Origin of the sequence: Erwinia sp. MYb375 (assembly GCF_037479175.1) — a bacterium.
In the GTDB taxonomy this organism is placed as follows: Bacteria; Pseudomonadota; Gammaproteobacteria; order Enterobacterales; family Enterobacteriaceae; genus Erwinia; species Erwinia rhapontici.
In genome coordinates, this window is sequence record NZ_JBBGZS010000019.1 from 53013 (window position 1) to 110683 (window position 57671).

The 57671-nt window shown below is 55.5% G+C and carries 49 protein-coding genes and 1 pseudogene (1 of these 50 only partly in view); 10 read left to right on the forward strand and 40 right to left on the reverse strand.

Features of this window, described 5'->3' with window-relative positions:
* Positions 1–192: 192 nt before the first annotated feature.
* From narI to WH279_RS11060, 5 genes and pseudogenes are all read right to left on the reverse strand, one after another.
* A complete protein-coding gene (gene narI / locus WH279_RS11040) occupies positions 193–870 on the reverse strand; it encodes a respiratory nitrate reductase subunit gamma (RefSeq protein WP_200643230.1) in 678 nt (225 codons plus the stop codon).
* A 3-nt stretch (positions 871–873) separates the two neighbouring features.
* Positions 874–1599: a nitrate reductase molybdenum cofactor assembly chaperone gene (narJ, locus tag WH279_RS11045; protein ID WP_339456561.1), complete on the reverse strand. Its 726-nt coding sequence runs from the start codon at positions 1597–1599 to the stop codon at positions 874–876.
* On the reverse strand, positions 1596–3143 hold the full coding sequence (narH, locus tag WH279_RS11050; RefSeq protein WP_339456563.1) for a nitrate reductase subunit beta: 1548 nt from the start codon (positions 3141–3143) through the stop codon (positions 1596–1598). The genes narJ and narH overlap by 4 nt, the downstream gene beginning before the upstream one ends.
* A pseudogene (locus WH279_RS11055) lies at positions 3140–6901 on the reverse strand (nitrate reductase subunit alpha). Before WH279_RS11055 ends, narH begins: the two are co-directional and overlap by 4 nt.
* 36 nt (positions 6902–6937) lie before the next feature.
* Positions 6938–8326 carry a NarK family nitrate/nitrite MFS transporter gene (locus WH279_RS11060; RefSeq protein ID WP_339456565.1) on the reverse strand — a complete coding sequence of 463 codons (1389 nt, stop codon included), beginning with the start codon at positions 8324–8326 and terminating at the stop codon, positions 6938–6940.
* A 328-nt stretch (positions 8327–8654) separates the two neighbouring features.
* Between WH279_RS11060 and narL the strand changes: the two genes are divergently transcribed.
* Positions 8655–9326: a two-component system response regulator NarL gene (gene narL / locus WH279_RS11065; protein ID WP_339456567.1), complete on the forward strand. Its 672-nt coding sequence runs from the start codon at positions 8655–8657 to the stop codon at positions 9324–9326.
* Positions 9327–9418: 92 nt separating this feature from the next.
* Here the strand turns inward: narL and rpoS are convergent, their stop codons facing one another.
* The 21 genes from rpoS to cysG all read right to left on the reverse strand — a co-directional run bounded on the left by rpoS (position 9419) and on the right by cysG (position 29040).
* Complete coding sequence (gene rpoS, locus WH279_RS11070) at positions 9419–10411, reverse strand: RNA polymerase sigma factor RpoS (RefSeq protein ID WP_133846013.1); 993 nt, start codon at positions 10409–10411, stop codon at positions 9419–9421.
* 50 nt (positions 10412–10461) lie between these two features.
* Positions 10462–11583 (reverse strand): murein hydrolase activator NlpD, encoded by a 1122-nt coding sequence (gene nlpD / locus WH279_RS11075; RefSeq protein WP_339456570.1) that lies wholly within the window; start codon positions 11581–11583, stop codon positions 10462–10464.
* Positions 11584–11750: 167 nt separating this feature from the next.
* Positions 11751–12377, reverse strand: a complete 627-nt coding sequence (locus WH279_RS11080) for a protein-L-isoaspartate(D-aspartate) O-methyltransferase (RefSeq protein WP_200643223.1) — start codon at positions 12375–12377, stop codon at positions 11751–11753.
* Positions 12371–13132, reverse strand: a complete 762-nt coding sequence (surE, locus tag WH279_RS11085; RefSeq protein ID WP_200643222.1) for a 5'/3'-nucleotidase SurE — start codon at positions 13130–13132, stop codon at positions 12371–12373. Before surE ends, WH279_RS11080 begins: the two co-directional genes overlap by 7 nt.
* 168 nt (positions 13133–13300) lie before the next feature.
* Positions 13301–14389, reverse strand: coding sequence for a fatty acid desaturase family protein (locus WH279_RS11090; RefSeq protein WP_339456575.1), 1089 nt, complete (start codon positions 14387–14389; stop codon positions 13301–13303).
* A complete protein-coding gene (locus WH279_RS11095; protein ID WP_339456577.1) occupies positions 14386–15486 on the reverse strand; it encodes an acyl-CoA desaturase in 1101 nt (366 codons plus the stop codon). Before WH279_RS11095 ends, WH279_RS11090 begins: the two co-directional genes overlap by 4 nt.
* Positions 15479–16600 (reverse strand): sterol desaturase family protein, encoded by a 1122-nt coding sequence (locus WH279_RS11100; protein ID WP_339456579.1) that lies wholly within the window; start codon positions 16598–16600, stop codon positions 15479–15481. Before WH279_RS11100 ends, WH279_RS11095 begins: the two co-directional genes overlap by 8 nt.
* Positions 16597–17208, reverse strand: coding sequence for a phosphatase PAP2 family protein (locus WH279_RS11105; protein ID WP_339456581.1), 612 nt, complete (start codon positions 17206–17208; stop codon positions 16597–16599). The genes WH279_RS11100 and WH279_RS11105 overlap by 4 nt, the downstream gene beginning before the upstream one ends.
* Positions 17205–18494: a F390 synthetase-related protein gene (locus WH279_RS11110; RefSeq protein ID WP_339456582.1), complete on the reverse strand. Its 1290-nt coding sequence runs from the start codon at positions 18492–18494 to the stop codon at positions 17205–17207. Before WH279_RS11110 ends, WH279_RS11105 begins: the two co-directional genes overlap by 4 nt.
* On the reverse strand, positions 18491–19297 hold the full coding sequence (locus tag WH279_RS11115; RefSeq protein ID WP_339456584.1) for an MBL fold metallo-hydrolase: 807 nt from the start codon (positions 19295–19297) through the stop codon (positions 18491–18493). The genes WH279_RS11110 and WH279_RS11115 overlap by 4 nt, the downstream gene beginning before the upstream one ends.
* Positions 19290–20306, reverse strand: a complete 1017-nt coding sequence (locus tag WH279_RS11120; protein ID WP_339456586.1) for an NAD-dependent epimerase/dehydratase family protein — start codon at positions 20304–20306, stop codon at positions 19290–19292. The genes WH279_RS11115 and WH279_RS11120 overlap by 8 nt, the downstream gene beginning before the upstream one ends.
* Positions 20303–21322 carry a 3-oxoacyl-[acyl-carrier-protein] synthase III C-terminal domain-containing protein gene (locus WH279_RS11125; protein ID WP_339456588.1) on the reverse strand — a complete coding sequence of 340 codons (1020 nt, stop codon included), beginning with the start codon at positions 21320–21322 and terminating at the stop codon, positions 20303–20305. Before WH279_RS11125 ends, WH279_RS11120 begins: the two co-directional genes overlap by 4 nt.
* 175 nt (positions 21323–21497) lie before the next feature.
* A complete protein-coding gene (truD, locus tag WH279_RS11130) occupies positions 21498–22547 on the reverse strand; it encodes a tRNA pseudouridine(13) synthase TruD (RefSeq protein ID WP_339456590.1) in 1050 nt (349 codons plus the stop codon).
* 3 nt (positions 22548–22550) lie between these two features.
* Positions 22551–23024 carry a 2-C-methyl-D-erythritol 2,4-cyclodiphosphate synthase gene (ispF, locus tag WH279_RS11135; RefSeq protein ID WP_133846025.1) on the reverse strand — a complete coding sequence of 158 codons (474 nt, stop codon included), beginning with the start codon at positions 23022–23024 and terminating at the stop codon, positions 22551–22553.
* Between the two features lie 11 nt (positions 23025–23035).
* Positions 23036–23740: a 2-C-methyl-D-erythritol 4-phosphate cytidylyltransferase gene (ispD, locus tag WH279_RS11140; protein WP_339456714.1), complete on the reverse strand. Its 705-nt coding sequence runs from the start codon at positions 23738–23740 to the stop codon at positions 23036–23038.
* Between the two features lie 17 nt (positions 23741–23757).
* Positions 23758–24069, reverse strand: coding sequence for a cell division protein FtsB (gene ftsB, locus WH279_RS11145; protein ID WP_133846027.1), 312 nt, complete (start codon positions 24067–24069; stop codon positions 23758–23760).
* A 190-nt stretch (positions 24070–24259) separates the two neighbouring features.
* Entirely contained in the window at positions 24260–24580 is a 321-nt protein-coding gene (locus WH279_RS11150; protein WP_133846028.1) for a DUF3561 family protein, read from the reverse strand.
* Positions 24581–24662: 82 nt separating this feature from the next.
* Complete coding sequence (cysC, locus tag WH279_RS11155) at positions 24663–25268, reverse strand: adenylyl-sulfate kinase (RefSeq protein ID WP_200643212.1); 606 nt, start codon at positions 25266–25268, stop codon at positions 24663–24665.
* Position 25269: 1 nt separating this feature from the next.
* Complete coding sequence (cysN, locus tag WH279_RS11160) at positions 25270–26697, reverse strand: sulfate adenylyltransferase subunit CysN (protein ID WP_339456593.1); 1428 nt, start codon at positions 26695–26697, stop codon at positions 25270–25272.
* Positions 26698–26706: 9 nt separating this feature from the next.
* The gene (gene cysD / locus WH279_RS11165; protein WP_154753619.1) at positions 26707–27615 is read right to left on the reverse strand and encodes a sulfate adenylyltransferase subunit CysD; all 909 of its coding nucleotides are present in this window, start codon (positions 27613–27615) and stop codon (positions 26707–26709) included.
* Between the two features lie 9 nt (positions 27616–27624).
* Positions 27625–29040 (reverse strand): siroheme synthase CysG, encoded by a 1416-nt coding sequence (cysG, locus tag WH279_RS11170; RefSeq protein WP_339456597.1) that lies wholly within the window; start codon positions 29038–29040, stop codon positions 27625–27627.
* 400 nt (positions 29041–29440) lie between these two features.
* Here cysG and WH279_RS11175 point away from each other — a divergent pair, with 400 nt between their 5' ends.
* Positions 29441–30424 carry an aminopeptidase gene (locus WH279_RS11175; RefSeq protein WP_339456599.1) on the forward strand — a complete coding sequence of 328 codons (984 nt, stop codon included), beginning with the start codon at positions 29441–29443 and terminating at the stop codon, positions 30422–30424.
* Between the two features lie 16 nt (positions 30425–30440).
* Positions 30441–30725 (forward strand): YciI family protein, encoded by a 285-nt coding sequence (locus WH279_RS11180; RefSeq protein ID WP_159337947.1) that lies wholly within the window; start codon positions 30441–30443, stop codon positions 30723–30725.
* A 256-nt stretch (positions 30726–30981) separates the two neighbouring features.
* On the opposite strand, the gene WH279_RS11185 is transcribed toward WH279_RS11180, so the two are convergent.
* The 3 genes from WH279_RS11185 to cysJ are packed head-to-tail and all read right to left on the reverse strand — an operon-like array spanning position 30982 to position 35243.
* Positions 30982–31713 (reverse strand): phosphoadenylyl-sulfate reductase, encoded by a 732-nt coding sequence (locus tag WH279_RS11185; RefSeq protein ID WP_339456601.1) that lies wholly within the window; start codon positions 31711–31713, stop codon positions 30982–30984.
* Positions 31714–31725: 12 nt separating this feature from the next.
* Positions 31726–33441 (reverse strand): assimilatory sulfite reductase (NADPH) hemoprotein subunit, encoded by a 1716-nt coding sequence (gene cysI / locus WH279_RS11190; RefSeq protein ID WP_339456603.1) that lies wholly within the window; start codon positions 33439–33441, stop codon positions 31726–31728.
* A complete protein-coding gene (gene cysJ, locus WH279_RS11195) occupies positions 33441–35243 on the reverse strand; it encodes an NADPH-dependent assimilatory sulfite reductase flavoprotein subunit (RefSeq protein WP_339456605.1) in 1803 nt (600 codons plus the stop codon). The genes cysI and cysJ overlap by 1 nt, the downstream gene beginning before the upstream one ends.
* 287 nt (positions 35244–35530) lie before the next feature.
* Between cysJ and queD the strand changes: the two genes are divergently transcribed.
* The 5 genes from queD (at position 35531) to WH279_RS11220 (ending at position 39839) form a co-directional block, all read left to right on the forward strand.
* Positions 35531–35890 (forward strand): 6-carboxytetrahydropterin synthase QueD, encoded by a 360-nt coding sequence (queD, locus tag WH279_RS11200; RefSeq protein ID WP_133846039.1) that lies wholly within the window; start codon positions 35531–35533, stop codon positions 35888–35890.
* A 199-nt stretch (positions 35891–36089) separates the two neighbouring features.
* The gene (locus tag WH279_RS11205; RefSeq protein ID WP_133846040.1) at positions 36090–36788 is read left to right on the forward strand and encodes an amino acid ABC transporter permease; all 699 of its coding nucleotides are present in this window, start codon (positions 36090–36092) and stop codon (positions 36786–36788) included.
* Positions 36766–37533, forward strand: coding sequence for an amino acid ABC transporter ATP-binding protein (locus WH279_RS11210; protein WP_339456610.1), 768 nt, complete (start codon positions 36766–36768; stop codon positions 37531–37533). The genes WH279_RS11205 and WH279_RS11210 overlap by 23 nt, the downstream gene beginning before the upstream one ends.
* A gap of 38 nt (positions 37534–37571) precedes the next feature.
* Positions 37572–38345: an amino acid ABC transporter substrate-binding protein gene (locus WH279_RS11215; protein WP_171149564.1), complete on the forward strand. Its 774-nt coding sequence runs from the start codon at positions 37572–37574 to the stop codon at positions 38343–38345.
* Between the two features lie 72 nt (positions 38346–38417).
* Positions 38418–39839 (forward strand): ABC transporter substrate-binding protein, encoded by a 1422-nt coding sequence (locus tag WH279_RS11220; RefSeq protein WP_339456614.1) that lies wholly within the window; start codon positions 38418–38420, stop codon positions 39837–39839.
* Positions 39840–39892: 53 nt separating this feature from the next.
* On the opposite strand, the gene WH279_RS11225 is transcribed toward WH279_RS11220, so the two are convergent.
* Entirely contained in the window at positions 39893–40807 is a 915-nt protein-coding gene (locus WH279_RS11225; protein ID WP_200643202.1) for a LysR family transcriptional regulator, read from the reverse strand.
* 102 nt (positions 40808–40909) lie between these two features.
* Here WH279_RS11225 and WH279_RS11230 point away from each other — a divergent pair, with 102 nt between their 5' ends.
* Positions 40910–41782 (forward strand): MBL fold metallo-hydrolase, encoded by an 873-nt coding sequence (locus WH279_RS11230; RefSeq protein WP_200643201.1) that lies wholly within the window; start codon positions 40910–40912, stop codon positions 41780–41782.
* 66 nt (positions 41783–41848) lie between these two features.
* Here WH279_RS11230 and queE read toward each other — a convergent pair whose 3' ends face one another.
* From queE to relA, 7 genes are all read right to left on the reverse strand, one after another.
* A complete protein-coding gene (gene queE / locus WH279_RS11235) occupies positions 41849–42520 on the reverse strand; it encodes a 7-carboxy-7-deazaguanine synthase QueE (protein ID WP_133846046.1) in 672 nt (223 codons plus the stop codon).
* Between the two features lie 138 nt (positions 42521–42658).
* A complete protein-coding gene (locus WH279_RS11240) occupies positions 42659–44326 on the reverse strand; it encodes a methyl-accepting chemotaxis protein (protein ID WP_339456618.1) in 1668 nt (555 codons plus the stop codon).
* Positions 44327–44447: 121 nt separating this feature from the next.
* A complete protein-coding gene (locus WH279_RS11245) occupies positions 44448–46334 on the reverse strand; it encodes an acyltransferase family protein (RefSeq protein WP_339456620.1) in 1887 nt (628 codons plus the stop codon).
* 209 nt (positions 46335–46543) lie between these two features.
* A complete protein-coding gene (gene eno, locus WH279_RS11250) occupies positions 46544–47839 on the reverse strand; it encodes a phosphopyruvate hydratase (RefSeq protein WP_133846049.1) in 1296 nt (431 codons plus the stop codon).
* Between the two features lie 80 nt (positions 47840–47919).
* Positions 47920–49557: a glutamine hydrolyzing CTP synthase gene (gene pyrG, locus WH279_RS11255; protein WP_133846050.1), complete on the reverse strand. Its 1638-nt coding sequence runs from the start codon at positions 49555–49557 to the stop codon at positions 47920–47922.
* 199 nt (positions 49558–49756) lie between these two features.
* Positions 49757–50539 (reverse strand): nucleoside triphosphate pyrophosphohydrolase, encoded by a 783-nt coding sequence (gene mazG / locus WH279_RS11260; protein WP_339456622.1) that lies wholly within the window; start codon positions 50537–50539, stop codon positions 49757–49759.
* 87 nt (positions 50540–50626) lie between these two features.
* Positions 50627–52861 (reverse strand): GTP diphosphokinase, encoded by a 2235-nt coding sequence (gene relA / locus WH279_RS11265; protein ID WP_339456624.1) that lies wholly within the window; start codon positions 52859–52861, stop codon positions 50627–50629.
* Between the two features lie 589 nt (positions 52862–53450).
* Here relA and barA point away from each other — a divergent pair.
* Complete coding sequence (gene barA, locus WH279_RS11270) at positions 53451–56177, forward strand: two-component sensor histidine kinase BarA (RefSeq protein ID WP_339456626.1); 2727 nt, start codon at positions 53451–53453, stop codon at positions 56175–56177.
* 49 nt (positions 56178–56226) lie between these two features.
* Here the strand turns inward: barA and WH279_RS11275 are convergent, their stop codons facing one another.
* The 3 genes in view from WH279_RS11275 to WH279_RS11285 are tightly spaced (at most 22 nt apart) and all read right to left on the reverse strand, a layout consistent with a single transcriptional unit that may run on beyond the window.
* Positions 56227–56676, reverse strand: coding sequence for a flavodoxin (locus tag WH279_RS11275; protein ID WP_133846054.1), 450 nt, complete (start codon positions 56674–56676; stop codon positions 56227–56229).
* Positions 56677–56698: 22 nt separating this feature from the next.
* Positions 56699–57478 carry a tRNA pseudouridine(65) synthase TruC gene (gene truC / locus WH279_RS11280; RefSeq protein WP_339456628.1) on the reverse strand — a complete coding sequence of 260 codons (780 nt, stop codon included), beginning with the start codon at positions 57476–57478 and terminating at the stop codon, positions 56699–56701.
* Positions 57478–57671, reverse strand: the 3' portion of a protein-coding gene (locus tag WH279_RS11285; protein ID WP_200643193.1) for a YqcC family protein. Its footprint extends 133 nt past the window's final position; only the last 194 of its 327 coding nucleotides appear in the window; its start codon lies beyond the right edge, outside the window; it ends in the stop codon at positions 57478–57480. The genes truC and WH279_RS11285 overlap by 1 nt, the downstream gene beginning before the upstream one ends.

A 57671-nucleotide genomic window follows, 5' to 3' on the forward strand; every position in this document is an offset into this window, starting at 1 on the left:
CGGGGGCGGGTCATGCCCCGCCCCTACGCTAATATCAAAGGTATATCGTAGGAGCGGACATGGCCCGCCCCTACGCCAATATCAAAGGTATATCGTTGTAGCGGGTCATGGCCCGCCCCTACGCCAATATCAAAGGTATATCGTAGGGGCCAGGCATGCCTGGCCCTCGGATGGTGAATTGCACTGAGATCATCAGCGGCGGTTACGCACCAGTTGGTAGCGGCGCGTAAGGTATTCAACTGGCGCACTCCAGATATGCACCAGACGGCAGAACGGGAACAGTAAGAACAGCGTCATTCCCAGTACCATATGCAGACGGAAGATCACCGCCACACCATCAAGATGATGTGATGCCCCGCCCTGGAACGTCACAATACTCTGCGCCCAGCTTGTCAGCTTCAGCATCTCGCTGCCATCCATGTGCTGAGCCGAGAAGTGAATGGTGGTCAGCCCCAGCAACGCCTGCAGCACCAGCAGCGTCATGATCAGAATATCAGCAGCACTACTGGTGGCACGGACCCGCGCATCGGTCAGACGGCGTTTAAGCAACAATCCACCACCAATCAGCGTCATCGCACCAAAAATCCCGCCCGCGATCATCGCCAGCAACTGTTTTTCCGCCGCTGAAAGAAAAGGCTCGTAGACCCAGTGTGGGGTCAGCAGGCCCACGAAATGCCCCAGCAGGATCCCGATAATCCCCACGTGAAACAGGTTCGATGCCAGCCTCATTCCTTTCTTACTTAACATCTGACTGGAGCCTGCGCGCCAGCTGTATTGCCCGTAGTCGTAACGCAGCCAGCTGCCTACCAGGAATACGGTCCCGGCGAGATAAGGATAAATATCAAAGAAGAACTGATTTAAAAACGCCATGATTTACTCTCCTCTCGCCGCCTGGCTTGATGCTGAAATATCGAGATACTGTGGCATCACTGCCGCAGAAGAACGCGGTTGCTGCGCAGGTTCGCAGCCACTACCGCCCGGATTCATCTGAGCGATAAACGCCACCTGCTCCTCTTCCCATACGGCATCCAGCGCCGCGGGCGTATCATCGCGTGCTTCCTGAGCCACCTGCTCTTGCAATAATGCAGGGTTCGCACTGCTGCCAGAAAGCGCCAGCAGTAGCGAAAACAGCGGCGCAAAATCACTCTGTCGCTCGTCCAGTCTTGCCGCCAGCAGCGCCAGAATCGGCGCGACATCCTGAAGGCCTCGCCGGATGCGATCCCGATCTCCTTGCGCCAGATATTCCAGGTACAGCGGTAAAAAGTCCGGTAACTCTTTCGCATTCAGCTCCAGTCCATCAGCACGGTATTGCGCCAACAGATCCACCATTGCCTGGCCGCGATCGCGCGATTCGCCGTGCACATGTTCAAACAGCAGCAGCGATGTCGCCCGGCCACGATCAAACAGCTCGCAGTACTCTGCCTGCCTGTCCAGCAGGGGCCGGGAGGCTGATTTCTGGATCAGACTGACCAACAACGTCTGCTGCTCAGCATCCAGTTCTTCCGCCTGTGCCAGGGCGGCAAGCACCTCATCCTGATGGTCGACAAAGTCCTGCTGCGGATAATCAAGCAAACGGGCAATAATACGCAGAGCAATCATGAGTTGTTCTCCGCGTCATAAGGGGTTTTCTTCGATACATCGATCGCATCAATACGGCGGCTGTTAAACAGGTTAAATTTAACGTCACTGCCGTGGCAGCCATCACCAAAACTAAAACCGCATCCTTTGCTTTCCGGGAACGCATCACGCGCCATTTCGCGATGACTGCTCGGGATAACAAAGCGGTCTTCGTAGTTAGCAATCGCCAGATAACGATACATTTCCTGCGCCTGCGCTTCCGTCAGCCCCACCTGTTCCAGCGCACGGACATCATGAACGCCGTCAACGGTTTCTGCGCGCTTGTAGTGACGCATCGCCATCAGGCGATTGAGTGCCTGCAGTACCGGTGCAGTGTCTCCGGCCGTCAGCAGATTAGCCAGGTACTGCACCGGAATACGCAGGCTTTCCACGTCCGGCAGCACACCGCTGTGCGCCAGCATTCCGGCATCCGATACCGACTGAATCGGTGACAGCGGCGGGACGTACCATACCATCGGCAGGGTGCGATATTCCGGATGCAGCGGCAGTGCCAGCTTCCAGTCCATCGCCATTTTGTACACCGGAGACTGTTGCGCCGCATCGATCACGCTCTGCGGCACACCGTCTTTTAGCGCCTGGGCAATCACGGCCGGATCGTGGGGATCGAGGAACACATCCAGCTGACTTTGGTAGAGATCTTTTTCGTTCTCTACCGCAGCAGCCTGCTCAATACGGTCAGCGTCATACAGCAGCACACCAAGATAGCGAATACGGCCTACGCAGGTTTCCGAGCACACGGTCGGCTGGCCGGATTCGATACGCGGATAGCAGAAAATGCATTTTTCCGACTTGCCACTTTTCCAGTTGAAGTAGATCTTTTTGTAAGGGCAGCCGGTAATGCACATGCGCCAGCCGCGACACTTATCCTGGTCGATCAGCACGATGCCATCTTCCTCACGCTTATAGATCGCCCCGCTCGGACAAGTTGCCACACAGGCTGGATTCAGACAGTGTTCACACAACCGTGGCAGATACATCATGAAGGTGTTTTCGAACTGTCCATACATCTCTTTCTGCATGTTGTCGAAGTTTTTATCCTGTGAGCGTTTTGAAAATTCGCCGCCGAGGATCTCCTCCCAGTTCGGGCCATTTTCGATCTTCTTCATGCGTTTGCCGGTGATCAGCGATCGCGGGCGGGCAATCGGCTGATGTTTCCCGGCAGGGGCGTTGTGCAGATGCTGATAATCAAAGTCGAACGGCTCGTAATAATCATCCAGCCCGGGGAGGTCGGGGTTGGCAAAGATTTTCGAAAGCACGCCCACACGATTTCCCATACGTGGCACCAGCCTGCCATTGATCTTACGGATCCACCCCCCCTTCCATTTTTCCTGATCTTCCCAGGCATGAGGGAAGCCCACACCCGGTTTGCTTTCAACGTTATTGAACCAGGCATATTCCATACCTTCACGGCTGGTCCAGACGTTTTTACAGGTCACCGAACAGGTGTGACAGCCGATACATTTGTCGAGATTGAGCACCATCCCGACCTGAGAACGAATTTTCATTGGCCTGCCTCCTGCTGACTACCCTGGCAATCATCGTTGCCTTCACCATCTAACCAGTTAATCTGATTCATTTTTCTCACGATCACGAACTCGTCCCGGTTGGAACCGACGGTGCCGTAATAGTTAAAGCTGTAAGCCAGTTGCGCATAGCCGCCAATCATATGAGTCGGTTTAGGGCACACGCGCGTGACGGAATTATGGATACCACCGCGCTGGCTGGTGATCTCCGACCCGGGAATATTCACGATGCGTTCCTGAGCGTGATACATCATGGTCATGCCCGCCGGGACGCGCTGGCTGACAACCGCACGGGCGGTCAGTGCACCGTTGGCGTTAAACGCCTCGATCCAGTCGTTATCGACGATCCCCAGCGCCTGCGCATCCTCCTCACTCATCCAGACAATCGGTCCGCCGCGAGAAAGCGTGAGCATCAACAGGTTGTCGCTGTACGTGGAGTGAATGCCCCATTTCTGGTGCGGCGTCAGGAAGTTAAGCGCTCTTTCCGGGTTACCGTTCGGCTTTTTGTTCAGCAGCGGCTGCACCGTGCGGGTATCAATCGGCGGACGATAGACCAGCAGGCTTTCACCGAAGTCACGCATCCACTGATGATCCTGATACAGCTGCTGGCGGCCACTTAGGGTACGCCACGGGATCAGTTCATGGACGTTGGTATAGCCTGCGTTATAAGAGACGTGTTCATCTTCCAGGCCTGACCAGGTTGGGCTGGAGATAACTTTGCGCGGCTGCGCCTGAATATCGCGGAAGCGGATCTTTTAATCTTCTTTATTCAGCGCCAGATGGGTGTGATCGCGTCCGGTAAACTCGCCCAGTGCCTGCCAGGCTTTTACCGCGACCTGACCATTGGTTTCCGGTGCCAGCGACAGGATGACCTCGGCAGCATCAATCGCGCTGTTGATGTTCGGACGGCCGGCTGCCGGGCCTTCTGCCTTGACGTAGTTGAGTTTTTTCAGGAAATCGACTTCCGTCTGGGTATTCCAGCTGATGCCTTTACCGCCATTGCCCAGCGTATCCAGCAGTGGGCCCAGCGAGGTAAAGCGTTCCCAGGTCGCCGGATAGTCACGCTCGACGGTGACAATATGAGGTGCGGTTTTCCCAGGGATCAGATCGCACTCGCCCCGGTGCCAGTCCTGTACCTCCAACGGTTGCGCCAGTTCCGCAGCCGAGTCATGCTGAATCGGTTGGAGTACCACATCGGTTTCTTTACCCAGATGACCGATGCAAAGTTCAGAGAATGTTTTGGCGATGCCTTTGTAGATCTCCCAGTCACTGCGGGATTCCCAGGCCGGATCGACCGCCGCCGACAGGGGATGAATAAACGGATGCATATCCGAGGTATTCATATCGTCTTTTTCATACCAGGTGGCGGTTGGCAGAACGATATCGGAATAGAGGCAGGTGCTGGACATACGGAAATCGAGGGTCACGACCAGATCGAGTTTCCCTGTGCCCGGATTATCCTGCCACTCAACTTCCTGCGGTTTGACACCGCCCTGCGCGCCCAGGTCGCTCCCCTGAATCCCATTTTCCGTCCCCAGCAGATATTTCAGCAGATACTCATGCCCCTTACCCGATGACCCCAGCAGGTTGGATCGCCAGACAAACAGGTTACGCGGGAAGTTCTGCTCATTATCCGGCTGTTCAGCGGCAAAACGCAGGCTACCCTCTTTCAAACCGTCGACGGTGAAATCCAGCGGTGTTTTACCTGCGGCCTGTGCCTGCGCAGCAAGGCGCAGCGGATTGGTATTTAATTGCGGGGCGGAAGGCAGCCAGCCCATGCGTTCGGAACGCACATTAAAGTCAATCAGGCTGCCGCCGTAGCGCGATTTATCCGCCAGCGGTGACAGCAGCTCATCAGTGCGCAATGTTTCATAGCGCCACTGGCTGGAGTGGTTGTAGAAAAATGAGGTGCTGTTCATCTGGCGCGGCGGACGCTGCCAGTCAAGGCCGAAGGCCAGCGGCAACCAGCCCGTTTGTGGACGGAGCTTCTCCTGACCAACATAGTGCGCCCAACCGCCGCCGCTCTGCCCCACGCAGCCACAGAACACCAGCATATTGATCAAACCCCGGTAGTTCATGTCCATGTGATACCAGTGGTTCAGGCCGGCACCGACGATAATCATCGAACGTCCACGGGTTTTTTCTGCGGTTTCTGCAAATTCACGCGCTATACGCACAATATTCTGGCGGGATACGCCAGTGATCTGTTCTGCCCAGGCCGGGGAATATGCTTTCACTTCGTCATAGCTGGCGGCACAGTTAGCATCATCCAGCCCGCGATCTACGCCGTAGTTTGCCAGCGTCAGATCATACACGCTGGTGACAAGGGCACTCGATCCATCGGCCAGTTGCAGCCGTTTTACCGGCAGCCTGTGCAGCAGAATTTCATCCAACTGCACGCGGTTGAAATTCGGGTTATCTATTGCACCAAAGTAAGGGAAACCAACATCGACCAGCTCGTCATACTGGCCCAGCAGGCTGAGTTGCAGCTCGACTTCCTCCTGATTTCTACCTTCGCGCTGCTCAAGGTTCCATTTGCCTTTCTCGCCCCAGCGATAACCAATTGACCCCTGCGGGGCCACCAGCTCACCGTTTTTCTGGTTAATGGCAATGGTTTTCCACTGCGGGTTATTCTCCTGCCCCAACCCGTCCACCAGATCGCTGGCACGCAGCATACGTCCGGCTGCGTAATAGCCGCCTTCGCGCTGCTCCAGCAGCACCAGCATCGGCATATCGCTGTACTGGCGCACATAGTTGCGGAAATACTCCACCTCGCGCTGATGGTGGAATTCGGTCAGGATCACATGGCCAAATGCCAGCGCCAGCGCGCTGTCAGTCCCCTGCTTCGGGCTCAACCAGTGATCGCACAGCTTGGCAATTTCAGCGTAGTCCGGGGTGATCGCAACGGTTTTGGTGCCTTTATAGCGGACTTCGGTAAAGAAGTGTGCATCCGGGGTTCGCGTCTGCGGCACGTTACTGCCCCAGGCAAGAATATACGCGGAGTTGTACCAGTCTGCCGACTCGGGAACATCGGTCTGCTCACCCCACGTCATGGGTGATGCGGGTGGCAGGTCGCAGTACCAGTCATAAAAGCTCAGACAGATGCCGCCAATCAGTGAGAGATAGCGTGAACCGGCCGCATAGGACACCATCGACATCGCCGGAATAGGCGAGAACCCGATAATACGGTCAGGTCCGAACGCTTTCGCCGTATAGATATTGGCGGCCGCAATCAGTTCATTTACTTCCTGCCAGTCGGCACGAACAAAGCCGCCGCGCCCGCGAGCCTCTTTATAGCTTTTTGCCTGCTCAGGATTGTCCACAATCGACTGCCAGGCGAGGACCGGGTCACTGTGCTGCGCTTTTGCCGCGCGCCAGAGACTGACCAGGCGTTTGCGCACCAGCGGGTATTTCAGGCGGTTGGCGCTGTACAGATACCAGGAGTAACTGGCCCCACGCGGACAACCGCGCGGCTCGTGGTTAGGCAGGTCGGGTCGGGTACGCGGGTAGTCCGTTTGCTGGGTTTCCCAGGTCACCAGACCATTTTTGACATAGATCTTCCAGCTGCAGGAACCGGTGCAGTTCACACCATGAGTAGAGCGGACGATTTTGTCATGCTGCCAGCGGCTGCGATAACCCTCCTCCCAGTCACGGTTGGTGTTCAGTGTTTGCCCGTGCTGGCCGGAGAACGGCTCACCCAACTGTTTAAAATAACGTAACCGATCAAGAAACTTACTCATTCGACATGCTCCAAAACACTAAAAGGATGCTCGCGTTTATTTCGTTTTTTTACGGCCGTAAACCAGCCAGGTAATCGCGATACAGATGAGATAAAACACCAGGAACACTTTCATCGCTCCGGCGGGTGAACCGCTGAGTGACAGTGACATTCCGAAGGTTTGCGGGATAAAGAACCCACCCAATGCACCAATTGCTGAGATAAAACCGAGTGCGGCGCTGGTATCGGTAACGGCTTCATGCTGTGCAGCTTCATCGCTTCCGCCTGCTGCCTTAACCCGGTCAATGGTGATTTTTCGGAAGATAACGGCAATCATCTGGAAGGTGGAACCACTTCCCAGTCCCGCCGCGAAGAACAGCACCATAAACACGCCATAAAAGGCGATAAATGAACCTGACTGGCCTTCACCCGGAAGCGTCAGGAACAGCAGTGCGGTAAATACCGCCATCAGAATGAAGGTGAACAGTGATACCCGCACGCCACCAAGGCGATCGGAGACGATGCCACCCGCGGACCGTGCCAGTGCCCCAATAAAGGGACCAAAGAAGGCGTAATGCATGATGACCACATCGGGGAATTGTGTTTTGGACAGCATGGCAAAACCGGCAGAGAAACCGATAAACGACCCAAACGTCGCAAGGTACAACAGCGACAGGATCCACAGATGCCCGCGTTTCAGCACGGGCAGTTGCTGGCGCAGAGAACTTTTCGCCGCAGCCAGATCGTTCATACCAAACCAGGCGGCGAACGTGGCGATGAGCAAGAACGGCACCCACATCCAGGCCGCATTTTCTAACCACAGCCCATTTTCTGCATGAGAAGACGGGCCGCTAAAGCAGCTAAACAAGGCTACCGAGATAGCAATGGGTGCAAACAGCTGCATCACGCTGACACCCAGGTTACCTAACCCACCATTGATTCCCAGCGCAGCGCCCTGACGGGCCTTCGGGAAGAAGAAGCTGATATTGCCCATGCTGGAAGCAAAGTTAGCCCCGGCAAAACCGCACAGCAGAGCGATCACCACAAATACGGCATAGGGCGTGGCTGGGTTTTGCACGGCAAAACCCAGCCAGATACAGGGCACCAGCATCAGAGCAGTGCTGAACGCCGTCCAGCGACGGCCACCAAACACCGGGACCACAAACGAATAGGGAACGCGCAGCAGCGCACCGGAAACCGATGGCAGCGCGGTCAGCAGGAACAGTTGATCGGTAGTGAAGTTGAAACCGACTTTATTGAGATTGACTGCAACGGTGCTAAACAGCATCCAGACGCAGAAGGCGAGTAACAGGCAGAACACAGAAATCCACAGATTTCGGCTGGCAATCCGTTTGCCAGTTTGTTTCCAGAAAACGACGTTTTCAGGCTGCCAGTCCTGAATAAGCGCACGATTTTTCGTCCCTGGCGATGCGTTAATTTTCGACATAATTTTCTCACTGACTGTGTATTTATCAGCTATCCTGGGCATCTCAGGCAGGGTTTAAATTGACGTGTATCAAGCGGGTTGCAGGTGAGAAAGCGCCGATTCAGGGGGAGTATGGTGAGGGACGTGGAGGGAGTAGATTATTAAAATCAATATAATCAAATATTTATAAATTTTATGTTGTTTTATTTTCTGAACCACCCAAATATAGATATTTGGTATTACCACAAAATAGGTATGGGAATAGAAAGGCCAATCGGTGACAATCCTCCGCTGCCACTTCATCTGAAGAGTTAGCATTCCGCGAATCGGCCACCAGCAGGAAGACAGGATGACAACCCAGCTTACGCAATTGCTCTCCAATAAACCCGCCAGTGTATTATTGATCGACGATCACCCGATGATCCGTAACGGACTTAAGCAACTTATCGGTCTCGATTCACGTTTGTGCGTGGTAGGGGAAGCCAGTAACGGGGCGGATGGTGTAGCGCTGGCAGAAAAGCTTGAAGCGGATTTGATCCTGCTCGATCTGAATATGCCCGGCATGAACGGTCTTGAAACGCTGGAACAGCTACGGGCCATCGATGCCTGCGGTCACATTGTGGTTTTCAGCGTGTCAGACTATGAAGATGATGTGATCAACGCATTAAAGCGCGGAGCTGATGGCTACCTGTTGAAAGATATGGAGCCTGAAAGTTTGCTGGAGTGCCTGCATCGGGCCGCTGCCGGGGAGCTGGTGTTGAGCAATACCCTGCCGTCTCTGTTGGCCGCCAGTCTTCGCCAGCAACGCGCCCCGCCACTGGCCGAAAAACCAGACTTCACCACACGCGAACGCGATGTTCTCCGGTTAATCGCCCAGGGCATGAGTAATAAGCTGATTGCCCGCAGACTGGGGATCAGTGAAAGTACCGTGAAGGTGCATGTCAAACATCTGCTGAAAAAACTGAATATGAAATCCCGCGTTGAAGCCGCCATCTGGGCACTTCAATGCGGCGAGGTGTGAGATAACCTACAGGCAAAAAAAAACGGTGACCGAAGTCACCGTTTCTCGCATTACTCAATTCATCAGGCGGTTGCGCAACCTGTTTCGCTTAATTATTCACGAAACAGGGCTTCAATGTTTAGCCCCTGAGCCTGCAGGATCTCACGCAGGCGGCGTAAACCTTCAACCTGAATCTGGCGCACACGCTCGCGGGTCAAACCAATTTCACGACCCACATCTTCCAGCGTTGCCGCTTCATAGCCCAACAGGCCGAAACGACGTGCCAGCACTTCACGCTGCTTGGCGTTCAGTTCGAACAACCATTTGACGATGCTTTGTTTCATATCATCGTCCTGCGTGGTGTCTTCCGGGCCGTTTTCTTTTTCATCGGCCAGGATGTCCAGCAGCGCTTTCTCAGAATCACCGCCCAGAGGCGTATCAACTGAGGTAATGCGTTCGTTGAGACGCAGCATCCGGCTGACATCATCAACAGGTTTATCTAACTTCTCGGCAATCTCTTCCGCACTGGGCTCATGATCGAGCTTATGGGAAAGTTCACGCGCGGTACGCAGATAAACGTTCAGTTCTTTCACGATATGAATTGGCAGGCGGATAGTACGGGTTTGATTCATAATCGCCCGTTCAATCGTCTGACGAATCCACCACGTGGCATACGTTGAGAAGCGGAAGCCTCTTTCCGGGTCAAACTTCTCTACGGCGCGGATCAGACCGAGGTTACCTTCTTCAATCAGGTCCAGTAGTGCCAGACCACGATTGCTGTAGCGACGGGCGATCTTCACCACCAGACGCAGGTTACTTTCGATCATACGACGACGAGAAGGAATGTCACCACGGAGTGCACGACGAGCGAAGAATACTTCTTCCTCTGCCGTAAGCAACGGAGAATAACCAATCTCTCCTAAGTAGAGCTGCGTTGCATCCAGTACGCGCTGGGTTGCGCCCTGTGATAACAGCTCTTCTTCTGCTAAGTCGTTATCACCAGGTTCATTTCCGACAAGTGCCTTCTCGTCAAAAACCTCAGCTCCGTTTTCGTCGAATTCCGCGTCTTCATTTAACTCGTTAACTTTCAGCGTATTCTGGCTCATAAGCGGCTCCTACCCGTGATCTCAGGGCAGAACACCAGGGTTCTGCCGGATTAACGTTGCGGTAAATAGCGCAACGGATTTACGGATTTCCCCTTGTAACGAATTTCAAAGTGCAATCTAACCGAACTCGTGCCGGTACTACCCATTGTGGCGATCTTCTGACCCGCTTTCACTTCTTGTTGTTCACGGACCAGCATGGAATCGTTGTGGGCATACGCACTCAGGTAGTCATCATTATGTTTGATGATAATCAAATTACCGTAGCCACGCAGAGCATTACCGGCATAAACCACGCGGCCAGAGGCGGTGGAGATGACGGACTGACCGCGCGAACCCGCAATATCGATGCCTTTATTGCCCCCTTCGGAAGCAGAGAAGTTATCGATGATCTTACCGTCTGTCGGCCAACGCCAGCTTCCCACTGGGGTTGCGCTGTCTGTTGTGCTACTGACGGTCGGGGCGGTAACCGGAACTGTTGTCGTTGCAGCAGTTTTCCCGGACGAAGGCAGCATTTTGCCTTCACTTGGTGTACCTGAATCCTCAGAATACGTAATTACCGGTTGGTGTGCAACCGTTCCGGTGTTCATTTGTGAACCGGAAGAAGCCGTGGTCATGCCGCCAGCATTGGCATCTGCTGCCGTGACCGCATTGCCCCCGGTGATTGGGCTACCAGAGCCGTTCGCTACCTGCAATTGCTGGCCAACGTTGAGCCCATAAGGCGCGGCAACGTTATTGCGCTGGGCAAGATCGCGGAAATCGTTACCGGTAATCCAGGCAATATAGAACAGCGTATCACCCCGTTTTACGGTGTAAGTATCACCGCCATAGCTACCTTTAGGAATATTCCCATAACTGCGATTGTACACAATTCGACCGTTTTCGGTCACCACATTCTGATTTTGGCTCGTGGAGGAGGCAGATGAAGTGGCAGTCATTCCCCCACCCGATACCGGAGGGCGAGCCGGGCGGATAAACCCGCCGTTGCTGCCACCTGCGCTACTGGTCATGCCCGAGTTGCCAGAATTGCCGCTCATCATGCCGGAGTCATTTCCGCCAACTGAGCTGATGGGGGCCTGTGCGTTATCGCTGCTGGTACAACCTGCCAGCCAAAATCCTACTAATGAAACGGCCGCAAGACGGCGTAACTTAAATACTGGGCTTCCCGTGCTCATTCAATCCCCCATTACGGCAATACTTTGACGAAAAAAATATAAATAACATAACAGCAGCACGACTGACGGCATCAAGCCCGCATGCGCAAATTTAGTCAGATACTAGCAATATCAATGACTGCGTGCCATGAAACAGTTGTATAGAAATATCCTGGTTGTTGCGGATATCAGGCAAGATCACCTTTTACCAACGGGACAAAACGGACGGCTTCGACGGTTTCGATGATAAATTCGTCACCTTTACGGCGAATACGCTGCAAGACCTGCTGCTCTTCCCCCACCGGCAACACCATGATACCGTCCTCATCAAGCTGCGACATCAATGCCTCAGGAATTTCAGGCGGTGCTGCCGTGACGATAATCGCATCAAACGGCCCGCGCGACGGCCAGCCAAGCCAGCCATCACCATGACGGGTAGAGACATTATGCAGATCCAGCTGCTTCAGGCGGCGCTTGGCCTGCCACTGTAAGCCTTTAATCCGCTCGACTGAGAAAACATGCTCCACCAGGTGGGCCAGAATCGCCGTCTGATAACCGGAACCCGTGCCGATTTCCAGCACGCGTGATTCCGGCGTCAGGGCCAGCAAGGACGTCATTTTTGCGACCATGTAAGGCTGGGAAATCGTCTGCCCGGACCCTATGGGCAACGCCGTATTTTCCCAGGCTTTATGTTCAAAGGCCTCATCAATAAAGCGTTCACGCGGCACATCTTCAATGGCTTTCAGCAGCCGTTCATCATCGATGCCTTGTTGCCGCAACTGCGTCAACAGCGTCTCTATCCGCCCACTCACCATTCGCGATTGACCTCAACGTTGGCTAACCAGGAAGAGACGACCTCCTGCGCGGCATGAGCAGTCAGGTCAACATGCAGTGCGGTCACCGAGACATACCCCTCATCGACGGCGGCAAAATCCGTGTCCGGGCCTGCATCGAGCTTTTCACCCGGCGGTCCAATCCAGTACATCGTATTACCGCGCGGGTCCTGCTGCGGGATGGCCTGATCGCTGGGATGGCGGCTGCCACAACGGGTGACGCGAATGCCTTTGATTTGATCGAGGGGCAAATCCGGCACATTAATATTCAGAATACGCCCGGTACGCAATGGCTCACGCAGTAATGCTTTCAGGATTGAACAGGTGACGGCGGCGGCGGTGTCGTAATGCACATGCCCGTCAAGGGAGACCGCCAGCGCAGGCAGCCCCAGATGCCGCCCTTCCATCGCAGCGGCTACCGTACCTGAATAAATCACATCATCGCCCAGATTGGGTCCCGCATTGATCCCCGACACCACGATATCCGGCTTAGGACGCATCAGGGCATTCACCCCGAGGTAGACGCAGTCAGTCGGCGTACCCATCTGCACCGCAATATCCCCGTTGGGATAGTTAAAGGTACGCAGAGGCGTTTCCAGCGTCAGCGAGTTCGACGCCCCACTACGATTACGATCGGGCGCGACAACCTGCACCTCAGCAAACTCACGCAGCGCTTTTGCCAGCGTCTGTATGCCTGGCGCATGGATACCGTCATCGTTACTCAGTAAAATGCGCATTGAGACCTAACCTGTTGATAAATTTTGTTCACCCTCCCCCGAAAACTGACTCGTGTTCCCGGGGCGTCGGATGCGGCTGAAAACATTTTAGCTGGATGCGCCGGGGAGTGGTAGGTGTAAATATCTGGTAAATAAAGGATGCCAGTGGACCATTGCAGGGCGGGCCGATCAGCTTTCGGCCTTGTCTTTTCCCAGTTCCTGTAAAAAACGCTGCTGCGAACTCATCAGCTGAGTGAGCGTCAGGCACTGATAATCATAACCATAACGCGCGGCGATCTGCGCAATGATCCCCGCCAGCATCGGATAATGTCGATGGTTCCAGTGGGGGAACAGATGATGCGTTAAGTGCAAATTCATTCCGCCCAACCAGTACCCCAGCCAGTGCGGCCGCGTCGTCCAGTCACAGGTGGTCGCAAACAGGTGGGTGTAGCGGCTGTGGGGCAATTTTCCCTGTTCGGTGGGCTGGTAGCTGTTTCCTTTCGCCCAGTGAGTACCGATGATCAGCATGACAAAAACCAGCGATGCCAGCATCTGACAGGAAAGATAAACCAGCACGATTGTGCCGATGCCTAAAGAAGGCGGCAGCAGCCATAAGGGCAGCGCCAGCACCAGTAAAAAATGGCCCACTTTTACCAGTAAAAAAGCCGCCCAGCCTTGGATACCCTGCAGGCGCATTTTCGCCCCTACGCGTGTCTGCCCGGCGCGATCCAGCCAGTCAAACAGCCAGATATAATAGGGAAACGTCAGGGCAGCCACCAGCGGCCAGTAATAGCGCTGATAGCGCATTAGCGGGCGCAGGCGCTGAAAACGCGACTGGCGCAGAATGCCGTTCTCTTCCATATCCGGGTCATACCCGATGACATTATTGCCGGTGTGATGCATCAGCACATGGCGCACCCGCCAGCACTCCGGGTCCAGCCCCAGCGGAATAGTAGCCAGCACATTCAGCCAGCGATTGGCGGCTTTTGACCTGAAAAAAGCCTGATGCGAGGCATCATGTACCACATTGATCGTCAGCAGCATGGCAAAGAAGCTGACCCCGGCCTGGCAAGCTGCCCAGCCCGTCCAGTGAGTCTGCTGCAAGCCAAGCCAGCAGCAACCGGCAGCCAGTAAGGCCAGCAGCACCGCTTTGGCGATCATCGCCCCGTTGGCAAAACGGTGGTCGCCGTGCTGATCGAGCCACGCCTGAGTGGCGCGCGTCAACTCACGGTGAAATTGCAGATTTTCACGGGAAAAACGCAGCGGTGGCGGGTTCATGCAACCTCCTCCGGCTGTCCCATCCGGCGTAAAAATGTCTGCTGACGCCGCAGCAGTTCACGATAACTGATACAGCGATAATTCATGCCGTGTTCGCTGGCAAGCCGGGAAAGTCTCTGCGCCAGTGCCGGATAATGCCGGTGATGCCAGCCGGGAAACAGATGGTGCGTCAGGTGCATATTTAGCCCGCCAGTGAAATGCCCGATCCAGGCGGGCGAAGGCTGCCAGTCGCAGGCGGTGGCGAAGTTATGGCGATACCAGCCTTGCGGCAGCTTCCCGTCAGGCCCGACCTCGAAAAACTCCGCCTCAGCCCAGTGGGTGCCCAGCAGCAGGAATACCACCAGCAAAGAAGCCACCATCTGGCTACACAGCCAGGCACCCAGCACCACGGACATCGCGATGCCATTCTGCTCTGCCGCCCACAGCGGTACAGCGAGAACCAGCAGCAGATGCAGCACCTTACAGCCGCAAAACAGTAACCAGCCACGGACACCCGGCATCACGCGCCTTCCCGCCAGCGGCGTTTTTCCACAACGGTCGGCCCAGTCAAACACCCAGGCCAGATACGGCAGCGACAGTGCGGCCACCAGTGGCCAGTAAAGATGCTGCCAGCGCATCCACGGTCGCCAACGCTGATACGGGGTTTGCCGGAAGAAACCGTTCTCTTCGGTATCGAGATCGTAATGTTCGATATTGGCATAAACATGATGAAAATGGACGTGGCGCACGCGCCAGTAATCCGGATCCAGCCCCAGCGGCAGCGTCACCAGGCGGCTGATAAGACGATTAACACGCGGCGAACGGCTGAAGACACCGTGGCTGGCATCGTGGTTAACCACAATATTGAGCAGCATCGCCATCAGCATAAACAGGAGATAGCAGAGAACAAATCCACCGCTGCTGGACTGAAGCAGGCTCAGCCCGTAGCAGGAGACACAAAGCACCAGCAATACCCCGGCCTTCAGCCAGTCCCCGCGACCAGCGAAACGATGGTCTTTCGATGCGGAAAGATACTGATGCGCGGCCCGCTGCAACGCCTGATGGAATGCCTGTTCGCCGTCCGGAGGATAACGCAGCGGTGGCAGTGAATCAGCCATGTTCTGCCTCCGGGATCAGCACCTGACGCCCCCACCCCGCCGCCAGTGCGATGCTGTGCAGCATCACCAGCAGTGCGCCCGCCAGCCAGATCTCAACCGACTCGCGGCACAGGATAAACCACGCCGGATACGCCAGCCCCACCGCCAGCCACAGAAGCGGGCTCCAGCGCCGTCCTTCCGACAACCCACCTAATGCCACCGCCCCGAGCGCCAGCAACACAAACAGCGCCACCTGTTCCCCGCCGATATTGTGATAGCCGTAGCCATATATCCAGACATAACTCGCCACCAGTACAAACAACAGCAGCATACCGCTGGTCAGTGCGCGGGCGCGGCAATGAAACGCCGCTACGCGTTTCGCCGGAGAAAATGGCAGTTTAAACAGCCGGAAGAATGGCCGGTTACTTGCCCAGAACGGGTTACGGGATGAGCGCTCCCCACCGGTGCCGAAGCGATACTCTGTTTCTGGCAGACGGGCAAATGTCCCAAACATTTTGTCCCAGAAAATAAAGCTGCCGCCAAAATTCTTATCGGAATAAGCACGATCGCAAACGTGATGGACACGGTGATGGTTCGGCGTCACCAGAATATATTCCAGCCAGCCCAGCTTCGGCGTCAGGGCGTTGTGGTTAAACAACTGCATGCTGTAGTGGAAAATCGATACGGTGATAAACACCGACAGCGGCACACCGGCTATCGCCAGCAGCAGGAAAAAGGGAATCGAGGTCAGTGAAGAGTACCAGGAGTTACGCACCCCCAGCGACAGATTAAAGTGCTCGCCCTGGTGATGGACGACGTGTACGGCCCACAGCAGACTGAAACGATGATGCAGGCGGTGCAGCCAGTAAAAGGCAAAATCCCAGGCCAGCAGCGCAAACAGCCACAGTCCCCATGTCGGCAGCACATCCAGCCAGTGCTGGCTGAAGTGCAGCGCCACATAGCCGTAACAGGTCACCTCAAGGCCACGGAACAGCCACAGCATGATATGCCCGGAGTTGAGGTTGAACACCACATCATGCCAGTTGACCTGCTGCTTATCCTGACGATTCAGCACCAGCGCCTCGGCCATCACCAGCAAGACCATCGCCACAATCGGCACGACCAGATCACTCATTGCCGCTCTCTCCATGAAAAAGGAAACGTCTGTGCTGCCCGCAGGCAGATCCAGCCGCAGACCAGCGCCACCAGCGCACCGCTGACCAGGTCAATAAACAGGTGGCGGCGCAGCTGCAGAATCGATACCGCGATCAGCGCCCCCCACAATAACAATAGCCCGCTGCGCCAGCGTTGTTCAGGCTGATACAGCGCCCAGACCGCCAGCAACGACAACGCCATATGCAGCGAGGGCAAACAATTCTGCGTTGAATCGGCGGCCACCAGCTGCGCCAGCAGATGCGAACTCAGCCCCTGGCCGTGATCAATGGGATAGACCAGCGTGGTGGGCCATAGCAAATACACCGCACCGCATACCAGCGCGGTGAGGATCATTGAGCCCGTTAACCAGCGCAGTTTCTCCGGGCGGCAGAACAGATAGCCCGCCGGGATCAGCAGGAAAAATGAGAGGTAGAGCCAGATACCATCGGCACTGAACGGGATCATCCGGTCAACGAGACCGGGGTGCATCACCGTGCCGGGCCCCTGCCAGCGATCGCTGAACGTGTAGATCACCCCGACACTGCCCCAGCCCGCCAGCATCGCCACTAAACGACGTAACAGATTCATACGCCTTCTCCTTTCTGGCGAATAATACGCCGCCGCTTGCGGTCAAACTGCGGCATCAGCGGCTGTACATTGAGCTGCCAGCGCAGCGTCTCCGTGGCGATCCCCTGCTGTGCGAACAACGCAATCAGCGCCTGCTGGCAGGCGACCAGCGACGCTTCATCCGCATCGCTGATCAGCTGCACATCGTGCATCCCCGTCTGCACCAGCCGGTAATCACTGGTTAGCGGCAGGGAACGGGCAATCGCGCGGCTGCACACATCGGCAAAGACAGCCTGCGCGTCACCCTTCATATCAGGTAGCAGAAGCTGGTCATCGCGACGCCCTTCTATGGCCTCCAGCACGCGTGTCGGCTGCCCGCAGGGGCAAGGTTCCGTTGCGGCGACCAGCACATCGTCCAGCCGGTAGCGAATCACGGGCTGTGTGCGTCGGCTGAAATCCGTAATCACCGGCGTGAAGCGCCGCTCATCAATCCACTCCGGCTGCACGTGGATAAATTCTTCGTTAAGATGCAGACGCCCATGAGAACAGCTGGCCGCGAGAAACCCCTCGGTGGCTTGATAGACCTCGGCCACATCGCCGAACACCGTTTCTAACAGCAGGCGATCCTGTGGTTCCAGCACTTCCGCCACGGAGATCACCCGGCTGACGTTCAGTTTAAGCTGCCCGCTCTGCACGGCCAGTGCCAGCGCCCGCAAGACCTGTGCTGGTGCCACAATGATCGTCGGTGCAAACGCCGGCAGCGTACGTAAATGGTCACTGAACGGTGCGAACAGATCAAAGAATGCCAGGCTCAGCCAGCGGGTATCCACGCTGTGATACAGATGATTATCGGCACGCAGAAACAGCGCCACACGTTCACCGGAGAGCAGCCCGCGTGGCAGCATCTTCGCCAGCATACCGCCTGCCCAGATGCGCTGTTCCTGTGGACTCACCACAAACACGCCGCGCCGCCCGGATGTGCCGGACGATAAGCCCACGCTGAAGCGCCCGACTTTCGGCGCAAAATCGCGGTCCTGTTCACTTTTCAGGGCGCACTGGAGCAGCGTATCCACCTGCAGCCCGGCGGTATTCATCTGATCAAAGTGGGTCATCATCTGCGCTTTGTCACTCAGCGGCCATGACGACAACGGCAGATGACAGAACGGGGCATAGAACGGACTTTTCGCCATCACCTGACGGGCAAAACGTTGCAACTGCCTGGCCTGCCACCGCTCCAGTGCCGCGCGATCGCGAAACCGCAGCCGCCGCGCACGGAAGTAGTGCCACAGCATACGTACCGGGATCATAAATCCCCCTCGTGACACAGCAGAATACGCACTTTTCCGCCTCGCCAGAGCTGGTGCAGCTGGTTGAGCGTGCGGTAATAGGCGGCGCTGTCATCCATAATCAGACTGGCCAGCCGTGAGGGGCCGCGTAATTTCTGGTAGTTATCCGGGCACCAGGCGGCATCGCTGGCCAGCAGCGTCCAGCCATCATCCTGCAGGACAAACGCGCCAAGCTGACCCGCAGCGTGGCCCGGCAGCGCGACCAGCAGAATTTCGCCGTTGCTGTCCGGCAGTTGCCAGCCGCGCTCAAAAGGATGAAGTTCAGCGGGGAGATCGACAACGTCGAAGCGCTCAACACAATGCAGGCGTGACTCAAAATCAGCCGGGATCAGTCCCGCCACAAAGGCATTTTTCAGCGCGCGCAAACCTTTCAGGCTGCGGGTTTTCTGCCAACCCTCCCCGGAGGCGATCATTGGAACGCCCGGAAAATCGTGCAGACCGGCAATATGGTCGCCGTGGAAATGGGAAATAATCAGTCCCTGAATATCATCAGGTTGATATCCGGCCTGGCCGAGCTGCGCCACCAGCGCCTGCTCTGGCGAGAAGTACACCGGGGTCAGCTGTGCATAGAGACGGAAAATGCCCTGACGGGTGTGATCAATAAAGTGGCTGGCGTAGCCGGTATCCCATATCCAGCGGCGGTTATTGGCCTCCAGCAACCAGGCTCGGGCAGGAAACTGACAGACGCGCAGCCCGGCACCGCGCAGTGCCATGCAGCCACGGTGAGTGCAGTAACCCACGTCGAACGTCGTCAGTTTAGCCACGCTGACCCACTCCCTGCTGCCGCCACCATGCCCCGGTCAGCGCAATCGCCTCATCCATAGAATAATGCGGGCGATAACCCAGTTCATCGATGGCACGCTGCTGGCTGAGGGTCATATCCAGGCTCACCGCGCCGACGCTGTAGCGGGTCAGTAACGGCTCACGCCGCGTCAGTAACGCCGCTCCCTCCATCAATGCCGCCACGCCATAAAGCAGGCTGGCAGGCAGTGAGCGGATCGCGCAGTTCAACCCAAGCTGCTGGTTAAGCAACGGGCGCAACACGTCCGCCAGCGTTACCGGCTGCTGATTGGTCACGTTATACACCGCGCCAGAAGCCAGGTCCGGTACATCGGTCGCCAGCCACATTGCCTGCACCACGTTGAGTACAAAGGTCAGATCGAGCAGCGTATTCCCGCCGTTGGGCAGCCGCAGCACGCCATTATCACGCTGAATCTGTGCCAGCAGGCGCGGCACAATCACCCGATCGTGTGGACCAAACAGCGCACGCGGACGCAGCATGACAAACGTGGTGGCAGGGTGCTGTGCCACCCGCTGCAACACCACCTGCTCGGCGGCATATTTGCTGGCGGCATAGTGATTGGCAAAACGCCGGGCGCGGAAGGTTTCATCAATATCGTGATGAGGGGAATAATCGAAATAGATTGAGGGTGTGGAGATATGAATAAAACGCCGAACGCCCCGCTGCCCGGCGGCAGCCGTCAGACGCTCAGTGGCCGTAACATTGGCCTGCCAGAAATCGTCACGCGGCCCCCAAGGCGAGGATTTGGCAGCGCAGTGCCACACGACCTCAGCCTCGCCGACCAGGTCAGCGCAATCGGCAGCCGAAGCCCGGGCCAGATCCAGGGCGGTAAACTGCGCCCCGCACTGCCGCAGTATCTCTCCCACCGCATCATCACGCCCGGTTGCCAGCACCTGATGCCCGGCCGCCAGCAGCCACTCAACGGCGTTGCGCCCCAGGCCACTGGTGGCCCCGGTGACCAGAACCTTCACGGCAGCAGCACCATGCCACCCAGGGTTAACCCGGCGGCGGTACCAATCAGCATCACCGGGCCTTTTTGGAAACGATCGGTAACCATCGCTTCATGAAGCGCGCTGGGAATCGATGCCGCCACCTGGTTTCCGCGATAACGGTAAATATCCACCAGCGCATCACTGCTGACGTTCAGCCGTTTACGCATATGTTCCAGCGACAGGTGGCTGGCCTGATGCGGCACCACCGTGGCGATCTGTGCCAGAGTCAATCCGGCCATCGCCAGCAGGCGCGCCAGATAATCTTCGATCAGCCCCGAGGCCTGACGGAACAGTTTTTTGCCCTGCATATGGAACAGGAAATCGCTGTCGCGCATGCCCGCACGCGGGTTGCAGCGCGTGCCTCCGGCACGGATCTCACAGAGTTCACTGCCATCCGGCCAGCTCTCCATCAGGCAGGAGAGAATGCCGCTTTGCCCATTGCCGCGTTCCACGATGGCGCAGGCCGCGCCGTCGCCGAAGATCAGCGATGACTCTTCATGCTCCCAGTCAATACCGCGTGACGCCAGCTCAGTCGACACAATAGCAATGCGCCGATAGGCACCGCAGTTCACTAATCCCCCCGCCACCTGCAACGCCGAAATAAAGCTGACGCAGCTGCTGTTGATATCAAACACCGCCGTACCCGGCGTCAGCGGTGACAGCTTAAGCACCTGTATGGCACTGCACGGCAGCGCCTGCACGGCAATGGCCGAAGCAAAGATCAGCAGATCAATGGAAGCCGGGTCGATATGTTGCGCACTCAGTGCCGCCGCCAGCGCATCGGCGCCCAGTTGCGCCTGACTGGCCTGATGATCGGCATGAAAGCGGTGAACAATGCCCGACCGTTTTTCAACATAGCCGGGTTTCATACCCAGACGTTCATCGAGCATCGCTGAGGTCACGCAACCGGGAGGCAGTGCCACACCGCTGGCAATAATCTTCAAAGGCACAAATGCCCTTGTGCTCTCCGGCACTGGCAGATGGGGTTGTTTCATCCGTATTCCCATTAACAAAATTGTTAAGTTATTTCGCATTGTAACGGAAGTACGGGTTCTCGCAAAATCGCCAGAAAAGAAGAGGATACAAGGGTTCAAACAGTGAAAGGAACGGCTGACTTAAGGCGATAAATTAGCAGAGCCTGCTGGGGATCAGGCTCTGCTGCAAAGGGAATTACTCGTCAACCTCAGTTACGCTGCCCTGGGTCAACAGCAGTTCGCGCACCACGCTGGTGGCAAAGCTGCCCGCCGGCAGCCAGAAGTTCATCTCCAGCGTGACGTCATCCAGCCAGTTCCACTGCAGATCGCGCGGGATCACCAGCATTGCACGACGAGCGGCCTCCACGCGTTCACGATCCATCAGCGCGATCAGCGCCGCTGCACCGGCCAGGCTATTCTGCTCAAAGGCCAGCGCTTCGTCACGCGTACCCCACTCGCCGCTGCCCGGCAGCGGTGCAGTAATACGCAGTTCACTGGCGTTAACGCGCTGTTGCAGGGTGTCCAGCTCCGCAGCATCTGCCACAAACCAGCTGCCGCGCCCGGTCAACTGCAAGGCATCGCCCGGCAGCACCTTGCACAGTGAACCCTGCTGCGCCAGACGATCACTGACCACCTGGTTAAACATGGCGCTGCGGGCAGCGGACAGAATAAAGCTGCGTTTATTGCGCTCACGCACGCGGATTTCATCTGCAGCCCAGCGCTGCGCCATCGTCAGATTGTTACCCTCATGGCCGAAACGCTGGCTGCCAAAGTAGTTGGGTACGCCGTCACGAGCAATCAATTGCAGGCGCTGTTCCACCGCATCACGGTCAGAAATCTGGCGCAGTACCAACGCAAAGGCATTGCCCTGTAACGCACCGGTACGCAGCTTGCGGCGATGGCGGGTGCTTTCCAGCACCTCCACACCTGCCAGCTCAAACGCACTGAGGTCCGGAGTAACTTTGCCTGGTACACGCAGGCAGAACCACTGCTCGGTCACCGCATGGCGATCCTTCATCCCGGCAAAACTGACGTCACGCGGATGAATGCCAACAAACTTTGCCAGCGCTTCGGCGACAAAACGGGTATTGCAGCCATTTTTGCGAATACGCACCAGCAGCTGTTCGCCATCACCGTCCGGGGCGTAGCCGAGGTCTTCGATCACAACGAAATCTTCCGCGTGAGCCTTCAGCACACCGCTGGCAACCGGCTGACCGTGCAGCCAGCCCTGTTGGGTTAAATCCATCGGTTACACCTTCATCAACAGGGCAACGGCTTCACAAGCGATGCCTTCACCGCGCCCGGTAAAACCGAGTCTTTCGGTGGTGGTCGCTTTCACATTGACCTCATCCATATGGATCCCGAGATCTTCAGCAATATTGATGCGCATCTGCGGCGCATGAGGCAGCATTTTCGGTGCCTGAGCAATAATCGTCACATCGACGTTACCCACGCGATAGCCTTTTTTGGCGATCTGACGCATCGCTTCGCGCAGCAGTTCGCGGCTGTCTGCACCTTTATAAGCTTCATCGGTATCCGGGAACAGTTTGCCAATATCGCCCAGTGCCGCCGCACCCAGCAGCGCATCTGTCAGCGCATGCAGGGCAACGTCACCATCAGAATGCGCCAGTAACCCTTTTTCATAAGGGATTCGTACGCCGCCAATAATCAGCGGGCCTTCGCCACCGAAGGCATGGACATCAAAACCGTGACCGATACGCATTATGTGTTCTCCTAACGTTGTATTTGGGTCAGATAAAATTGCGCCAGCGCCAGGTCTTCCGGCCTTGTCACCTTCAGGTTATCACTGCGCCCGCTCACCAGCTCAGGGTGGTAGCCACAATATTCCAGCGCAGAAGCTTCATCCGTGATCGTTGCGCCTTCATTCAGCGCACGCAGCAGGCAGTCATGCAATAACGCCTGCGGGAAAAGTTGCGGTGTCAGCGCGTGCCACAGCGCTTCGCGCTCAACGGTATGATCAATATTACTGCGGCCCCCAATGGCGCGTTTCATCGTATCGCGCACCGGGGCGGCGAGAATACCGCCCACCTCACTGGTGGCGGTCAGTGCCAGCAGCCGGGTCAAATCGCTGAGATGCAGGCAGGGGCGTGCCGCGTCATGCACCAGCACCCACTGCGCCTCTTTTGCCGCCTGCAGACCTGCCAGCACCGAATCAGCGCGCAGTCCGCCACCGACCACCGTCGTCACACGCGCATCCGCGGCCACGGGCAACTGACGGAAATGGATATCCTGCGGGCTGAGCGCAACGATCACCCGGCTGACGGCCGGATGAGCCAGCAGCGCATCGATGCTGTGTTCCAGAATGGTTTTTTCACCAATGGTGAGATACTGCTTGGGGCATTCGGAGAGCATACGGCTACCGATCCCCGCAGCGGGGACGATGGCGATGATCTCCGGAGAGGGTTCGGCGCTATTCATGATGCTCATGGTGATAGTTACTGACTGGCTGTTCGCTGCTGCGCGTTTCGTTTGTTTTGATCCGGCACCAGGCGATAGAAGGTCTCGCCGGGTTTAATCATCCCCAGCTCATTGCGTGCGCGTTCCTCGATCGCCTCCGAACCGCCGTTTAAGTCGTCGATTTCGGCAAAAAGCTGATCGTTACGCGCTTTAAGCTTGGCGTTATTGGCCTGTTGCTGAGCAACATCCTCATTAACGCGTGTATAATCATGAATGCCGTTCTTGCCCAGCCAGAGCGAATACTGCAGCCAGCCGAGAAGTACAAGTAACAGCAACGTAAGTTTGCCCATCCCCGCCCCCTGAAAAACGGCTCAATCATCCCATAACTTTTGGTATGACTCCACTCCGTCGATGAAATAGAACCACTTTCTCAGAATACGGCGTCAATACGCGTTAAAAAACAGCAAATAAGAGCATCAAAACGCCCTGCACTGATAGATTTTGTAACGTTGCGATGTATTTGCACATCTCACTGACGGCTCACCAGCCGGTGAGAAGCGTAAATAACAGCCAGAAAAGGGCGATCACCAGCAGCACCGTCGCTAACGCAGCCCAGACAAAATGCTCTCGCAGCAGCATAGTCGCGGCAATTCCCACCAGCACCGACACCGGTAACAGCGCCAGGAAGAAAGGCCAGGTGTAGAGGAAAAAAAACAGGGTAGTGGAACCATACAGCAGGAAAGGGATCGCCAGCGCGACCCACCATGAAACAAAGCCCATCGCGCCACCCGGGATGGCCCATGACGGCTCTTCCCGCTCGCGTTCGTCTTTACCTGCCAGCATGGGGGTAACGTTTTGCATAGACTTCCCGTTGATGCTTAGGCAGAGGCCAAAGTGCCTCTGCCTGATAACTGCCCGCAAACGGGCGTTAGCCGAAGCTCTCTCAGGGTTTGATAATATCTCGCTGGCGCAGCACGTCTAATAACTGTCGGGTTAAATGTGTTACCAATTGTTCACCATCCAGATGAATATCCGCCCGTTCAGGGGCTTCGTACACCGCATCGATACCGGTGAAATTGCGCAGTTCCCCGGCCCGGGCTTTTTTGTACAACCCCTTCGGATCGCGCGCTTCACAGATAGCCAGCGGCGTGTCGACAAAGACTTCAATAAAACGCCCTTCCCCGACCATTTCGCGCACCATCTGGCGCTCGGCACGATGAGGCGAAATAAAGGCAGTTAATACCACCAGCCCCGCATCCACCATCAGCTTAGCCACCTCACCGACGCGGCGAATATTCTCTTTACGATCGTCATCGCTGAAGCCGAGGTCGCGGCACAGGCCGTGACGCACATTATCACCGTCCAGCAGATAACTGCTGACATTCAACCGATGCAGTGCCTGCTCCAGCGCGCCAGCGACGGTGGATTTACCGGAACCCGACAGCCCGGTAAACCACAGCACCACACCCTGATGACCCTGCTGCTGCTCACGCTGTTCCCGGCTCACCGGATGCGTGTGCCACACCACATTTTCATCATGCTGCGCCATATTACTTACCGCCCAACAGGTCGCGTGCATTCCAGTGCGGGAAATGACGGCGCACCAGCGCATTCAGTTCCAGTTCAAAGGCGCTGAAATCACCGCTGCTCTGTTGCACATCGTCCAGCGGCTGACGGATCATACCCGCGCCAACAGTCACATTGCTCAGGCGATCGATAAAGATCATCCCACCGGTCACCGGATTTTGCTGGTACGGATCCAGCACCATCGGCTCATCGAAGATCAGATCCACCAGCCCGATACCGTTCAGCGGCAATTCCTGAGCGTTATGCTGCGTCAGGTTGTTGATCTCCACCTGATGCTGAATGCGCTCCACGCGCGCACGGGTTTTCTTCCCGGCAATTTTCACGTCGAAACTCTGGCCCGGCACCAGCGGTTTTTCCGCCATCCAGACCACATCCACCGCCGCAGCCTGCACCGGCGTCAGGTCAGCATCCGCGGCCACCAACAGGTCGCCACGGCTGATATCAATTTCGTCTTTCAGCACCAGAGTGATCGCCTCCCCGGCGGCGGCCTGTTGCAGATCGCCATCGAACGTCACGATGCGCGCAACAGCAGACTCCACGCCAGACGGCAGCACTTTCACCCGCTGTCCGACCTGAATAATGCCGGAGGCAAGCGTACCGGCGTAGCCCCGGAAGTCGAGGTTCGGGCGGTTAACATATTGTACCGGGAAGCGCATTGGCTGCTGCTCCACCACGCGCTGTACATCCACGGTTTCCAGCACGTCCAGCAGCGTTGGGCCGCTGTACCAGTTCATCGCGTCACTCGGAGAGGCGACGTTTTCGCCTTCCAGCGCCGACAGCGGCACAAAGCGGATGTCGAGATCGCCCGGCAGCTGCCCGGCAAAATCCAGGTAATCCTGTTTGATCTGCTCGAAGGTCTCCTGGCTGTACTCCACCAGATCCATCTTGTTGATGGCGACGATCAGATGCTTGATACCCAGCAGGGTGGAGATAAAGCTGTGGCGACGGGTCTGATCGAGCACGCCTTTGCGCGCATCGATCAGCAGGATCGCCAGATCGCAGGTTGAAGCACCGGTCGCCATGTTGCGCGTATACTGCTCATGGCCCGGCGTGTCGGCGATAATGAATTTGCGCTTCTCGGTGGAGAAATAGCGATACGCCACGTCAATGGTAATGCCCTGTTCACGTTCGGCCTGTAAACCATCAACCAACAGCGCGAGATCCAGTTTTTCGCCCTGGGTGCCGTGACGTTTACTGTCGTTGTGCAGTGACGAGAGCTGATCTTCGTAAATCTGACGCGTGTCGTGCAACAGACGGCCGATCAGCGTACTTTTGCCATCGTCCACGCTGCCGCAGGTAAGAAAGCGCAGCAGGCTTTTATGTTGCTGGGTGTGCAGCCAGGCTTCCACGCCGCCCTGGTCGGCAATCTGTTGTGCAATTACTGTATTCATGACGGTTCCTTAGAAGTAGCCCTGGCGTTTTTTCAGCTCCATTGAGCCGGCCTGATCGCGGTCAATCATGCGCCCCTGGCGCTCACTGGTGGTGGAAACCAGCATCTCTTCGATGATCGCTGGCAGCGTTTGCGCTTCGGACTCCACCGCACCGGTCAGAGGCCAGCAGCCGAGGGTACGGAAACGCACCATACGCTGCTCGATCACTTCACCCGGTTGCAGATCGATACGGTCGTCATCGATCATCATCAGCATACCGTCACGTTCCAGCACCGGGCGTTCCGCGGCCAGATACAGTGGCACAATCTCGATATTTTCCAGGAAGATGTACTGCCAGATATCCAGCTCTGTCCAGTTGGACAGCGGGAAAACACGGATGCTTTCACCTTTGTTAATCTGACCGTTATAGTTGTGCCACAGCTCCGGACGCTGGTTTTTCGGGTCCCAGCGATGGAAGCGGTCACGGAAGGAGTAAATGCGCTCTTTCGCGCGGGATTTCTCTTCATCACGGCGTGCGCCACCAAAGGCAGCATCAAAACCGTACTTATTCAGCGCCTGCTTCAGCCCTTCAGTTTTCATGATGTCGGTGTGCTTGGCACTGCCGTGAACAAAGGGGTTAATGCCCATCGCTACGCCTTCCGGATTACGGTGGATCAGCAGCTCTGCGCCGATATTTTTCACCATGCGATCGCGGAATTCGTACATTTCGCGGAATTTCCAGCCGGTATCAACATGCAGCAGCGGGAACGGCAGTGTTCCCGGATAGAAGGCTTTACGCGCCAGGTGCAGCATCACCGATGAGTCTTTGCCGATAGAGTACATCATCACCGGGTTGCCGAACTCTGCGGCCACTTCGCGGATAATATGGATGCTTTCCGCCTCCAGTTGACGCAGATGAGTGAGTCGTTTCTGATCCATATCTTTTACTCAAGCCAAATTAACAACAGGGGACTCGCGTCCGTCCTGCTGCGCTGAATGTTGAAACCATGCCAACTCGTCATGCAGTTTGACCACTTCGCCAATCACTAACAGCGCCGGAGTTGGGGCGTTTCGTGCCAGTTCTTCAAGTTGTTGTAAGGTCCCGGTCAGTACCTGCTGATCCTGACGGGTGCCACGGCTAATCACCGCAGCCGGGGTAGCCGGATCGCGCCCGTGCGCCATCAGCTGGCTGGCGATGTCGCCTGCCGCCATGGCCCCCATATAAATAGCCAGCGTCTGACGAGAACGAGCCAGCGCTGGCCAGTCCGTACCGTTGCCATCCGCACGGCATTGTCCGGTGACGAACAGAACGCTTTGTGCATGGTCACGGTGAGTCAGTGGGATGCCCGCGTAGGCGGTTGCCCCGGCGGCAGCGGTCACGCCCGGCACCACCTGGAAGGGAATGCCAGCGGCCACGGCGGCCTGAAGCTCTTCGCCCCCACGGCCGAAGATAAACGGGTCACCGCCCTTCAGGCGCACAACGCGTTTGCCCTGCTTCGCCAGTTCTACCAGCAGGCGGTTAGTTTCTTCCTGCGGAACACTGTGGGCGTTAGCGCGCTTACCCACGCAGATGCGATCCGCATCGCGACGCACTAAATCCAGAATTTCCTCGCTGACCAGATGGTCATACAGCACCACATCAGCCAGTTGCATCACCTGCAATCCGCGCAGGGTCAGCAGGCCACTGTCGCCCGGCCCGGCCCCCACCAGAATAATCTCTCCCTGCGGGGCTTCCGGGTCAGCCAACTGCTGGTCCAGCGTGCGTTTAGCCCCTTCCACATTGCCGGAGGCGACCTGATTGGCAAATAAGCCGTTGAAGGCTTTTTCCCAGAAACGGCGGCGATCGGACATTTTGTTGAAGCGGGCTTTCACTTTCCCGCGCCACTGGCCGGCAATCTGCGCCATCTGTCCGAGGTTCGCAGGCAGCAGCGACTCCAGTTTTTCACGCAGCAGGCGTGCCAGTACGGGTGCCGTGCCGCTGGAGGAGATCGCGACCACCAGCGGGGAGCGATCAACAATAGAAGGAAAAATAAAGGAGCATTTCGGCTGGTCATCAACCACGTTGGCCAGCAGACGGCGCGCAGTGGCATCCAGATAGACCTGACCATTGAGTTCGCCATCATCGGTGGCGGCAATCACCAGGAACACCTGATCAAGCTGAGTGGCCTGATAATCCTTTGCCAGCCATTCGATACTGCCGCTGTCATGCAATGCCGCCAGTTCTTCACACAGATGGTGTGACACGACCAGCACATGCGCACCGGCGCGGCGCAGCAGTTCGATTTTGCGTGCAGCGACATCGCCACCGCCAACCACCAGCACCGGCTTGTGTCTGATATCAGCAAAAAGAGGGAGATAATCCACGTGAACCCTGTCTATATCACTATTGTTAAGGGGACTATACGTCCCGCGCTTAAGGCTTATGAAATTACTAATTGGAATGAGTAGTTACCGAATGGAATAACGCCCCGGTAAAGCTGAGAACAAAATGTGCTTAACAGATGATATTTCGCACCTTTCAGAGAGAATAAAATTGTTTAACGGCCATCACAATTTCATACTAACTGCGCAAAAAATTTCGTACGTATCGTCACTGACGACGTATCAATGCCTGAATGATTAGGCGTAATTGTCGCAGCCAGTTTGGACTCGGACAGCGCTTCAATCCCGCAGCGTACACGCAGTACGTGAGGATTTTGAACCTGGGCAGTGCTCAAAATGGCAAGTAAAATAGCCTGATGCGACAGGTTTTAAGGAATGATCCATGGTAACCCTTCTGCGCCAGGGGACGCTGGCAGCACTGCTCATTTGCGGCATCAGTTTCAGTTCGAGTGCCGTTAGTATAAAGACAGGCAGTATCGCCGAACAGCAACTGCGTCATATTGCCACCTATTTTCCCGGCAGAATGGCGGGCAGCCCGGCGGATATGCTGACCGCCGATTATCTGCAGCAGCAGTTCACCCAGCTGGGCTATCACAGCAACCAGCGTCGTTTCACCACGCGTTATGCCTATCAGCATCAAAGCGGCGATGTGACATGGCGCAACGTCAATGCGACCTCGGTAATTGCGGCGCGGGAAGGCCAGGTCGCACAGCAGATTGTGATTATCGCCCACAGCGACAGCTGGACGCCGCATAATGATACCGAGATGCAGAATAACCTCGGTGGGCTCACCAATCAGGGCGTGGATGATAATGCCTCCGGCCTCGGGGTGATGCTGGAACTGGCACAGCGGCTCAGTAGTCAGCCACAGCATTACAGTTTGCGCTTCGTTGCCCTGAGCGGCGAAGAGATTGGCCATCAGGGCAGCGAAGACTACCTTTCGCGTATGACCCCCGAAGAGAAACACAATACGCTGCTGGTAATTAATCTCGACAGCCTGATTATCGGCAGCCATCTGACGTTTACCAGCGGCAGCAAAACCCCCAAAGCCGTGGCCCGGCAGACGCGCGATCGCGCCATGACACTGGCCCGTCATCTGGGCATCAAAAGTTCGGCGCAGACAGCGAGTGAAGAGACCCCCTTCGACCGCGCCGGCTTCCCGCTGCTGTCGGTCAACGCCAGCGATGCGTCATCCGGCAAGCTGCCGCGTAGTATCGCCCAGCACTTCCCTGTCGCGCTTCGCCATCAGGCACAGCGTGATAATCTGGCTTATATTGACCGCTGGTTACCGGGGCGTATTACCCACCGTGCACATGATTCGGTGGCGGTGTTGCTGCCCTTGATCCGCGAACTGGCTAATCCTTAATGTTTTGGAGTGATTCATGTATATCGTCTTTCTGACCTACACCCGTCCGATGGAAGAAGTGGAAGCGCTGCTCGAACCTCACGTTGCCTGGATTAATCGTTACTTTACCGCCGGGGCCTTTATCAGCGCCGGGCGTAAAGATCCGCGCACCGGCGGCATGATCATGGTGAAAGAAATGGACAGAAAGCAGCTGGACGTTATCCTGGCGGAAGATCCGTTCCAGAAAGTCGCCAGCTACGAAGTGACAAAAGTGAATATCACCCGCTCTGCGGATAAGTTTGCGGCACTGACCGGGATCTGATGGTCCCGATACCAACAGCTACCCCGCTTTAATACAGAGCACCGGTGACCGCAATGGGCAGAACGCCCCGCTGCAATACCGCAGTCATATGGAGCACGGGTTGACCGAAAAAAATGGTCAACCCCTACAGGAAATCGCACTTTGGTGGCGGTTTGGAAAGCGACAGCGAGTACCCTTTCTGCGGGTAACTACGGGAGATTCAGTGGCCGACCAAAACAGAAGGTCGGCCACGACGCTAATTTGGTAACAAGTAAAACTACTCGTGCAGGCCGCACTCGCGCTTCAGGCCAAAGAAACGCGTCTCTTCTTCTGCCATCCCAGGTTCCCACTTACGCGTGGTGTGGGTATCCCCCACCGAGAGATAACCCTGTTCCCACAGCGGGTGGTAGCTCAGGCAATGCTGTTGCAGATACTGATATACCTGACGGTTATCCCAGTCGATGATCGGCAATAATTTAAAGACGCCTTTCTTGATCGCCAGCACCGGCAAATGCGCCCGGCTCCCGGACTGATCGCGGCGCAGGCCGGCAAACCATGTCTGGGCGTTCAGCGTCTCCAGCGCACGGTTCATGGGTTCAACCTTGTTGATCTGGTTATAACGCTCAATGCCCTCTACGCCCTGCTCCCACAGCTTGCCATAACGCGCTTCCTGCCACGCCGGGCTGTGCTCTGCGCGGAACACCTGTAAGTTAAGATCCAGCTTCTCGGTCAGTTGATCGATAAACTGATAGGTTTCCGGGAACAGATAGCCGGTATCCGTCAGAATCACCGGAATATCTGGCTTCTGCCGCGCAACCAGATGCAGACTGACCGCCGCCTGAATGCCAAAACTGGAGGTCAGCACGGCCTCGCCCGGCAGGTTCTCCAGACCCCAGATCACCCGGTCTTCGGCAGACAGTTTATCCAGCGTGTTGTTGATTTCGGCGAGCGCCATGACGCGCTCCACCTTCGGTAATGCGTTCAGTATCGTCAGATCGAGAACTGCCATATCACGCCTCCCTCATTCCCAGAAATCACGGGCCGGATCGAGTACCGGCCGGACGATCCCGGCACGGATGGTGAAATCACCGAAACCTTCGTCAGCTTCGCGCTCTTTCGCCCAACGGCCAACCAGCTCATCAAGCGTTGCCAGAATCTGCTCTTCATTGATGTTTTCACTGTGCATACGCGGAATGCGTGTACCCACGCGGTTACCGCCCAGATGCAGGTTGTAACGCCCCGGTGCCTTGCCGACCAGGCCCACCTCAGCCAGCAGCGCACGGCCACAGCCATTCGGGCAACCCGTTACGCGCAGGACAATATGCTCATCACCCACACCGTGCTTATTCATGATGCCTTCAACACGCGTCACAAACTCTGGCAGGAAACGCTCCGCTTCAGCCATTGCCAGTGGGCAGGTCGGGAAGGCCACACAGGCCATCGAGTTTTCACGCTGATGACTGACGTTTTCCATCAGACTGTGCGACATCGCCAGCTGTTGAATTTTCTCTTTCTCTGACTCCGGCACCCCGGCAACTATCAGGTTCTGATTCGCCGTCAGGCGGAAATCGCCCTGATGGATCTTAGCGATCTCGGCCAGACCGGTTTTCAGCGGCCGGCCAGGGTAGTCGAGCAGACGACCATTCTCGATAAACAGCGTCAGGTGCCATTGATTATCGATGCCCTTAACCCAACCAAAACGATCGCCACGTGTGGTGAATTCGTACGGACGGGTCGGCTCGAAGGTCAGCCCTGCACGGCGCTCCACCTCCGCTTTAAACACATCCGGGCCAACGCGCTCCAGCGTGTATTTGGTTTTTGCGTTCTTACGGTCGGTACGATTCCCCCAGTCACGCTGAGTGGTGACCACGGCTTCGGCCACATCGAGAATTTTCTCCAGCGGCAGATAACCGAACTCGCTGGCGGTGCGTGCGTAAGTGGCTTTATTCCCGTGGTCGATAGACAGTCCGCCGCCCACCAACAGGTTAAAGCCCACCAGCTTGCCGTTCTCGGCAATCGCAATAAAGTTCAGGTCGTTGGCGTGCAAATCGACGTCATTATGCGGCGGCACCACCACGGTCGTTTTGAACTTACGCGGCAGATAGGTTTCACCGAGGATCGGCTCAACGTCAGTGGTGGCCACTTTTTCCTGGTCCAGCCAGATTTCGGCGTAAGCGCGGGTCTGCGGCAGCAGATGCTCAGAGAGCTTTTTGGCCCACTCGTACGCTTCCCGATGCAGTTCAGACTCAATCGGGTTTGAGCTGCACAGCACATTACGGTTCACGTCATTGGCGGTCGCCAACGCATCCAGGCCCACTTCATGCAGCATCTGATGCGCCGGTTTAACGTTGCCTTTCAGAATGCCATGGAACTGGAAAGTCTGGCGGTTGGTCAGACGGATACTGCCGTAAATCGTGTTATCGGTGGCGAACTTGTCGATCGCCAGCCACTGTTTCGGCGTCATGATGCCGCCCGGCAGACGGCAGCGCAGCATCATCGCATGGCGCGCATCCAGTTTCTGCTCTGTACGTTCAGCACGGATATCACGGTCATCCTGCTGGTACATACCGTGGAAACGGATCAGCAAGAAGTTATCGCCGTTGAAGCCGCCGGTCAGCCCGTCGTGCAGGTCTTCGGCAATGCCACCACGCAGATAGTTACTCTGTTTTTTCAGGCGTTCAGCGTCGACCAGCTTGCCTTCGACCACCAACGGCCCTGGGTATTTTTCATTGCTCATTAGTACACATCTCGCTGATAACGGCGCTCAATGCGCAGCTCACTTAAAAATTCATCCGCCGTTTCGGTGTCCATTGCACCGAATTCGGCTACCACTTCCAGTAATGCCTGCTCAACGTCTTTAGCCATACGATTTGCATCGCCACAGACGTAAATGTGCGCGCCCTCTTCGATCCAGCGCCACAGTTCCGCACCTTTCGCACGGATTTTATCTTGTACGTACACTTTATGATCCTGGTCGCGTGACCAGGCTAAATCAATGTTTGTCAGCAAACCGTCTTTCACGTAACGCTGCCACTCAACCTGATACAGGAAGTCTTCGGTAAAGTGTGGATTACCGAAGAACAGCCAGTTTTTACCGCCAGCCCCTTCCGTATCACGCTGCTGCATAAAGGCGCGGAACGGGGCAATCCCGGTGCCCGGGCCAATCATAATCACCGGTGCATCCGGGTTGGCTGGCAGACGGAAATTATCGTTGTGCTCAATGAAGACGCGGATTTCTGCATCCTCCTCCAGACGATCAGCCAGATAGCTGGAGGCCCCGCCAGCACGCGCACGGCCTTCAATCTCAAAGCGCACAGCACCAACGGTGATATGCACTTCGGTTTCATTCTCAGCCTGCGAAGAAGCAATCGAATAGAGGCGCGGCGTCAGCGGACGCAGCAAGCCGAGTAACTGCTCAGCGTTCAGCTCAGTCGGGGCGTAACGCACCATATCAACAATCGGTGTGTTCTGTGCGTAATGGTGAAGTTTGGCTTTCTCGTCAATTTGCGCCAGTAACGCTTCATTGCGGGAAAGCTGGGCATACTGCTCGACGATCTGCGGGGTATTGACCGTCAGTTCATACTGTTTTTGCAAAGCCTCTGCCAGGGGTAACGTCTCGCCGTTCACGGTGACTGTCTCGTCGCCTTTCAGCCACAGCAGTTCAAGCAGCTCTTTTACCAACAGCGGATCATTCTCGAACCATACGCCAAGGGCATCGCCCGGCTGATAACGCAACCCGGAATCACCGAGATCAATTTCAATATGGCGCACATCTTTATCGGAGTCACGACCCGTGATTTTCTGATTGACCGCCAGGCTGGCGGTCAACGGAGTTTCTTTGGTGTAGGGGCTGCTGTGAATTTCATTCACGCTACCTGTTGCCGCTGCGGCAATCTGACCCGCGCTGGCATCCGGCACACGAGCTTTAAGAACATCCACCACCTGCTTACGCCAGGCTTCGGCCTGTTGCGCGTACTCCACGTCAGCATCAACGCGATCGAGCAGACGCTCCCCGCCCAGTTCAGCCAGTTTGTTGTCAAAATCTTTTCCGGCCTGGCTGAAAAATTCGTAAGACGTATCCCCCAGACCAAACACCGCAAAGGCGCTGCCGTCCATTTTTGGTGCTTTCTTCGACATCAGGAATTTATGCAGCGCAACGGCTTCTTCCGGCGGCTCCCCCTCGCCCTGCGTGGAGGTCACCACGACCAGTAGTTTTTCCTGCCCGATCTGCTTGAATTTATAGTCACCGGCATTCACTAGGTTAACGTTCAGTTTCACGGCCAGCAGGTCATCACGCAGCTGTTCGGAGAGACGGCGTGCATTCCCGGTTTGTGACGCAGAGAGAATAGTGACGGTTGGCACCTCAACCGCAGCGGGAGCGCTGGCGACTGCCGTACCCGGCGCCTGATTGACCATGCCCCAGAAATAACCGGAAAGCCACGCCAGCTGGGTGGGGGAATAATCACCGGTGGCTGCCTGTAAGCGGGCAAGCTGGTCCGGATTTAACGGAAGCATGTTAGAGGGTGCCTGAGTCGTCATTGCGTTGAAAATTCCACAGTCAGAGATCTATTAACAACAGGGTAAGGGCAAGCATAATAACCCTTAAATAAGGGTTGGAAATAATTAATAACCAAAATGACTAAACGGTTTTTATGGTAAGCATTAGCGACAAAACAGGTTAATTATTTTCATATTATTCAATAAGTTAAAAACAACAATTTTTACAGGTATTTCCCTTTATCGCGTTTAGCCGGGAAACGGGTGCGAAAAAAGCTGTTTTCCGGTATCCTGCGGCGGTTTTATTGATAAAGACTGAGACTGTCACTATGGCGACTACGCTGTTTAAAGATTTTCAATTCGAAGCCGCGCACCATTTACCGAATGTGCCAGCAGGGCACAAATGCGGCCGCCTGCACGGGCATTCCTTTATGGTTCGTCTGGAAATTACTGGCGAAGTGGATGCGCATACGGGCTGGGTAATGGATTTTTCAGAGATCAAGGCGGCGTTCAAACCCGTTTATGATCGTCTGGACCATTATTATCTCAACGACATCCCTGGGCTTGAAAACCCGACCAGCGAAGTGCTGGCAGAGTGGATCTGGCAACAGATGAAGCCGGTTCTGCCGCTGTTAAGCGCCGTACTGGTGAAAGAGACCTGCACCGCTGGCTGCGTCTATCGCGGTTGATTGCCAGACAGGCCCGGTTGACGCCCGTTAATCCGGCCTGTTTTTCATATATGCGTTTTTCAGAAAAGCTTATGAATTAAATATATATTCTTAGAGAATATATTATATCATTTCAAGATATAAGCGCTCCTTACCCCACCGTGATATTCTCTCGCCACAGAACAAAAATCGATATTCATTTTTTTAAGATGGGTGAACAATGCCAGCATGGCTTACGTTAGCAATTGATTCATTCTGGCCGATGCTGTACGCCGGTGTGACATTTACCATCCCTTTAACGCTGGTCTCTTTTGCACTGGGTTTATCGCTGGGCTTTATCGTTGCACTGGCACGATTATATGGGCCTAAGCCCCTGCAATATATTGTGCGATTTTATGTCTGGCTTATTCGTGGCACGCCATTACTGGTACAGCTCTTTCTGATTTTCTATGCACTTCCTGGCGTGGGGATTACCCTAGATGCATTCCCGGCTGCGGTTATTGGCTTCACGCTGAATATTGGTGCTTATACCTCTGAAGTGATCCGCGCCACGTTGCTTTCTGTGCCAAAAGGTCAGTGGGAAGCGGCGCACTCCATCAGTATGAGTTGGGTTCAGGCGCTACGTCGCATCATTATTCCACAGGCGGCACGCATTGCCGTCCCGCCGTTATCCAACACCTTTATTTCGCTGGTAAAAGATACCTCTCTGGCCTCGGTCATTACCGTCCCTGAGATGTTTCTGGCCGCACAGCGTATTGCGGCCGTCACTTATCAGCCATTAATACTGTATACCGAAGCCGCCATTATTTATTTATTAATCAGTTCTGTTTTATCTGCATTACAGACCAGACTGGAAAATAAGCTCGCCAGCAATAGCACGGTAAAGGAAAGAGATAATGATAAAATTATCCAGCATTGAAAAACAATTTGATGGCAATCCGGTTTTAAAGAATATCGACCTGACGATTAATGAAGGTAGCGTGACGGCACTGATCGGCCCTTCCGGTAGCGGCAAGAGCACATTATTACGCTGCATCAACCTGCTGGAAATACCGCAGGCGGGCGAGTTAACCATCGGTAACGAACATATTGTATTTTCCGGCAGCCAACGTGTTGCCCGAAAAGATATCCGTCGTATTTGCCAGCAAACCGGCATGGTATTCCAAAACTTTCAGCTGTTTCCCCATCTGACCGTCATTGAAAACATTATGGAAGGGTTGATTACCGTCCATAAACAGCATCCCGCTCAGGCTCGCGAACGTGCCGAGGCGCTGCTAAAGAAAGTGGGCATGATCCATAAACGCGATGCCTGGCCTGCCACCCTGTCCGGTGGTCAGCAGCAGCGCGTGGCGATTGCCCGCGCACTGGCGCCGTCACCCAAGGTACTGCTGTGTGATGAACCCACCTCGGCGCTGGACCCGGAGCTGTCGCTTGAAGTCGTTGCGGTGCTGAAGGATCTGGCAAAAGAAGGAATGACCATGCTGATGGCCACGCACGACCTGCGTCTGGCCGCCAATATTGCTAACCACGTGGTGTTTCTCGAAGCGGGGGAGATCGTGGAAACAGGAACCTCTCGCGATCTGTTTACCCGCGCCGAGAAACCCAGAACGAAAGCCTTTATCTCGACCCTGACCGACACCCTGCCCGATTCCTGGGAAATATAATTTAAGACCCCATCACAGACAGCATTCAGGAGTTTTTAATGAAAAAGATCGCAACGTTATTATTGGCAGGCCTGGTACAGCTGAGCTTCTCCTCTGCCGCACTGGCAGAAACTGATCTCGCTAAGATTCAGTCGGCTGGAGTGCTGAAAATCGGTACGGAAGGAACCTATCCACCGTTTACTTACCACGATGCTTCCGGCGCGTTAACCGGTTTTGATGTCGAGATCGGCCGCGAAGTGGCTAAACGCCTGAACGTGAAAGCGGAATTCGTGGAAGGGAAGTGGGATGGTCTGATCGCAGGGCTGGATGCCAGGCGTTACGAAGCGGTGATTAACCAGGTGTCTATTACCCCGGAGCGTCAGCAGAAATATGATTTCTCTGTACCCTACATCGCCTCAAAAGGCGTGCTGATTGTGCGCAGCGATAACACCAGCATCAAATCCTTCGAAGATTTGAAAGGCAAAAAATCAGCGCATACGCTGACCAGCAACTATGCACAGCTGGCACGCAGCTACGGTGCGGAGATTGTCGGCACCGACGGCTTTAACCAGTCGGTCGATCTGGTGGCCAGCGGCCGTGCCGATGCCACCATTAACGATAACCTGTCTTACCTCGACTTTAAAAAACACAAGCCGGACGCCAACGTGAAAATCGCTGCCACCCGTGCCGATGCCGAGCAGGAAGGTATTCTCATCCGTAAAGGTAACCCTGAGCTGAAAGCCGCCATTGATAAAGCCTTAGCTGAGATTAAAAGCGACGGGACTTATCAGCGCATTTCTCAGCACTATTTTGCCGCTGACGTTTCCAAATAACCCCCCTCTGTGACACTCCGCAGGGCTGCCAATGCCCTGCGGAGACGCTTCTCCTGCTGATGAGTGACTTCAATGACGATCTCCTCCACTGACCTGTTTACCGTCGTTCAGCCCACGGTGCCGCTTGCCGATCCGCATGTTCTGTCAGATATCCGTGACCGGCGCAGCATTATTGATGCGATCTTTGATGCGCTCGTCAGACGCAACGATGAGGGCGAGTTTATTCCATGGCTGGCGGAAAGCTGGTCAGTGGAGGACGATTGCCGACGCTGGCGCTTCCAGCTGCGCGCTGGCGTGCGCTGCCACAACGGCGCAATACTCACAGCCTTTGATGCCCAAGCCTCTCTGCTGCGCGCACTCTCACCGGAGATGCCAGGCGAGCTGGGTACGCAGGGCGTGCTGCGCAGCTATTTACAGCATGCCGCCGTGGCGGTGGCCGATAATGGCGTGCTGACGATCGACAACCCGGAACCTTTTGCTGATCTGCTGGATTTACTGGTGGATATTGCCATTGTTCCGGCAGACAGCCTGCACGCGCTGCCACAGCAGCCCATCGGCAGCGGTCCTTACCAGTTCGCAGAGCAGCAGCCAGGGCGTATCACCCTGCACGCCTTTGATGATCACTGGGCGGGTAAACCGCCAGCGGACACGCTGGTGTGGCTGGCCGAGCCTGATGCCGTGCAACGCCAGGCGCTGTTTGCCCGTGGTGAGGCCGATCTGCTGGTGGACCCGCTGTTTGAGCCAGCTGGCGCGGAAAACATCGTCAGCCAGCGTAGTTATCTGTGCATTATTTTTCTGCTGAACCTGTTTGAGGGGGCCACACAGGATGTTCGGGTCAGAAAGGCACTGAATCATGCCGTTAATCGTCAGGCGATAATCGCACATCCACAGATCGCTCAGGGTCATGCGCGCCCCTTAGCCGGGCCGTTAACGGCACGCCACAGCGGTATTCCGCAGGATGTGCAGCCCTATCGCTACGATCCCAACGCAGCACGACAGCTGCTGGCAGACGCGGGCTATGCCTCAGGGCTGACGCTGTCGCTGGCGCTGCCGGCACGCTTTCCCGATGAATCGATTGTGCTGGCCCGGCATATCGCGGAGGAACTTCAGGCGGTGGGTGTGACCGTCGAGTTGACTATCTATGAAAACAGACCCGCGTATGCGCAGCGGGTACGCGATAAGCAGTTTGGCGATATTGCCTGCTTTGACTCCAGCCCGGCCAGCGGCTGGCGCGTTTACCGTGAAAAACTGGATTCCCGCCAGCAGGGCCCGTGGTGGCAGGGTTATCACAGCGAGGCGCTCAATGCGCTGCTTGACCGTGCCGCCGCGACGGCCGATGGCGATCAACGCGCGGCAATGATGCGCCAGGCGTTTACTCAGGTTCACGATGACGCCCCCTGGCTATTTTTGTATGCCCCGGATCACCGCTGGGCGCTGGGAGAGAAAGCCCACGGCTGGCACCCCTGCGCAGAAGGTCGGGTCCGCATCCTCTGATACCCTAAGGTGGCTCACAATACCGAGCCATCTCCCCGGCCCTCCATCCGTCTCTACTCTCCTCCTCTCAGCAGTCGCCCGGCGTCCTCTGCGCTAAACCATGCCACCAGGAAATCCAGCAATGTACGCAGGCGCGCAGACTGATACTGCCGCGACGAATAAATCGCATACAGCCCCAGCTCATCAAGCTGATACTCCGGCAGCAAGGCCACCAGCTCACCGCTGGCCAGCAGCGGTCCTGCACTGTAGTTCGGCTGCATGGAAATACCGGCCCCCGCCAGGGTGGCAGAGAGCAGCATCACCGAATCATTGCCGCTCAGATTGCCACTGACCGCCACCGCCTCTTTTTCCTCTCCCCGGGTGAAGTGCCACAGGCTTTTACCAAAATGCGAGTAGGCCAGGCAGTTGTGATGGGTGAGGTCCTGTGGGATCTGCGGCGTTCCTGCACGGGCAAGATAAGCGGGAGCGGCACAAATCACTGACTGACAGGTATGCAGGGGGCGGGCAATCAGGTTGGGCTCCAGCTGGGCAGTAATGCGCAGCGCCAGATCAATGCGTTCTTCCACCAGATTGACCCGTTGATTGCTGATGTGCAGGTCGATGCGCACCCGGGGATAACGCTGCTGAAATGCGGTCAGTGCCACCATCAGCACGCTTTGCCCCAGCGACAGCGCACAGGAGACGCGCAGCAGCCCGGAGAGCCCCTCCCCCTCTGGCTGGTTGCTGTGCTCAATCTCGGCAGACAGCGCCGCCAGTTGCTGGCAACGCGCCAGTGCATGCTCTCCGGCAGGCGTCAGGCTCAGACGGCGGGTGCTGCGATGCAGCAGACGCGCCCCGGCCCAGCTTTCCATCTGGTTCAGATAGCGGGTGACCATAGCCCGCGACATATCCAGCGTTTCCGCCGCCGCCGACAGGCTGCCGCGTTGAACAATGGTGATAAAAACCGTCGCTGCGGTGACGCGATCCATAATATGTCCGTTTTATGCAACAATCTGTTGCCTGATAGTCGGTTTATCTGCTGAATTTTGCAACCTACACTGGGTTCTTTTCCGACTCACAGGTCATTTACGATGAAAACCCGCCTCACTCTCCTGCTGGCACTGACGGCCAGCGCCCCACTGTATGCCGCTGAAACCCTGAAACTGGAAGTTTATAATCCAGGCGAAGCCAGTATGTTTGCGGTTTCCAGCGAAATCATTTCCGGCCCGCATGAAGTGGTGCTGATTGATGCCCAGTTCCAGCGCAATGATGCCGAAGCGCTGGTCAAACGCATCAAAGCGACCGGAAAAACGCTCACGACGGTGTTTATCAGCCAGTCGGACCCGGATTTCTACTTCGGCCTCGATACGATTAAGCGCGCCTTCCCGCAGGTAAAAATTCTCGCTACTGCCGCCACGGTAGATCTCATTAAACAGAGCAAAGAAGGTAAGCTGGCGTTCTGGGGGCCGAAGATGGGCGCTAATGCTCCAGAGTCGCTGATTGTTCCCGAGGTCTTACAGGGTGACAGTTTCAAGGTGGACGGTGAGCGCATCGAGGTCAAAGGCGTGAACGGTCCGCAGCCGCAGAATACCTGGCTGTGGGTGCCCTCCCTGAAAACAGTAATGGGCGGCGTGGTGGTGTATGGCAATAATATTCACGTCTGGATGGCCGATGCGCAGTCAGCCACCGAGCGCTCAGTGTGGCAGCAGAAGCTGGAGGCGATTACAGCGCTGAAACCGGTGCGCGTCGTTCCAGGGCATTTCCTGCCGGGTGCGGCAGAGACCGTGGCGTCAGTAAACTTCACACACCAGTATCTGAAAACGGCGGAAAGCGTGCTGGCAGAGAGTAAAGATGCCACCAGTTATACCGCGACGATGAAGGCGAAATACCCGGATTTAAAAGATGCGTCGAGCCTGGAATTGAGCGCGAAAGTGCTGAAAGGCGAGATGAAGTGGCCGCAGTAACCCTTCAGGGTCTGAAATCGTAGGGGTGAGGCATGCCTCACCCCGACATGACTACGTCGATCCGGGTCAGGCAATATTCAAATATTTATGCGTCTGCATCGATAACCGCCAGTTACGCGCAATGCAGGTTTCAATGCACAGCTTGGTCGCATCATCCTTCTGACTGATCGGCTGCAGCGCGATAATCCGCGCCTTATCATCGCTGAGCGTAGCCAGCAGGTCATCCAATGCATCGACATCGCGCTGACGCGCCACCGGGTGTTTCACTTCATCGGCGCGCACCAGGGCCTGGTGCAGCACATCATAGCCGCCGCGCATGTTTACCTTCGGCGACACTGTCACCCAGGTTTCCGGCGTACAGCGCACGTCATGCGTACCGCTGGTTTCAATCTGGCAACCAAAGCCGTGCTGCTGAAGAGCAGCGGTCAGCGGGGTCAGATCGTGAATGCACGGCTCACCGCCGGTAATCACAATATGCTTCGCCGTCCAGCCATGCTGGCGGATCACGCCGATCAAGGCCTCTGCATCGGCTGCGCCCCAGGCATCAGTTTCGACGGTCTTCAGCAGAATATCTCCCAGCGATGTCTCCCGATCGGCCAGTTTATCCCAGGTATGTTTGGTATCACACCAACTGCAGCCCACCGGGCATCCCTGCAAGCGGATAAAAATTGCCGGTACGCCGGTATAAAGACCTTCGCCCTGCAACGTCTGGAACATTTCATTTATCGGGTACTGCATTAACATCTCGACTGGTGGCTAAAATACGGGCGCAGATTATGGCAGATTGACAGAATAAGGCCAAACAAAGCGTGCCAATCATTGCGCCGCCCTTTACCCACCCCCCAATGCGGACGGTCAACGGCTGGGCAGAGGGGGTTAAAACGTCTCCCAATTCCCTTCGTCGGTGACTGCAACTTTACGCGGAGCGGCCAGCCGTGGGGTTTTGAGTGCCTGAGCGCTGCGGTTATCGACAACCACAGCACGCTGTGGTCCGATTTTAAACACGGCAACCGCCTGAGACAGCAGGCTGGCCTGCTCTTCCAGTGACGCTGACGCGGCCGCAGACTCCTGCACCAGAGAGGCATTCTGCTGCGTCACCCGATCCATCTCGGTAACTGCCAGGCCAATCTGGTCGATGCCACGGCTCTGTTCATCAGACGCCGAGGAGATCTCACCCATGATATCGGTGACGCGCACCACCGCGCTGACGATATCCGTCATGGTTTCCCCTGCCGTTGCCACCTGCTGTGAACCAGCATCCACGCGGTTCACTGAGTCCTCAATCAGGGTTTTAATCTCTTTGGCAGCCTGGGCGCTGCGCTGGGCAAGATTACGCACTTCGCCCGCGACAACGGCAAACCCGCGCCCCTGTTCACCGGCCCGTGCCGCTTCAACCGCCGCATTCAGCGCCAGGATATTGGTCTGGAAAGCGATGCCATCGATCACGCTGGTAATATCAGCAATCTTTTTAGAACTTCCCGCGATCTCATTCATGGTTTTCACCACACCTTCCACCACCCTGCCGCCTTTCGCGGCGGTTTCTGAGGCGTTCTTCGCCAGCTGTGACGCCTGACGCGCGTTTTCGGCGTTCTGCTTCACGGTAGCCGTTAACTCTTCCATGCTGGCCGCGGTTTGCTCCAGCGAGGCCGCCTGTTGTTCAGTACGGGAAGAGAGATCGTTGTTACCCTGAGAGATTTCACTCGCCCCGGTGTAAATAGCATTCGAACTGTCACGCACATTACCCACGGTGCCGATCAGCGACTGCTGCATTTGCGTCAGGTTACTGGCCAGCAACCCCATTTCGCTGCGCCCGTCCACCACCAGGGTTTCGGAAAGGTCACCCGCCGCGATACGCTGAATATGGACCAGCAACTGTTTTAACGGCGTCAGCAGAACACGTTTGATCACCACCCAGACCGAGCCCACCAGCAGCAGCAATATCAACACCACTGCCCCCAGCGTCCAGACCATATGGTTGTAGCCGTCCTGGTTATCGGTGACGCCCACCGCCAGCAGGCTGCTGTTCTGCTCACGCCAGCGGTCATAATTTTTCTCTAAATCATCCTGAGCTTTCTGCGCTTCCAGATTACCGTACGCTTCGTAGTTATTGGCCCCCAGATACTGAATGGACTGTTTCATGGTGTCGTACATCAGCTGATAGCTACTGACAATGGCATCATCCAGTGCCGTATTCTGGCCCTCTACCGCCGGATACTGTTTATAACGGGCAAAATGTTGTCCGGCATCGTCCAGCGTTTCAGAGGCCTGGCCCAGCAGTTTTTCAATCGCCGCCATGGAGGCAGGATCGGTCTGCTTTTTCAGGATACGGATAGCCACCCGGTTGATGGTGACCCGCGTTTTGACCAGTGTTTGCCATGCATCACTCAGTTGCCCCTGTTGCTCAGTCAAAATCGTGGCACGGGTGAAGTTGGCTTTGTCCTGGCTTATCGCATTGAACGAGAGCGCGCTGGAGACAAGCAATAGCGCACTAAAAATGATCAGCATGATAACGATGCTGGTGACGACTTTTATATTTTTTAGCATGGTGCGCACTCTGTGATGGGGTTAGCCCGATAACAGCTAATATCGGTTCAGAGTGGCATTTACTTTAATTACTTACAAAAGCCCTGTGGGCGGCCCTTTGACGGCCGCCCGGATTGATAAATTACATAAATCTGTTGTCGCGCATCTGCACCATCGCCTGCTTCGCCACGTCTTTCGCCCCGCTCAGGGTAAAGTGACCGTAGTCGTTCGAGGTCGGATGGCCGTCAGACGCCAGCCCGCGACAAATGTTACCGGGGCAGACAATCGAATAAACCGAGATATAGGGCGTTCCCTGCTCGGCCATCGCTGTGCGCATTTGTTCGTCTGTCCCACGGACCTCTTTCTTAATCGATGAGGCAACCAAATCTTTTCGTCCGTCTGTCTGATAAGCCAGCAGGTCCGGCAGCGCTTCAGTATATTCGACGGTCGGCCCCATGACGATGATATTGTCCGAGCGAGATTTCAGGTGATCGAGCGTTGCGCGCAGAGGCGCGATATCCTCCGGTGCCCAGCGCGCCGAAATGATGATGCCGTCAATATGATGTTCTGCGATCCACTGGTCGTAGACATAGTCCACCAGTCGGGTGCACGGATTACGCAGTGACTGCTGGTACAGCGGCTTGCAGCCTGCTGAGGTCGCCTGAATAACATTCACCCCATCTCCCGCTGCCAGGCTGATGGCACGCCACAGATGCGCCGCGTGGCTGTCACCGATCATCACATAGTTCTTCGCGGTCGGAGAGGTCTTGAGGCAGAACTCACGATCAAATGGTTTATCTTCCTCGCTCTTACCATCGACGAAACACTGTCCGCGGCGATACTGATAATCGAACTCCGGCATCTTGCTGTATTCCGAATACTGCGCCAGTGCCAGCGCCGCCGGAGAAAACTGCCCGGAGCTGTTGCTGATATGGCCTTTATACAGCGCTCCGCTGGCCATCACGGCAAGCCCTATCACCGAAGCCGTCACAATACGGCCCGGGCTGAGGTAAGACAGTTTGTAGCGGAACGGGATTTCGATCAGATAGCGCGATGCCACTGCCAGACTAAAGGTTAAGACGAGGATCACCAGCTCACGCACACCCGGTTCAAAATTAAAGAACATGCGCGAGTAGACAATGATCGGCCAGTGCCACAGATACAGGCAGTAGGAGATCATACCGATGTACACGACCGGCTTCAGTGCCAGCAGGCGGGAGACGACAGACTGCTGACCCGCCAGGATAATCAGGAAGCTACCAAGACACGGATAGAGCGCATTCCACGCCGGGAAAGGCAGGGTGGTATCAAGCCAGAGAAAACCAAACAGAATCAACGCCAGCCCACTGAGGCTCATGGCGTGTTTCACCCCGGTACGGTAATGGGCAGTTTTGGCTTCCAGCCCGGCGATAGCAATAATCCCGCCGAGCGCCATCTCCCAGGCGCGGGTCGGAAGCATGTAGAAGGTAAAGGTAGGTTTGCGCGTAACGCCGTAAATACTCAACAGCAGCGAACCCGCGATCACCAGCAGCATCACTTGGGTGGTACGGTTGCGGAACAGACGGATCACCAGCAACAGGAGGATGGGAAAGAGAATATAGAACTGCTCTTCCACCGCCAGCGACCAGGTATGCAGCAGCGGCTTCAGATCGGCCGGGCCATCAAAATAGCCGGTGGTTTTCCAGAAAAAGATATTCGACGCTGACAGCAACGCCGCCAGTGCACTGTTGCTCAGATCGGTAAACTGAGCGGGAAGCAGATGGTAATAACCAAATATCATCACCGCCAGCAGCACCACAAACAGCGGTGGCAAAATGCGCAGGCAGCGACGTTTATAGAAATCGAGGTAAGAGAAGTTGCCACTCATGGCACTGTTATAAATGATGCCGCAGATCAGATAGCCGGAAATCACAAAGAAAATATCGACGCCGGTAAAACCGCCAGGTATCCCCCCTATTCCCATGTGGTACGCAATAACCGGCAGTACGGCAAGTGCGCGTAGCCCGTCAACATCAGCACGGTATTTCATATTTTCTGATCCTGGTTACAAATAGTCACCGCGAATTTACACAAAATGACGCATAAAAACGCCCCGTAATCCATGAACCAGGACTTTTCCGCATTAAAGAAATAACCCTAACGCGCTGAAAAATAAAAATAAGCAAAAAAAAGCCCCGTCCGGAGACGGGGCTTTTCAGATAATCCTCAACCGGATAACCGGTTCAGAATATCGACAGCTTACTGACCTTTAACTTCTTTCAGGCCGTTGAATGGCGCACGGTTGCCCAGCGCTTCTTCGATACGGATCAGCTGGTTGTACTTAGCAACACGGTCAGAACGGCTCATAGAACCGGTTTTGATCTGGCCCGCTGCAGTACCTACCGCCAGGTCAGCGATAGTGGCATCTTCAGTTTCACCTGAACGGTGAGAGATCACCGCAGTGTAGCCCGCGTCTTTTGCCATTTTGATCGCAGCCAGCGTTTCGGTCAGAGAACCGATCTGGTTGAATTTGATCAGGATGGAGTTAGCGATGCCTTTGTCGATGCCTTCTTTCAGGATCTTGGTGTTGGTCACGAACAGGTCGTCGCCCACCAGCTGGATTTTGTCGCCCAGCACTTCGGTCTGGTATTTGAAGCCAGCCCAGTCAGATTCGTCCAGGCCATCTTCGATAGAGACGATTGGGTACTGTTTGGTCAGGTCTTCCAGGAAGTGAGTGAACTCTTCGGAAGTGAAGGCTTTGTTGCCTTCGCCTGCCAGCACATATTTACCGTCTTTGTAGAATTCAGATGCTGCACAGTCCATTGCCAGGGTGATGTCTTTACCCAGAACATAGCCCGCTTCTTTTACCGCTTCAGCGATAACAGCCAGTGCTTCTGCGTTAGAACCCAGGTTTGGCGCATAGCCACCTTCGTCACCAACCGCAGTGCCCATGCCTTTAGATTTCAGCACTTTTGCCAGGGTATGGAACACTTCAGAACCCATACGCACAGCTTCTTTCAGCGTTTTCGCGCCAACAGGCTGGATCATGAATTCCTGGATGTCGACGTTGTTGTCTGCGTGCTCGCCGCCGTTGATGATGTTCATCATTGGCAGTGGCATAGAGAACTTGCCTGGGGTGCCGTTCAGTTCAGCAATGTGCTCGTACAGTGGCATGCCTTTCGCAGCCGCCGCCGCTTTAGCCGCAGCCAGAGAAACAGCCAGAATCGCGTTAGCACCAAACTGTGATTTGTTCTCAGTACCGTCCAGATCGATCATGATCTTGTCGATATTGGCCTGGTCTTTGGCATCTTTGCCGGTAACCGCGTCAGCGATCGGACCATTAACAGCAGCAACAGCTTTAGTGACGCCTTTACCCAGGAAACGAGATTTGTCACCGTCACGCAGTTCCAGCGCTTCGCGAGAACCAGTAGAAGCACCTGATGGCGCCGCTGCCAGACCGACAAAGCCGCCTTCCAGATGCACTTCAGCTTCAACAGTCGGGTTTCCACGAGAGTCGATGATTTCGCGACCGATGACTTTAATGATTTTGGACATTAGTTTTTCCTCAGTACAAGTTAGCTTAAACTTAGACACACGGCTTGAAACCCTAAGATTTCAAGCCGTTATGAAAACACTTATTTTGCCAAACGCTTCTGGTACTCGCTGGCAGCTTTCACAAAGCCACTGAACAGCGGGTGCCCGTCCCGAGGTGTTGAGGTGAATTCCGGATGGAACTGACACGCAACAAACCATGGGTGGTCAGGGATCTCAATGATCTCAACCAGTTGGTCATCCCCAGAGCGACCTGCCACACGTAAACCGGCCGCTTCAATTTGCTTCAATAGCATATTGTTGACTTCATAACGATGACGGTGGCGCTCAACAATGGTGTCAGATCCATAAAGGTTACGCACCAGACTGTTATCCGTCAGCTGGCACTGCTGGCTACCCAGGCGCATGGTGCCGCCCAAATCGCTCTGCTCAGTACGCTGCTCAACGTTGCCTTCTTCATCACGCCATTCGGTAATCAGCGCCACAACCGGGTACTTACAGTCAGGAACGAACTCCGTTGAGTTCGCACCCTCCATATGTGCCACGTTACGGGCAAACTCCATCAATGCGACCTGCATACCGAGGCAAATGCCGAGGTAAGGAATATTGTTTTCGCGGGCGTATTGCGCCGTCATCAATTTGCCTTCCACACCACGATAGCCGAAACCGCCAGGGATAAGGATAGCATCCAGATCCTTCAGCACTTCAACACCACGGGTTTCAACATCTTGAGAGTCGATCAGCTTGATATTCACCGTTACACGGTTTTTCAGACCACCGTGCTTCAGGGCTTCGATCACTGATTTGTACGCATCCGGCAGTTCGACATATTTGCCGACCATCCCGATGGTCACTTCGCCACCTGGATTCGCTTCCTGATAAATCACCTGCTCCCACTCGCCAAGATTGGCTTCCGGAGCATTCAGGTTGAAGCGTTTGCAGATAAAATCATCCAGACCCTGCGATTTCAGCATGCCAGGAATTTTGTAGATGGAGTCGACATCTTTCAGTGAGATAACGGCTTTTTCCGGCACGTTACAGAATAGCGCAATCTTAGCGCGTTCATTGGCTGGAACCGCGCGGTCAGAACGGCAGATCAGCACATCGGGCTGAATACCGATAGACAGCAGCTCTTTCACTGAATGCTGGGTTGGCTTCGTTTTAACTTCGCCCGCCGCGGCCATATACGGCACCAGCGTCAGATGCATATACATGGTGTGCTCACGACCCACATCCACCGCCATCTGACGAATGGCTTCCAGGAATGGCAGTGATTCGATGTCACCCACGGTGCCACCAATTTCCACCAGCACAACATCATGGCCTTCGCCACCTTCAATGATGCGTTCTTTGATGGCATTGGTAATGTGCGGGATCACCTGAATGGTCGCACCCAGATAGTCGCCACGACGCTCTTTGCGCAGGACTTCAGAATAGATACGGCCTGTGGTGAAGTTGTTACGGCGGCTCATCTTAGTACGGATGAAACGCTCGTAGTGACCGAGATCCAGATCGGTTTCCGCGCCATCATCGGTGACATAAACTTCACCGTGCTGGGTTGGACTCATGGTGCCTGGGTCCACGTTGATGTACGGGTCCAGCTTCATGATGGTCACGTTAAGACCACGCGCTTCAAGGATAGCGGCCAGGGAAGCTGCGGCAATGCCTTTACCCAGAGAGGAAACGACCCCGCCGGTCACAAATATATAGTTCGTTGTCATGCTGAACCTGAGAATGTAGGTTTAAAGACGATGGAATGAATAACCAAGACGGGAAAATAGTATACCCGAAACACCCCGTTGCGACAATTGCTCGTTTCCGGTTGTGTGCTTACCACCGCATTTACCGCCATGAGATTACCTGAATACGCACATCAGGAGGTTGACGCGCGTCACATTTTTGTTGAATCGTGTCAGCCAATTATTCCTGAGATTTCACAACCTGCCATGCGGCCTCCATCTGTTCGAGGGTCGCCTGCTGCATTTCCATCCCCCCTGCGGCAATAATTTGCTCAACCTGGCGAAAACGACGTTCAAACTTGGTATTGGCTTTCTGTAGGGCGGTTTCGGCTTTACTGCCGAGGTGCCGTGACAGGTTAACCGTGGCAAACAGCAGATCGCCAATCTCTTCTTCCAGCTTGTCCTGATCGATGACCGCCTGTTGCGCTTCATGCATCACTTCATCTATCTCTTCATGCACTTTATCGAGCACTGGCCCAATCGTGGTCCAGTCGAAGCCCACGTGACTGCAACGCTTCTGGATTTTGTGAGCACGCATCAGAGCAGGCAAGGCCTGCGGGATATCATCCAGCGCCGAATGCTGTGCTTTTCCGGCACGCTCATCGCTTTTAATTTTTTCCCAGTTGGCCAACACCTCAGCACTGTCGCTGACCTGTGCACCGGCAAAGATATGCGGATGGCGGCGCTCCAGTTTATCGCTGATCGCATTGCAGATATCGTCGAAGTTAAAGCGCCCCTCTTCCTGCGCCATCTGAGCGTAGAACACCACCTGGAACAGGAGATCACCCAGCTCACCGCGCAGATCGTCAAAATCGGCGCGGTTAATCGCGTCAATCACTTCATAGGTTTCTTCGAGGGTATAAGGGGCGATGGAGGCAAAGGTCTGCTGGCGGTCCCACGGGCAGCCGTGTTCCGGATCGCGCAGGGTTTTCATGATGCCCAGCAGGCGATCGAGAGAAGTCATAGTGTATTCCATGTTGAATTGGGAGGGCGCCGCATGCGTCGCCCCTACGATCGAACCGGGCACCAGGGGCGGGTATGCCCGGCCCGGTTAATGCAATCTCTTAGCGTCGATGATATCCGGGACCTGGTTAAGCCGTGCAATCACCCGGCTCAATACCTGTTGGTTATAGATCTCAATATCCATATCGATCGTCGCCAGCTGCTTTTTGGTGTCGCTGTGGCTGGAGACGCCCAGCACGTTCACTTTTTCATTGGCCAGGATGGTCGTGATATCGCGCAACAGGCCGCTGCGATCGTTCGCGGTAACACGCACCACCAAGGAATAACCGCTGGAATAAGTCTCCCCCCAGACCGCATCGACAATACGTTCCGGTGCATGAGACATCAGATCCGCCAACTGGTCACAGTCGGCACGGTGAATCGAAATACCGCGTCCCTGGGTAATAAACCCGGTGATATCGTCACCCGGGATCGGCTGGCAGCAGCGCGCAATGTGGTGCATCAGATTACCGACCCCTTCCACTACCACGCGGCCGCTCTCTTTGCTACGTGGTACGCTGTTAGAGGTTTTCTGCGTCAGTTTTTGCAGCGCTTCACGATCTTCTTCCTCAGCGCTTGGCTTGTTCAGCTTCGACTGGAGGAAGTTGCTCATCTGGTTAAGACGTATATCGCCGCCGCCGATCGCCGCCAGCAGCTCATCCAGCGTGTTGAAGTTGTAGCGCGGCAGCAGCAGCTTCTCGGCATCTTTCAGATTGATATCAAGCTGGTCCAGTTCGTTGTCGAGGATTTGACGCCCGGCAATAATATTCTTGTCACGATCCTGCTTACGGAACCAGGCATGGATCTTCGAGCGCCCCCGGCTGGTGGTGACATAGCCCAGGTTCGGGTTCAGCCAGTCGCGGCTTGGGTTCGGCTGCTTCTGAGTGATGATGTCAATCTGGTCACCCATCTGCAGCTGATAGGTGAACGGCACAATGCGCCCGCTGATTTTCGCGCCGATGCAACGGTGGCCGATATCACTGTGGATATGATAAGCAAAGTCCAGCGGTGTGGACCCGGCCGGCAGATCGACCACATCCCCTTTCGGCGTAAAGACATAAACCCGGTCGTCGAATACCTGGCTGCGTACTTCGTCGAGCAACTCGCCGCTGTCCGCCATCTCTTCCTGCCAGGTAATCAGCTTACGCAGCCAGGCAATGCGCTCTTCGTGGCCGGAAGCCCCGCGAGCGCTGCCACTGGCTGCACCTTCTTTATATTTCCAGTGCGCAGCAACGCCCAGCTCGGCATCTTCATGCATCTGGCGGGTACGAATCTGGATCTCAACGGTTTTGCCCTTTGGCCCAAGAACCACGGTATGAATGGACTGGTAGCCGTTCGGCTTAGGGTTGGCAACGTAGTCGTCAAATTCGCTCGGTATATGGCGGTACAGAGTATGGACGATACCCAGCGCGCCATAACAGTCCTGCAAACGCTCAGCCACGATGCGCACCGCGCGAACATCGAACAACTCATCAAACGATAGCGACTTTTTCTGCATCTTGCGCCAGATGCTGTAGATATGTTTTGGGCGACCATACACTTCGGCCTTCACACCCTCTTTCACAATCTCCGTGCGCAGCGACTGCACGAAGGTATCAATGTAGTCTTCCCGATCGATACGACGCTCATGCAGCAGTTTGGCAATACGTTTGTATTCGTCAGGATGCAGATAACGGAAGCAGAAGTCCTCCAGCTCCCATTTCAGCTGGCCGATACCCAGGCGGTTTGCCAGCGGAGCATAAATATTGGTGCACTCTTTGGCCGCCAGGACGCGTTCATCTTCCGGTGCATCTTTCACTTCACGCAGGTGGGCAATACGCTCCGCCAGCTTGATTACCACACAGCGGAAATCTTCCACCATCGCCAGCAGCATGCGGCGCACATTATCGACCTGCTCTGAAGCCATCGAATCATTGTGGGTGGCTTTTAACTGACGGATGGCATCCATATCGCGCACACCATGCACCAGCGAGACGATGGCTTTACCGTGCTGCTCTTCAAGAACCTGCTCGCTCACCACGTTGGCATCGGCCAGTGGGAACAGCAAAGCGGCACGCAGCGTTTCGTTGTCCATGCTGAGCATCGAGAGGATTTCCACCATCTCGACGCCACGCCACAGTAACAGGGCGGCATCAGGATGATTTTTGGTCGCTGTTTCACAATAGCGCCAGGTATCGGCCAGTCGTTCACATGACTGCTGGTTGGAGATCCCCAGACTGGTGATCCATTGGTCGAGCGCAAACTCGCCAGCTGTATTCAGATGTGCACTTCTTACCGCAACCATATCCTCTCCTGGAATAGCCTCTGTTCAGGCCCTATTTTCAGCTAAACAGCACCATGGATCTTCGCACTACATAGTGACGCCGTTGTTTTCAGATTATTTAATGCCACATTATACGCAGCCTTCACCACTAATGCTGCAACGCCTTCCACACCTGCGACATTTTCAGCCATTTTTCCTGTTGTCTGGATAAAACCGCCCATTCCAACAGAACTTTTCAGCGGCCTGTGGCGATGCAGTCGCCGTTATAGCTTAGGCTCATGCGAAAACTGTTCCAGTTTTTTAAAAAAATTATCATTCCGCGTTCCTGAACAGGAAAAACGGATACAGGCCTTTACCAGACACTATTCGCGACGTTCATGCCAATTTTCTGCCACAAAGCGTGGCGCTGAACGCTAACTTCAATCTGAAATAACGCATTATGCTGACGCTTCACGATGGGGCAACACACTATTTTTCAGGGTAGAATTTCATCATTGTTTCTTTGTGATTCACACGTCATCATTATCGGCAGGAAAATCGGGTATTGCCTGCCTCTGAACACGACGCCAGTTGGACGGCACAGAGCGAAACACCGCGCACAGGGAATATTATGACCAAATACAGCCTGCGGGCTCGAATGATGATTTTGATTCTGGCCCCCACGCTGATGATTGGGCTGCTGCTCTCCACGTTTTTCGTCGTGAACCGATATAACGAATTACAGAGCCAGCTCACCGATGCCGGGGTCAATATTATCGAACCGCTGGCGGTCTCAAGTGAATATGGCATGACCTTTCACAGCAAAGAGTCCGTGCGCCAACTGGTCAGCCTGCTGCATCGCCGCCATTCAGATATTGTGCGAGCTATTTCGGTTTTCGACGATCACAATCAGTTGTTTGTCACGTCAAACTATCATCAGACACCCGACCTGCTGCGCCTGCCGGACAACACGCCGTTAACCACTCGCTATATGAAACAGCGCCACGGCAACTCCGTGATCCTGCGTACGCCCATCCTCTCCGAAAGCTATTATCCGGACGAATCACCGGGCCAGGATGCCAAACCTAATGGTAATCCCCTCGGTTACGTCGCCATTGAACTGGATCTGCAATCCGTCAGGCTACAGCAGTATAAAGAGGTGTTTATCTCTACCCTCCTGCTATTGCTGTGCCTGTGTATTGCCATGCTGTTTGCCTACCGCCTGATGCGCGATGTGACCGGGCCGATCCGCAATATGGTGAGTACCGTTGACCGCATCCGCCGGGGCCAGCTCGACAGCCGCGTAGAAGGGCATATGCTGGGTGAACTCGATGTGCTGAAAAACGGCATCAACTCAATGGCCATGTCGCTTACCGCCTATCACGAAGAGATGCAGCAGAATATCGACCAGGCCACCTCTGACTTACGTGAAACGCTGGAACAGATGGAGATCCAAAACGTCGAGTTGGATCTGGCGAAAAAACGCGCCCAGGAAGCTGCGCGCATCAAATCAGAGTTCCTCGCCAATATGTCACATGAGCTGCGCACGCCGTTGAACGGCGTGATTGGCTTTACCCGCCAGACGCTCAAAACCACATTGAATTCCACCCAGCGCGATTATCTTCATACCATTGAACGATCGGCAAATAATCTGTTAAGCATCATTAACGATGTGCTCGACTTCTCAAAACTGGAAGCCGGTAAATTAATACTGGAGACCATCCCCTTCCCACTGCGTGCCACGCTGGATGAAGTGGTGGTTCTGCTGGCGCAGTCCGCACACGAAAAAGGACTGGAGCTGACGCTTAATATCCAGAGTGACGTGCCGGATAACGCCATTGGCGATCCGCTGCGCATGCAGCAAATTATTGTCAACCTGCTGGGCAACGCGATCAAGTTCACCGAACGCGGCAATATCGATATTCGCGTAGAAAAGCGCGCCCTGAGTAATAACCGCATGGAGCTGGAAGTTCAGATTCATGACAGCGGCATCGGGATTTCCGAGAAGCAGCAATCGCAGCTGTTCCAGGCGTTCCGTCAGGCGGATGCCAGTATTTCGCGCCGTCACGGCGGCACCGGACTGGGTCTGGTGATCACTCAGAAACTGGTTAATGAAATGGGCGGCGAAATCTCATTCCACAGCCGCCTCAATCACGGCTCCACCTTCTGGTTCCACGTTAACCTGGCCCTGAATCCAAACGCCGCCAGTGATCCGCGGGTGATGGATTGTATCGAAGGCCAGCGCATGGCTTATGTCGAACCTAACGCCACGGCTGCGAAAGCGCTGATGGAGATGCTGGCCGCAACGCCAATGAAGATCAGTTACAGCCCGTCACTGAGTGAACTTCCGGAAGCACACTATGATGTGCTGCTGATGGGCGTTCCGGTCGCTGACCCGCAAAATCTTGAGATCACCGGAGAACAGCTGACACCCATCCTGCAACGTGCTAACAGCGTCATTATGGCTCTGCCATTCCAGATGCAGGTTTATGCGGAAGAGCTCAAAGCACGCGGTGTGACGGCCTGTCTGATTAAACCGATATCCATGACACGTCTGATCCCCGTTCTGGTTGACCATCACCATCGCGAGGCCCTGCCGCTTGCCGAACGGCATCGTCTGCCGCTGCGCGTGATGGCGGTGGATGATAACCCGGCCAACCTGAAGCTGATTGGTGCATTGCTGGAAGAACAGGTCGCACATATTGTGCTGTGTGACAGTGGTGAAGCGGCGATTAATCAGGCGCGTCATCAGCATCTGGATATTATTTTAATGGATATTCAGATGCCAGAGATCGACGGCATTCGTGCCAGTGAAGCCATTCGTACCCTGCCACAGCATGCCAATACACCGATAGTGGCGGTCACGGCGCATGCACTGGATGGCGAAAGGGAACAGCTGATCAAAGCCGGGATGAACGATTACCTCGCCAAACCTATCGATGAGCAGAAACTGAGTCGACTGCTGGCACGCTATTCACCGGGCGGGCAACGTATGCCGCTGCCGGTCATTGAAGTACCGGCGTCCCTTGACTGGGCACTCGCGTTACGTCAGGCGGCGAATAAACCCGATCTGGCACGCGATTTGTTGCAGATGCTGGTGGATTTCTTACCGGAAGTTCAGATGCTGATAGAGCAATATATGACGGAGAATAATACAACTTCACTGCGCGATATCATCCATAAACTGCATGGTAGCGCCAGCTACAGCGGAGTACCACGCATGAAGCAACTCTGCCTGGCACTGGAACAAAGCCTGCGTCAGAGTGAGGATATCACTCAGGTAGAGCCTGAATTGTTTGAGCTGTTAGATGAGATGCAGAACGTGGCACGACTGGCAAAGGAACGGCTGAAACTGTAGGTTAGGAATCCGTCGCGAAGCGGGCCTGCGCTGCAGACCCGCTCGTCAATTAGGCGATGAGCTTAGCCCACTGCTCAACCCACGGAGAGGTGACCTCTTCCGGCTCCGGATTTTCCGTGGCATCCACCAGCAGCATCTCACCCACGCGGATAGCACTTTGATCCTGTAACAGGTCAGCAAATTTTTTGCCGCCGCCGCAGAACTCATCATAGCTGCTATCGCCCAGCGCGATAATGCCGTAACGCAGCTCAGGCTGGTAACCCAACTTATCTTTGATGCCAGCGTAAAGGGAAGCAATGCTGTCCGGCAGATCGCCTTGTCCAGTGGTTGACGTGATCACCAGCACGGCTTTCTGCGCATAGTGCTGCCAGTCTTCCAACGTGGGATCTTCAAAAATCTTCACCTGATGGCCCGCCGCAACCAGCAGTGGTTCAGCCTCTTCGGCCACCAACAGGGCATTACCGTAAACGGTGCCAACAAAAATGCCTACCTCAGCCATGCTCTTCTCCATTTTGGAATGCTTATCGTTGTTCACTATCCTGCGGGCTTTCCGTCGCGAACTCAACCCGTGGAATATCAGGGAGACAGTGCTGCCAGTCGAACTGCGTCATCGCCGTTTGCCAGACGTCATCCAGCCCGGCACGCAGCACCAATGGCGCCTGGGTTACCGGGTGCGCCAGGCACAGTTCGCTGGCGTGCAGCATAAGTCGGTTCATGCCGAAGTTTGCCGCGGCACTGCGATTCTGCTTCAAATCGCCATGAGCGCTGTCACCGATAATCGGGTGGCGCAGATGGGTCATATGACGACGTAACTGATGCTTACGCCCGGATTCCGGTTTCATCTCTACCAGTGAATAGCGCGAGGTTTGATAAGGGCCGACGGGCACGGGCAGTTCGGCGGTTGCCAGCCCACGCCAGTGGGTGACGGCCGACTGCGGCGCTTTTTCAGGCTGGCTAAACTTATCCGCAATTTTGTCCAGTTCTTCGGTCAGCGCATAGTCCAGTACCTCATCACCTTCCAGCCAGCCGCGTACAACGGCATGATAGGTTTTCTGCAACTGATGCTGTTCGAACTGTTCTGACAATAAACGCGCCACGTCACTCGACAGCGCCATCAGCAGTACGCCGGACGTTGGCCGATCCAACCGATGCACGGTAAACACGTGCCGGCCAATCTGGTCCCGTACTGTTTGCATCACAAAACGGGTTTCATGGCGATCCAGCCAACTGCGGTGAACCAGCCAGCCGGACGGCTTATTCACCGCCACCAGCCACTGATCCTGATAGATAATCTCCAGCATCAGTTTTCTGACTCAAATAACTGGTCAAAGGCATTTAAACGGTGCAACAGTTGCGCACGCTCCGGGATCTCACCTTCCAGCCACACTTCATAGTAAGGCGCTATCGCCAACGTTGTCGGCAGCGGCGCACCGGCATCCAGCAGCGCCTGCATGCGCGGCAGGAATATCCATTGCAGCCATTGTAATGGCGTCA

Coding starts and splice junctions, on each gene's coding strand:
- WH279_RS11090 (WP_339456575.1), bottom strand. CDS start 14,389: ATGAACCCGCCACCGCTGCGTTTTTCCCGTGAAAATCTGCAATTTCAC.
- narH (WP_339456563.1), bottom strand. CDS start 3,143: ATGAAAATTCGTTCTCAGGTCGGGATGGTGCTCAATCTCGACAAATGT.
- rpoS (WP_133846013.1), bottom strand. CDS start 10,411: ATGAGCCAGAATACGCTGAAAGTTAACGAGTTAAATGAAGACGCGGAA.
- WH279_RS11225 (WP_200643202.1), bottom strand. CDS start 40,807: ATGGATCGCGTCACCGCAGCGACGGTTTTTATCACCATTGTTCAACGC.
- WH279_RS11240 (WP_339456618.1), bottom strand. CDS start 44,326: ATGCTAAAAAATATAAAAGTCGTCACCAGCATCGTTATCATGCTGATC.
- narI (WP_200643230.1), bottom strand. CDS start 870: ATGGCGTTTTTAAATCAGTTCTTCTTTGATATTTATCCTTATCTCGCC.
- WH279_RS11105 (WP_339456581.1), bottom strand. CDS start 17,208: ATGAATCTGTTACGTCGTTTAGTGGCGATGCTGGCGGGCTGGGGCAGT.
- cysD (WP_154753619.1), bottom strand. CDS start 27,615: ATGGATCAGAAACGACTCACTCATCTGCGTCAACTGGAGGCGGAAAGC.
- WH279_RS11125 (WP_339456588.1), bottom strand. CDS start 21,322: ATGAAACAACCCCATCTGCCAGTGCCGGAGAGCACAAGGGCATTTGTG.
- WH279_RS11220 (WP_339456614.1), top strand. CDS start 38,418: ATGACGATCTCCTCCACTGACCTGTTTACCGTCGTTCAGCCCACGGTG.
- WH279_RS11175 (WP_339456599.1), top strand. CDS start 29,441: ATGGTAACCCTTCTGCGCCAGGGGACGCTGGCAGCACTGCTCATTTGC.
- ispF (WP_133846025.1), bottom strand. CDS start 23,024: ATGCGTATCGGTCACGGTTTTGATGTCCATGCCTTCGGTGGCGAAGGC.
- relA (WP_339456624.1), bottom strand. CDS start 52,861: ATGGTTGCGGTAAGAAGTGCACATCTGAATACAGCTGGCGAGTTTGCG.
- pyrG (WP_133846050.1), bottom strand. CDS start 49,557: ATGACAACGAACTATATATTTGTGACCGGCGGGGTCGTTTCCTCTCTG.
- surE (WP_200643222.1), bottom strand. CDS start 13,132: ATGCGCATTTTACTGAGTAACGATGACGGTATCCATGCGCCAGGCATA.
- cysN (WP_339456593.1), bottom strand. CDS start 26,697: ATGAATACAGTAATTGCACAACAGATTGCCGACCAGGGCGGCGTGGAA.
- queE (WP_133846046.1), bottom strand. CDS start 42,520: ATGCAGTACCCGATAAATGAAATGTTCCAGACGTTGCAGGGCGAAGGT.
- truD (WP_339456590.1), bottom strand. CDS start 22,547: ATGGATTTAACCCAACAGGGCTGGCTGCACGGTCAGCCGGTTGCCAGC.
- mazG (WP_339456622.1), bottom strand. CDS start 50,539: ATGACTTCTCTCGATCGCCTGCTGGGCATCATGAAAACCCTGCGCGAT.
- cysI (WP_339456603.1), bottom strand. CDS start 33,441: ATGAGCAATGAAAAATACCCAGGGCCGTTGGTGGTCGAAGGCAAGCTG.
- WH279_RS11110 (WP_339456582.1), bottom strand. CDS start 18,494: ATGATCCCGGTACGTATGCTGTGGCACTACTTCCGTGCGCGGCGGCTG.
- WH279_RS11245 (WP_339456620.1), bottom strand. CDS start 46,334: ATGAAATACCGTGCTGATGTTGACGGGCTACGCGCACTTGCCGTACTG.
- truC (WP_339456628.1), bottom strand. CDS start 57,478: ATGCTGGAGATTATCTATCAGGATCAGTGGCTGGTGGCGGTGAATAAG.
- nlpD (WP_339456570.1), bottom strand. CDS start 11,583: ATGAGCACGGGAAGCCCAGTATTTAAGTTACGCCGTCTTGCGGCCGTT.
- cysJ (WP_339456605.1), bottom strand. CDS start 35,243: ATGACGACTCAGGCACCCTCTAACATGCTTCCGTTAAATCCGGACCAG.
- eno (WP_133846049.1), bottom strand. CDS start 47,839: ATGTCCAAAATCATTAAAGTCATCGGTCGCGAAATCATCGACTCTCGT.
- WH279_RS11275 (WP_133846054.1), bottom strand. CDS start 56,676: ATGGCTGAGGTAGGCATTTTTGTTGGCACCGTTTACGGTAATGCCCTG.
- WH279_RS11100 (WP_339456579.1), bottom strand. CDS start 16,600: ATGAGTGATCTGGTCGTGCCGATTGTGGCGATGGTCTTGCTGGTGATG.
- cysC (WP_200643212.1), bottom strand. CDS start 25,268: ATGGCGCAGCATGATGAAAATGTGGTGTGGCACACGCATCCGGTGAGC.
- WH279_RS11215 (WP_171149564.1), top strand. CDS start 37,572: ATGAAAAAGATCGCAACGTTATTATTGGCAGGCCTGGTACAGCTGAGC.
- WH279_RS11185 (WP_339456601.1), bottom strand. CDS start 31,713: ATGGCAGTTCTCGATCTGACGATACTGAACGCATTACCGAAGGTGGAG.
- ftsB (WP_133846027.1), bottom strand. CDS start 24,069: ATGGGCAAACTTACGTTGCTGTTACTTGTACTTCTCGGCTGGCTGCAG.
- narL (WP_339456567.1), top strand. CDS start 8,655: ATGACAACCCAGCTTACGCAATTGCTCTCCAATAAACCCGCCAGTGTA.
- ispD (WP_339456714.1), bottom strand. CDS start 23,740: ATGAATAGCGCCGAACCCTCTCCGGAGATCATCGCCATCGTCCCCGCT.
- WH279_RS11150 (WP_133846028.1), bottom strand. CDS start 24,580: ATGCAAAACGTTACCCCCATGCTGGCAGGTAAAGACGAACGCGAGCGG.
- WH279_RS11180 (WP_159337947.1), top strand. CDS start 30,441: ATGTATATCGTCTTTCTGACCTACACCCGTCCGATGGAAGAAGTGGAA.
- WH279_RS11230 (WP_200643201.1), top strand. CDS start 40,910: ATGAAAACCCGCCTCACTCTCCTGCTGGCACTGACGGCCAGCGCCCCA.
- narJ (WP_339456561.1), bottom strand. CDS start 1,599: ATGATTGCTCTGCGTATTATTGCCCGTTTGCTTGATTATCCGCAGCAG.
- barA (WP_339456626.1), top strand. CDS start 53,451: ATGACCAAATACAGCCTGCGGGCTCGAATGATGATTTTGATTCTGGCC.
- WH279_RS11210 (WP_339456610.1), top strand. CDS start 36,766: ATGATAAAATTATCCAGCATTGAAAAACAATTTGATGGCAATCCGGTT.
- queD (WP_133846039.1), top strand. CDS start 35,531: ATGGCGACTACGCTGTTTAAAGATTTTCAATTCGAAGCCGCGCACCAT.
- WH279_RS11060 (WP_339456565.1), bottom strand. CDS start 8,326: ATGTCGAAAATTAACGCATCGCCAGGGACGAAAAATCGTGCGCTTATT.
- WH279_RS11080 (WP_200643223.1), bottom strand. CDS start 12,377: ATGGTGAGTGGGCGGATAGAGACGCTGTTGACGCAGTTGCGGCAACAA.
- WH279_RS11205 (WP_133846040.1), top strand. CDS start 36,090: ATGCCAGCATGGCTTACGTTAGCAATTGATTCATTCTGGCCGATGCTG.
- WH279_RS11095 (WP_339456577.1), bottom strand. CDS start 15,486: ATGGCTGATTCACTGCCACCGCTGCGTTATCCTCCGGACGGCGAACAG.